The 54,484-nt window shown below is 56.3% G+C and carries 60 protein-coding genes and 5 pseudogenes (1 of these 65 cut by a window edge); 22 read left to right on the top strand and 43 right to left on the bottom strand.

Features of this window, described 5'->3' with window-relative positions; all coding sequences use genetic code 11:
* Positions 1–14, top strand: the end of a protein-coding gene (locus ACP7E3_RS28815; RefSeq protein WP_009682498.1) for a hypothetical protein. 679 nt of this gene lie to the left of the window's left edge; 14 of the gene's 693 nt are visible here — the last part of the coding sequence; its start codon lies beyond the left edge, outside the window; its stop codon occupies positions 12–14.
* Between the two features lie 41 nt (positions 15–55).
* On the opposite strand, the gene icmT is transcribed toward ACP7E3_RS28815, so the two are convergent.
* From icmT to mobA, 6 genes are read right to left on the bottom strand one after another with little or no spacing between them, the layout of a single operon-like run.
* Positions 56–319, bottom strand: coding sequence for an IcmT/TraK family protein (gene icmT, locus ACP7E3_RS28810; protein WP_033690317.1), 264 nt, complete (start codon positions 317–319; stop codon positions 56–58).
* Positions 309–1,487 carry a plasmid transfer ATPase TraJ gene (gene traJ, locus ACP7E3_RS28805; protein ID WP_009682500.1) on the bottom strand — a complete coding sequence of 393 codons (1,179 nt, stop codon included), beginning with the start codon at positions 1,485–1,487 and terminating at the stop codon, positions 309–311. Before traJ ends, icmT begins: the two co-directional genes overlap by 11 nt.
* Positions 1,484–2,344, bottom strand: a complete 861-nt coding sequence (locus ACP7E3_RS28800) for a type IV secretory system conjugative DNA transfer family protein (protein WP_009682501.1) — start codon at positions 2,342–2,344, stop codon at positions 1,484–1,486. Before ACP7E3_RS28800 ends, traJ begins: the two co-directional genes overlap by 4 nt.
* A gap of 14 nt (positions 2,345–2,358) precedes the next feature.
* On the bottom strand, positions 2,359–2,817 hold the full coding sequence (locus ACP7E3_RS28795) for a DotD/TraH family lipoprotein (RefSeq protein ID WP_009682502.1): 459 nt from the start codon (positions 2,815–2,817) through the stop codon (positions 2,359–2,361).
* A 60-nt stretch (positions 2,818–2,877) separates the two neighbouring features.
* Positions 2,878–5,091: a TraI/MobA(P) family conjugative relaxase gene (gene traI, locus ACP7E3_RS28790; RefSeq protein WP_193936644.1), complete on the bottom strand. Its 2,214-nt coding sequence runs from the start codon at positions 5,089–5,091 to the stop codon at positions 2,878–2,880.
* Entirely contained in the window at positions 5,091–5,393 is a 303-nt protein-coding gene (mobA, locus tag ACP7E3_RS28785) for a plasmid mobilization protein MobA (RefSeq protein ID WP_009682506.1), read from the bottom strand. The genes traI and mobA overlap by 1 nt, the downstream gene beginning before the upstream one ends.
* Before the next feature lie 246 nt (positions 5,394–5,639).
* Here mobA and ACP7E3_RS28780 point away from each other — a divergent pair, with 246 nt between their 5' ends.
* The 7 genes from ACP7E3_RS28780 (at position 5,640) to ACP7E3_RS28750 (ending at position 9,832) form a co-directional block, all read left to right on the top strand.
* Positions 5,640–6,068 (top strand): hypothetical protein, encoded by a 429-nt coding sequence (locus ACP7E3_RS28780; protein WP_009682507.1) that lies wholly within the window; start codon positions 5,640–5,642, stop codon positions 6,066–6,068.
* Between the two features lie 11 nt (positions 6,069–6,079).
* On the top strand, positions 6,080–6,784 hold the full coding sequence (locus ACP7E3_RS28775) for a protein mobD (RefSeq protein ID WP_009682508.1): 705 nt from the start codon (positions 6,080–6,082) through the stop codon (positions 6,782–6,784).
* On the top strand, positions 6,777–7,406 hold the full coding sequence (locus tag ACP7E3_RS28770; RefSeq protein WP_009682509.1) for a hypothetical protein: 630 nt from the start codon (positions 6,777–6,779) through the stop codon (positions 7,404–7,406). The genes ACP7E3_RS28775 and ACP7E3_RS28770 overlap by 8 nt, the downstream gene beginning before the upstream one ends.
* Before the next feature lie 98 nt (positions 7,407–7,504).
* On the top strand, positions 7,505–8,005 hold the full coding sequence (locus ACP7E3_RS28765; protein ID WP_009682510.1) for a hypothetical protein: 501 nt from the start codon (positions 7,505–7,507) through the stop codon (positions 8,003–8,005).
* A gap of 35 nt (positions 8,006–8,040) precedes the next feature.
* Entirely contained in the window at positions 8,041–8,289 is a 249-nt protein-coding gene (locus ACP7E3_RS28760) for a hypothetical protein (protein WP_009682511.1), read from the top strand.
* 71 nt (positions 8,290–8,360) lie between these two features.
* Positions 8,361–8,885, top strand: a complete 525-nt coding sequence (locus ACP7E3_RS28755; protein ID WP_009682512.1) for a hypothetical protein — start codon at positions 8,361–8,363, stop codon at positions 8,883–8,885.
* Positions 8,885–9,832: a tyrosine-type recombinase/integrase gene (locus tag ACP7E3_RS28750; protein WP_009682513.1), complete on the top strand. Its 948-nt coding sequence runs from the start codon at positions 8,885–8,887 to the stop codon at positions 9,830–9,832. Before ACP7E3_RS28755 ends, ACP7E3_RS28750 begins: the two co-directional genes overlap by 1 nt.
* Here ACP7E3_RS28750 and ACP7E3_RS28745 read toward each other — a convergent pair.
* Genes ACP7E3_RS28745 through ACP7E3_RS28730 form a run of 4 tightly spaced genes read right to left on the bottom strand, consistent with a single transcriptional unit; the run spans position 9,814 to position 12,493 of the window.
* Positions 9,814–10,155, bottom strand: a complete 342-nt coding sequence (locus tag ACP7E3_RS28745) for a hypothetical protein (protein WP_128637348.1) — start codon at positions 10,153–10,155, stop codon at positions 9,814–9,816. The two genes, ACP7E3_RS28750 and ACP7E3_RS28745, sit on opposite strands and share 19 nt — an antisense overlap.
* A complete protein-coding gene (locus tag ACP7E3_RS28740) occupies positions 10,152–10,388 on the bottom strand; it encodes a hypothetical protein (protein WP_009682515.1) in 237 nt (78 codons plus the stop codon). The genes ACP7E3_RS28745 and ACP7E3_RS28740 overlap by 4 nt, the downstream gene beginning before the upstream one ends.
* 30 nt (positions 10,389–10,418) lie before the next feature.
* The gene (locus ACP7E3_RS28735; protein WP_009682516.1) at positions 10,419–10,832 is read right to left on the bottom strand and encodes a hypothetical protein; all 414 of its coding nucleotides are present in this window, start codon (positions 10,830–10,832) and stop codon (positions 10,419–10,421) included.
* A 53-nt stretch (positions 10,833–10,885) separates the two neighbouring features.
* Positions 10,886–12,493: a DNA sulfur modification protein DndB gene (locus tag ACP7E3_RS28730; protein ID WP_023662973.1), complete on the bottom strand. Its 1,608-nt coding sequence runs from the start codon at positions 12,491–12,493 to the stop codon at positions 10,886–10,888.
* A 192-nt stretch (positions 12,494–12,685) separates the two neighbouring features.
* Here ACP7E3_RS28730 and ACP7E3_RS28725 point away from each other — a divergent pair, with 192 nt between their 5' ends.
* Positions 12,686–13,087 carry an AsnC family protein gene (locus tag ACP7E3_RS28725; RefSeq protein WP_009682518.1) on the top strand — a complete coding sequence of 134 codons (402 nt, stop codon included), beginning with the start codon at positions 12,686–12,688 and terminating at the stop codon, positions 13,085–13,087.
* 80 nt (positions 13,088–13,167) lie between these two features.
* On the opposite strand, the gene ACP7E3_RS28720 is transcribed toward ACP7E3_RS28725, so the two are convergent.
* On the bottom strand, positions 13,168–13,668 hold the full coding sequence (locus ACP7E3_RS28720; RefSeq protein WP_009682519.1) for a hypothetical protein: 501 nt from the start codon (positions 13,666–13,668) through the stop codon (positions 13,168–13,170).
* A 156-nt stretch (positions 13,669–13,824) separates the two neighbouring features.
* Between ACP7E3_RS28720 and ACP7E3_RS28715 the strand changes: the two genes are divergently transcribed.
* The 3 genes from ACP7E3_RS28715 to ACP7E3_RS28705 all read left to right on the top strand — a co-directional run bounded on the left by ACP7E3_RS28715 (position 13,825) and on the right by ACP7E3_RS28705 (position 16,093).
* The gene (locus ACP7E3_RS28715; RefSeq protein ID WP_009682520.1) at positions 13,825–14,253 is read left to right on the top strand and encodes a LexA family protein; all 429 of its coding nucleotides are present in this window, start codon (positions 13,825–13,827) and stop codon (positions 14,251–14,253) included.
* The gene (locus tag ACP7E3_RS28710; protein WP_009682521.1) at positions 14,243–15,526 is read left to right on the top strand and encodes a Y-family DNA polymerase; all 1,284 of its coding nucleotides are present in this window, start codon (positions 14,243–14,245) and stop codon (positions 15,524–15,526) included. The genes ACP7E3_RS28715 and ACP7E3_RS28710 overlap by 11 nt, the downstream gene beginning before the upstream one ends.
* Positions 15,527–15,622: 96 nt before the next feature.
* Positions 15,623–16,093: a hypothetical protein gene (locus ACP7E3_RS28705; RefSeq protein ID WP_009682522.1), complete on the top strand. Its 471-nt coding sequence runs from the start codon at positions 15,623–15,625 to the stop codon at positions 16,091–16,093.
* 323 nt (positions 16,094–16,416) lie between these two features.
* Here ACP7E3_RS28705 and ACP7E3_RS28700 read toward each other — a convergent pair whose 3' ends face one another.
* Positions 16,417–16,905 (bottom strand): single-stranded DNA-binding protein, encoded by a 489-nt coding sequence (locus ACP7E3_RS28700; RefSeq protein ID WP_009682523.1) that lies wholly within the window; start codon positions 16,903–16,905, stop codon positions 16,417–16,419.
* 113 nt (positions 16,906–17,018) lie between these two features.
* Positions 17,019–19,457, bottom strand: coding sequence for an ATP-binding protein (locus ACP7E3_RS28695; RefSeq protein ID WP_009682524.1), 2,439 nt, complete (start codon positions 19,455–19,457; stop codon positions 17,019–17,021).
* Positions 19,458–19,471: 14 nt separating this feature from the next.
* Here ACP7E3_RS28695 and ACP7E3_RS28690 point away from each other — a divergent pair, with 14 nt between their 5' ends.
* Positions 19,472–19,777, top strand: coding sequence for a hypothetical protein (locus ACP7E3_RS28690; RefSeq protein ID WP_009682525.1), 306 nt, complete (start codon positions 19,472–19,474; stop codon positions 19,775–19,777).
* A gap of 185 nt (positions 19,778–19,962) precedes the next feature.
* Here the strand turns inward: ACP7E3_RS28690 and ACP7E3_RS28685 are convergent, their stop codons facing one another.
* The 10 genes from ACP7E3_RS28685 to ACP7E3_RS28640 all read right to left on the bottom strand — a co-directional run bounded on the left by ACP7E3_RS28685 (position 19,963) and on the right by ACP7E3_RS28640 (position 29,366).
* Entirely contained in the window at positions 19,963–20,874 is a 912-nt protein-coding gene (locus tag ACP7E3_RS28685) for a DNA cytosine methyltransferase (protein ID WP_228393790.1), read from the bottom strand.
* A 640-nt stretch (positions 20,875–21,514) separates the two neighbouring features.
* Positions 21,515–22,510 (bottom strand): ParB/RepB/Spo0J family partition protein, encoded by a 996-nt coding sequence (locus tag ACP7E3_RS28680; RefSeq protein WP_009682527.1) that lies wholly within the window; start codon positions 22,508–22,510, stop codon positions 21,515–21,517.
* 124 nt (positions 22,511–22,634) lie between these two features.
* Complete coding sequence (locus tag ACP7E3_RS28675) at positions 22,635–23,774, bottom strand: AAA family ATPase (protein WP_009682528.1); 1,140 nt, start codon at positions 23,772–23,774, stop codon at positions 22,635–22,637.
* Positions 23,775–24,043: 269 nt separating this feature from the next.
* Positions 24,044–24,235, bottom strand: coding sequence for a hypothetical protein (locus ACP7E3_RS28670; protein WP_125854362.1), 192 nt, complete (start codon positions 24,233–24,235; stop codon positions 24,044–24,046).
* 100 nt (positions 24,236–24,335) lie between these two features.
* Positions 24,336–24,650, bottom strand: coding sequence for a hypothetical protein (locus ACP7E3_RS28665; protein WP_009682530.1), 315 nt, complete (start codon positions 24,648–24,650; stop codon positions 24,336–24,338).
* A gap of 136 nt (positions 24,651–24,786) precedes the next feature.
* Complete coding sequence (locus ACP7E3_RS28660; protein ID WP_009682531.1) at positions 24,787–25,209, bottom strand: hypothetical protein; 423 nt, start codon at positions 25,207–25,209, stop codon at positions 24,787–24,789.
* Positions 25,210–26,166 (bottom strand): replication initiator protein A, encoded by a 957-nt coding sequence (locus tag ACP7E3_RS28655; protein WP_009682532.1) that lies wholly within the window; start codon positions 26,164–26,166, stop codon positions 25,210–25,212.
* 347 nt (positions 26,167–26,513) lie between these two features.
* Entirely contained in the window at positions 26,514–27,365 is an 852-nt protein-coding gene (locus tag ACP7E3_RS28650; RefSeq protein WP_023662975.1) for a hypothetical protein, read from the bottom strand.
* A gap of 258 nt (positions 27,366–27,623) precedes the next feature.
* Complete coding sequence (locus ACP7E3_RS28645; RefSeq protein WP_023662976.1) at positions 27,624–27,923, bottom strand: hypothetical protein; 300 nt, start codon at positions 27,921–27,923, stop codon at positions 27,624–27,626.
* Between the two features lie 432 nt (positions 27,924–28,355).
* Entirely contained in the window at positions 28,356–29,366 is a 1,011-nt protein-coding gene (locus tag ACP7E3_RS28640) for a tyrosine-type recombinase/integrase (RefSeq protein WP_077747747.1), read from the bottom strand.
* A gap of 186 nt (positions 29,367–29,552) precedes the next feature.
* Between ACP7E3_RS28640 and ACP7E3_RS28635 the strand changes: the two genes are divergently transcribed.
* The gene (locus ACP7E3_RS28635; RefSeq protein WP_011154388.1) at positions 29,553–30,602 is read left to right on the top strand and encodes a DNA-binding protein; all 1,050 of its coding nucleotides are present in this window, start codon (positions 29,553–29,555) and stop codon (positions 30,600–30,602) included.
* A 135-nt stretch (positions 30,603–30,737) separates the two neighbouring features.
* On the top strand, positions 30,738–31,007 hold the full coding sequence (locus ACP7E3_RS28630) for a hypothetical protein (protein WP_033979952.1): 270 nt from the start codon (positions 30,738–30,740) through the stop codon (positions 31,005–31,007).
* A gap of 36 nt (positions 31,008–31,043) precedes the next feature.
* Here the strand turns inward: ACP7E3_RS28630 and ACP7E3_RS28625 are convergent.
* The 14 genes and pseudogenes from ACP7E3_RS28625 to ACP7E3_RS28560 form a co-directional block, all read right to left on the bottom strand.
* A pseudogene (locus tag ACP7E3_RS28625) lies at positions 31,044–31,804 on the bottom strand (OprD family outer membrane porin); the annotation flags it as partial.
* Between the two features lie 159 nt (positions 31,805–31,963).
* Positions 31,964–32,296, bottom strand: coding sequence for a DUF2790 domain-containing protein (locus tag ACP7E3_RS28620; protein ID WP_033979951.1), 333 nt, complete (start codon positions 32,294–32,296; stop codon positions 31,964–31,966).
* 314 nt (positions 32,297–32,610) lie between these two features.
* Positions 32,611–33,065: pseudogene (locus ACP7E3_RS28615) on the bottom strand (DDE-type integrase/transposase/recombinase); the annotation flags it as partial.
* Positions 33,066–33,078: 13 nt separating this feature from the next.
* Positions 33,079–33,324, bottom strand: a pseudogene (locus ACP7E3_RS28610) (IS66 family transposase); the annotation flags it as partial.
* A 43-nt stretch (positions 33,325–33,367) separates the two neighbouring features.
* Positions 33,368–33,625 (bottom strand): annotated as a pseudogene (locus ACP7E3_RS28605) (MerR family DNA-binding protein); the annotation flags it as partial.
* Positions 33,626–33,885: 260 nt separating this feature from the next.
* Positions 33,886–34,209 (bottom strand): annotated as a pseudogene (locus ACP7E3_RS28600) (Tn3 family transposase); the annotation flags it as partial.
* 403 nt (positions 34,210–34,612) lie between these two features.
* Positions 34,613–34,906 carry a hypothetical protein gene (locus tag ACP7E3_RS28595; RefSeq protein WP_060765964.1) on the bottom strand — a complete coding sequence of 98 codons (294 nt, stop codon included), beginning with the start codon at positions 34,904–34,906 and terminating at the stop codon, positions 34,613–34,615.
* A gap of 153 nt (positions 34,907–35,059) precedes the next feature.
* Positions 35,060–35,908, bottom strand: coding sequence for a carboxylating nicotinate-nucleotide diphosphorylase (gene nadC / locus ACP7E3_RS28590; protein WP_060765963.1), 849 nt, complete (start codon positions 35,906–35,908; stop codon positions 35,060–35,062).
* 94 nt (positions 35,909–36,002) lie between these two features.
* A complete protein-coding gene (locus ACP7E3_RS28585; RefSeq protein WP_102642970.1) occupies positions 36,003–37,289 on the bottom strand; it encodes an OprD family porin in 1,287 nt (428 codons plus the stop codon).
* Between the two features lie 285 nt (positions 37,290–37,574).
* On the bottom strand, positions 37,575–38,567 hold the full coding sequence (locus tag ACP7E3_RS28580; protein WP_060765961.1) for an ABC transporter substrate-binding protein: 993 nt from the start codon (positions 38,565–38,567) through the stop codon (positions 37,575–37,577).
* Positions 38,564–39,790: a Gfo/Idh/MocA family protein gene (locus ACP7E3_RS28575; RefSeq protein WP_060765960.1), complete on the bottom strand. Its 1,227-nt coding sequence runs from the start codon at positions 39,788–39,790 to the stop codon at positions 38,564–38,566. The genes ACP7E3_RS28580 and ACP7E3_RS28575 overlap by 4 nt, the downstream gene beginning before the upstream one ends.
* A complete protein-coding gene (locus tag ACP7E3_RS28570) occupies positions 39,790–41,109 on the bottom strand; it encodes a Rieske 2Fe-2S domain-containing protein (protein ID WP_060765959.1) in 1,320 nt (439 codons plus the stop codon). The genes ACP7E3_RS28575 and ACP7E3_RS28570 overlap by 1 nt, the downstream gene beginning before the upstream one ends.
* A gap of 46 nt (positions 41,110–41,155) precedes the next feature.
* Complete coding sequence (locus tag ACP7E3_RS28565; protein WP_060765958.1) at positions 41,156–42,130, bottom strand: PDR/VanB family oxidoreductase; 975 nt, start codon at positions 42,128–42,130, stop codon at positions 41,156–41,158.
* 110 nt (positions 42,131–42,240) lie between these two features.
* Positions 42,241–43,596, bottom strand: coding sequence for an MFS transporter (locus tag ACP7E3_RS28560; protein WP_060765957.1), 1,356 nt, complete (start codon positions 43,594–43,596; stop codon positions 42,241–42,243).
* Between the two features lie 210 nt (positions 43,597–43,806).
* On the opposite strand from ACP7E3_RS28560, the gene ACP7E3_RS28555 reads away from it, so the two are divergent.
* From ACP7E3_RS28555 to ACP7E3_RS28535, 5 genes are all read left to right on the top strand, one after another.
* The gene (locus ACP7E3_RS28555; RefSeq protein ID WP_060765988.1) at positions 43,807–44,403 is read left to right on the top strand and encodes a MarR family winged helix-turn-helix transcriptional regulator; all 597 of its coding nucleotides are present in this window, start codon (positions 43,807–43,809) and stop codon (positions 44,401–44,403) included.
* A gap of 221 nt (positions 44,404–44,624) precedes the next feature.
* Positions 44,625–46,304, top strand: a complete 1,680-nt coding sequence (locus ACP7E3_RS28550; RefSeq protein ID WP_000179844.1) for a Mu transposase C-terminal domain-containing protein — start codon at positions 44,625–44,627, stop codon at positions 46,302–46,304.
* Positions 46,305–46,306: 2 nt separating this feature from the next.
* Entirely contained in the window at positions 46,307–47,215 is a 909-nt protein-coding gene (locus ACP7E3_RS28545) for a TniB family NTP-binding protein (RefSeq protein WP_003155746.1), read from the top strand.
* A complete protein-coding gene (locus tag ACP7E3_RS28540; RefSeq protein ID WP_006122485.1) occupies positions 47,212–48,429 on the top strand; it encodes a TniQ family protein in 1,218 nt (405 codons plus the stop codon). The genes ACP7E3_RS28545 and ACP7E3_RS28540 overlap by 4 nt, the downstream gene beginning before the upstream one ends.
* A 60-nt stretch (positions 48,430–48,489) precedes the next feature.
* On the top strand, positions 48,490–49,104 hold the full coding sequence (locus ACP7E3_RS28535) for a recombinase family protein (RefSeq protein WP_000904941.1): 615 nt from the start codon (positions 48,490–48,492) through the stop codon (positions 49,102–49,104).
* Positions 49,105–49,156: 52 nt separating this feature from the next.
* Here ACP7E3_RS28535 and merE read toward each other — a convergent pair whose 3' ends face one another.
* From merE to merT, 6 genes are read right to left on the bottom strand one after another with little or no spacing between them, the layout of a single operon-like run.
* The gene (gene merE / locus ACP7E3_RS28530) at positions 49,157–49,393 is read right to left on the bottom strand and encodes a broad-spectrum mercury transporter MerE (protein ID WP_001087809.1); all 237 of its coding nucleotides are present in this window, start codon (positions 49,391–49,393) and stop codon (positions 49,157–49,159) included.
* Positions 49,390–49,755, bottom strand: coding sequence for a mercury resistance co-regulator MerD (merD, locus tag ACP7E3_RS28525; protein ID WP_003465059.1), 366 nt, complete (start codon positions 49,753–49,755; stop codon positions 49,390–49,392). Before merD ends, merE begins: the two co-directional genes overlap by 4 nt.
* 16 nt (positions 49,756–49,771) lie before the next feature.
* Complete coding sequence (gene merA, locus ACP7E3_RS28520; protein ID WP_000136268.1) at positions 49,772–51,418, bottom strand: mercury(II) reductase; 1,647 nt, start codon at positions 51,416–51,418, stop codon at positions 49,772–49,774.
* Entirely contained in the window at positions 51,415–51,660 is a 246-nt protein-coding gene (merF, locus tag ACP7E3_RS28515) for a mercury resistance system transport protein MerF (RefSeq protein WP_000654684.1), read from the bottom strand. The genes merA and merF overlap by 4 nt, the downstream gene beginning before the upstream one ends.
* 2 nt (positions 51,661–51,662) lie before the next feature.
* Positions 51,663–51,938, bottom strand: a complete 276-nt coding sequence (merP, locus tag ACP7E3_RS28510) for a mercury resistance system periplasmic binding protein MerP (RefSeq protein WP_000735441.1) — start codon at positions 51,936–51,938, stop codon at positions 51,663–51,665.
* A gap of 15 nt (positions 51,939–51,953) precedes the next feature.
* On the bottom strand, positions 51,954–52,304 hold the full coding sequence (gene merT, locus ACP7E3_RS28505) for a mercuric ion transporter MerT (protein ID WP_001294667.1): 351 nt from the start codon (positions 52,302–52,304) through the stop codon (positions 51,954–51,956).
* A 71-nt stretch (positions 52,305–52,375) separates the two neighbouring features.
* On the opposite strand from merT, the gene merR reads away from it, so the two are divergent.
* Both merR and ACP7E3_RS28495 read left to right on the top strand, forming a co-directional pair.
* Complete coding sequence (gene merR, locus ACP7E3_RS28500) at positions 52,376–52,810, top strand: Hg(II)-responsive transcriptional regulator (protein WP_000429838.1); 435 nt, start codon at positions 52,376–52,378, stop codon at positions 52,808–52,810.
* A gap of 513 nt (positions 52,811–53,323) precedes the next feature.
* Positions 53,324–54,484, top strand: a 1,161-nt coding sequence (locus tag ACP7E3_RS28495) for a SulP family inorganic anion transporter (protein ID WP_426125107.1), incomplete at its 3' end; no start/stop codon positions are given.

The following is a 54,484-nucleotide window of genomic DNA, read 5'->3' as shown; positions in this document are numbered from 1 at the left end:
CTCGAGCACGCTGAACGACTGACATCAAAAAACCGCCTCTCAGGGCGGTTTTTTTCTAATCTCTGAATCGGTTCCTGTACCACCACGGCCGTGACACGATCCGACCTCCGCGCATGAAGCCCAGGAACTTGTTCCAGCAAACATCCAGGGTCCACCCAATATGAGCCATGACGCCGAAGCAGACGATGATCATCACTGCGGTGATCCATACCCACGGTTTATGCCCTACATACAGACAGGCCATCAACGGCAGATAAGCCCCGCAGGGTATGCCGAAGGCCTTGGGTGAGATTGATGCGCCTCTCCAGCTAGATGCCATGGTTTAGACCCTCCAACTCCCAGCGTTTCTTGAACTCTTTAGCGCCGGCCAGGCTGATGAACTCGCCAGCATCAATGCGATCCGCTTGGAACAAACGCCAGGCTTTGTCATCCAGGGTGGCCTCGGCCTTCTCCAGTAAACCCCGAATGAACCGGCCCCAGTCCGTGTAAGGAAGGGACTGTAGTTCATTGCGCACCTCACGATCGAACACCAGGTACTCACGGATCGCAGCTCGCTTGCCGTCCGTGGTTTTGAGCAGGCGTTGAACCAGAATGACACGTAAGGCACCGGCCAGGCGTGAAGCCATACCGGCTTGCTGGTCAGGTGGATAGGTTTGAATTGCACGGTTGATCGTCTCAGCAACAGACTCGGTGTGCATGGTGGCAAAGCATAAGTGACCAGTCAGCCCAGCCTCAGTCATTGCCTCGATCGTCTCGCGGTCCCGAGCTTCACCGATACCGATGATACTGGGTTTACGACGCATGGCATTCCGAAGTGCTTTCGGGAAGTCGCCAATGTCTCTACGCAGTTGCGATTGCGACGGTTGCGGTCCCAACCAGTGCGGACCACCAAGTACATACTCGATGGGGTCCTCATAGGTGATCACTTTCCGGTCGGGCATTTCTGTCCCTGCCTTCTTGTACAGGCCCGCGAGGAAAGTTGTTTTTCCAGACCCAGTGGGTCCGCAGACCAGAACCAGGCCCATTTCTGCGTAGCAGCCCCGGATCAAGTCGGGCTCGATTCCCATTTTATCGATATCAGGCAGATCCGACGGAATCACCCGCATGGTGATCGAATAAGCCTCATCGATGCTGGCTATGCGCGCTTGAACAAAGTTGGTCCGAAAGCGAAGCGTGGTACCCCGAGCCAGCCCAAACTCTTCTCCAGCCAGCTCCAAGGCACGGTCAACACCCTCATCACCCTGCTTGATCATGCTTTCAATTTCAGCGGACCAAGCCGACGCCATCAACGGTGATAGCTGACCTTGCTTGATTGTCGTCGTTGACGCTTTCAGTTGCCGTCCATGCAGCTCGACCCAAATGTAGTCGCCGCCTTGTACGAGAATGTCAGACACCCCCCGATCCGCACACAGCTTCAGAAAGCGCATGAAATTATCGGGAGACAAGTCGCCCTCGAAATTGTACGGATCGAATATTGGACTCGTCACTTGGTCGCACCATCACCGGTCTGCCGGTACTGCGTTTTGACCGTAGGGCGCCATTTTTTAGGATCAGTCTCGAACGTCGCACGGCCGGTTACGCGACGCAATTTGTCGCCAAGCATCATTTGCTTACCATCACCCGTAACAGTCTGCTGGCTTTCAGCCACGCTGGTCGAGCTGATCATGTCGTTCTGCAGAAGAGAGGAATAGAGGTGCATGCCGAGGTAATCGCGGGTCAAACGATTGAAATTGGCGGCGAGGATAGCGTCCGCTTGTTTGTAACCATCGTCCCAACCTTTACGGACTGCTACCTCCCAGATTTCAGCCTCGTCACTGTCTTGAGGGCGTGCTTCGAAGTCGGGCAGTTCAACACTGGCATTCAGAGGCAGGCCAACATAGAGGTAGTCACGCCAAGTAGGGGGAACACTCACAAACCGTTCCTCCCGCTCAATTTTGTAGACGCGATTCGCTGTTCGGACCTGGTCTTGAGAGAACGCAGCAACGTCCCGGGCTTCTACGATAACTGGTGGAAGCGTGCCGTTCTTAGCGATCATGGGAGCGAACTTGAACATTGCATCGAGTGACGGCGATCGTGCGTTAAGGCCATCAACCAGCTCACGAGCTCGAGCTGCCATACCGCCGCGGAAGCCGACAGTGTTACCCATGTCGGTCAGCAATTGATTGCGAATGTCGGTGACCTTGGTGGTCGCTTTTGACTGTGGTTTCAGCAACGAGTCGAGATCAGGCGGTGCCGTTTCAACGACTGGAGCGCTTGTCTGCCCGCTGGCATCAAGCTCGGGGGTTTCACCCGCATGGACAGCAAGCGAAACCATCAGAGGCAACAATGCGAAAATCCGCTTCATAGCGTACCTCCAGCTCAGGCCTGAGGCCGGTTGTAATGAAGTTCCAACTTCCCGGGCGTCTGGGTCACATTGGCGCGGTAGCCAACTTGGGAGCGAATCATCAGCATCAAGGTGTTGTAGGGCACCTTGTTTACATCGATGTCGACCGGCAGCGGCATACGCACGCCCATGAACGAGAACTCAAGCCCACGATCCCGAGCCAAGGCTGCTAACAGTTCGACTGCATCGCCCTGCCACTTGAGCGACACACGCTGCTTGTCGTCCACGATGGTCGACGGAAGGCGCATCACCACGCGGCTATTAATCGCGCCCTGCTGATATAGGTCGGCCTGAGCCATCTCAATGCGTTGCGACGCTTCGAGGATCTGTTGGTCGATCAGCTGCTGGGCCGATTCGTCCGGTTTCTTCGATGCGCAGCCCCCAAGGGCAAGAGCCAAGGCAACCAGTGCCAGTGGGTAACGTGTGTTGGCCATTATCAAACCCTCCGTTGATTTCGTATAGATACTATAATACGGAATGAGCACAAGCAAACACTATCCCCCCCGCGGGCCGCTTCTTGACCTCTGCTGTGCGTCCCGCTCGGCCTTGAGCTCACGAAGCAATTTTTCGAGCTCTGGATCTGCTAGCGCACCGCTGTATCGTTCATCGACCAAAGCCTCGATCAGCGAGCGCTTAAATTCGGCACTGCCGGTGATCCGCAACGGACCAGGTGGTGCCGTGTTCGGCATCGCGCGTAAGGCGCGGGTGATCAGCTCACTGTCTACCGCTTGGCCAGGGAAGTTGAACTGGCCGCCAAGGTCTACAAATCCCGGATCGCCAGCGGCCCGCCGGTAAATGACTGTGCCGTTTCTCCTAACTACACCGAGCATTCCATCGATCGACTGATATTTAGGATCGAGATCCCGGGCAAATTCGAAACCGTTAGCTCCTTCAGCCTTCGCTGCGCGTTTCTCGCCATATGTGAAACCTCGCAGCTGACTGATTGCCCCTGGATCACCGGTGGCTGCTTCTTGCTCAACCCATTCACGATAACTGAGCCTTTTATTAGAAGGATCATTCTTTAAATCTGCGCGCATTTTTGAAATCTTAGTTTTCAGTTCCTCTCTAGCTCTTAGTGTCTCGAACGCCAAGATACTGTAAAATGCTTTTCGATCCTTTGGATTTTTAATACGCAATTTGATATCCAGGCGCTGCTGTCTGGAGTCATCGCGTACGCGTTTGAATTGTTGCTTGACCCACTCTTTATCAACTCGGCGATATACAAATTTTGTCCGATAGGCTTCGTATCGGGCACGTAGTGCCCTGCGCAAATTAGCTCGCTCTGTGCGGCGCTGCTGACGATCTTCGGGATTCCGTCGTGGGCTTGCGAATTTTTCGTAACTCATAAGAGCCATCAGCTCTTGTGTAACTTTACGCTCCTCATAGTCACCAAGACGCTTTTCCAATCGAGCCTTAGACAAGGCCTCGTGCATGTCGCTTGCTTTGATAGGCACCAAGCTCTGTTCTTCAAGCGAATAAATACCCATGCCGCGACCTTTGGGTTTGATCCCCAACCCAAATCGCGCTAGTTCCGCGTGCAGTTTCTGCCAGGTAAGGCTTTTCTTTTTCAGAAGCGTTGCAATTGCATCGCGAGGTTCACCGCGAGAATAAGTGTGCAGACTTTCCTGGTCAAGATGACGTTCCATATCCGCAGCACGAGTAGGCTGTTTACCTTGAAATTTGGGTTTAGGCGCTGACCAGGCAATTTCAGGCGAGCCCTTTTTGTCTTTGACACTGTAGGGACCATTGTCATGAGTCCAACCATAGCGAAGCTCAAGCTCTCGCATTGCATAATCGAGCTTAAAATAATCTCTATCCGGGTACACCGCGTTATACGAATCGGGGTGAACCCGATTCACCGTCATGTGTAAGTGAACATTGTCCGTGTCATGATGGATAGCAAACACATACTGGTGCTCCGCCATACCGACCGCATCCATTGCATGCAGAGCACAATCGAAAGCTTGATCATCAGTTGGTTTCTCTGATTGCGGCCAGCTCAAGATGACATGGTAAACAGGATCCTTAACACGTGAATTTTGAGCCGCGACTGCTTTCATTTCTGCCGCGGCTGTCGCCAAGCTCAAGCAGTTGTGCTGGCAGGATACACCGGAACGTGTAACTTCCCTTACTGGTGCTCCGAGGAGGAGTCCGGATTCGAGCTCGGCGATAGCATTGAGCTCATCTCCTGCATCCCTTCTTTGAGCGGCTGCAGCATGAAACGCAAGGTTGGCTCCACGGGATCTTGCTCTTGCCGCAAAGTCAGGATGATTTCTAACAGCTTGTCGGAGATGGTTTGCTGCTGCTGCAAGATGGTGCTGAGCAACGGCAAGACGGCTTTCATGTCCATCAGCGCTTACCCCTCGTTCTGTGATGGGTCCAGGCTCGTCAATGCGGACTGGAACTGGGTGTTGATCCTGTTGATATCGACGCCAATTGGAATCAAGAGCAATTCCAATACTTCGAGCACGTTCTCGGATGGCATTTTGAGTTGCAGCATCAATTCGTCCAATCTCTCGCAAACGGTCTGCTGCTCTTTCGATATGTTCTCGAGCAGACTCAAGAATTGAGTCGTCTCTTCGGGTGTGGCCTGGATTGAGCTCATCCGTTTGTGTCTCCTTTTCTTCGTCACGTTCTGTCGCGTAGTCGACCAACGCCGAGAAGCTTGAGCTCCCATCGGCCCGTTTCGGTGGAACCTTCGCAAGCATTACGAACCGATCCTTTCGATAGCAGCTTTCAACGCCACCAGGATCTGTGCGTACTCTTTTGAAAGCTTCCCACCGCCTTCATTGAACAAGTGTTTCTGGAGGCCTCCGAGCCTCCGCAGTTCGTTGAGGATATGCCCCTCCACCTTAGACCTGGTACGTCTCCCAAGCGCAGCTGCGAGCATGAATTGACCCACGCTCTGGCCGCAGTCCTTCGCCTTGTCACGGACGATTTCCTCTTCATCCTCGAAGCACCGGATAGGTGGTAGCCGACCGGTGCGACGCCTTTGCTCACTGGTACTCATAAGCAGGATCCTCAGGTGTTCCAAGGGGTCTCGGGGCGCAGCCCTGAGCAGGGTGGTAGGCATCGCAAGGGAGTGAAACGACTGTCAGCGATGCCGGTTGGACGGACGCCATTTATGGCGGGAGTACAAACCCTACCCTGTCCAAAACTGTAGACCTAGTTTCGTATCAAGGCTATCGTACGGAACTTGACTACGCAAGGGATGCCCATAGAATCAGGGCATAGAGGACGTTAGGGGGACGGCAAAATGGGATTCACCATTTCGCAAATCGAGAAGCTCATGGGCGATCTCGAAAACCTGCCAGAGGTAGAACAACCGGACAAGCCGGTCTCAAAGCTGAAAGCAGTCGAGATGATGCAAGGATCGATAAAAGAGCTGCAATCACGCGGCTACAGCCTGGCGAAGATTTCCGAAATTTTGACTGCAGGTGGAATGCAAATTTCTGAGACAACGCTGAAAAGCTATCTCACTAGGGCGAGGGGTTCTGTGAAAGGCAAAACCCGGCGCACGCCAAAAGCCCGGGTTAAGTCTTCCGGCGAGGATCGCCAAGGCGGGAAAGAAAAATCCACTCAGGCCGGCGCGAAGGCGGCTCAGGGTGTACGTCAGGTAACAACCGGGGTAACACGAGATGGGAATCCCGGTTTCCAACCGAAAACAGATACGGATGACATTTGAGGAGCAACCCTATGAAAGAAAAATCGACTACCCAGGTTGGTCAAATCTACGTCAGCGGTGGTGGCAAAGGAGGCGTAGGCAAAAGCTTCACTACGATAGGTTTGGTTGACACTTTGATCCAAGCTGGATTCAAGGTCTTGCTGATTGAATCGGATACCTCCAATCCAGATGTTTGGAAGATGTATAAAGACGAAATAGAGTGCAGGCTGATTGATCTGGACGACGCAAACGGCTGGATTGACCTGGTCAACGTCTGCGACGAATTCCGCGATCACGTTGTGGTAGTCAACACAGCAGCACGGAACAATAAAGGCGTAGCTGCGTACGGAGAAACGTTGAACAGCACGCTCGGTGAACTGAACCGGAAACTCATCACTCTCTGGGTGATCAACCGACAGCGAGACAGTCTGGAACTGCTCAAGGAATATCGAGAAGCGCTGCCAGGATCAACTACTCATGTTATCCGAAATGCTTACTTCGGTGATGAAATCAAGTTTGAGCTTTACAACAATTCAAACATCAGGGAAAGCATCGAGGGCGCAGGCGGAAAGTCACTGATGCTGCCAGACTTGGCCGATCGGGTGAGTGATGATTTGTACAGCAAACGACTTTCGATCGGAAAAGCTTTGAAAGAATTACCAATCGGAAATCGCGCTGAACTGACCAGGTGGCGTCGCGATGTGAATAAGGTGATGGGGGAGGTTATCAATGGATGATATTGAGGTAGCTTTCGAGAAACTCTTAGGGAGGCAAGCCTCTGATAAAGAGGTGCAGGATCTCTATAGGGTTAAAAATGCATTGAATCTGCATAATAATGATTCGCTCTGGCTAATCTTAATGGCCTTGCAGTCCTACGACACGATGTATGCAAAGTATCCAGAGCTGATTGCCAGGCAGGTTGACAAACAAGTTGACAAGCATAAGTCATTGTTCGCCGAGATGGCAGACGCAGAAACAAAAAAGGCGCTCTCTACATTGTCCGTTGCTGTAAGCGAAGCTAGTCAAGCTGTTGCGCTGAAAGTTGCTGATGCCGCTCGATGGAGAGCCTGGGGATTCGTTTTATTCGCGCTTCTCTGTTTTGCCGGCTTGTGCATGACTGTCGGGTTTGTGCTTGGCAGCGGGCAGGTTCCTTATTGGGCTCAAATTGGCTCGGCAAGGGGACCACTCTTCAATATCGTCACGATAATCCTCAATGCCCCCGTCGGGTGGCTACTCCCCATTATCGCTGCTGAGTTATTCGGAGCAACATTCATATATCAAAAACCTACAATCAGGTCGGTCTTGTTGCTGGGGCTATTGCTGGCCTTATCGTTGCTTTCCCTGGGGTTTGTACTATGACAAGTGGGCCATTATTTTTTTGGCCCATTTATTCCGTATGATACATACTATACGGAATTAGGATGTGTAATGACTCTACGTCAATACGGAGGTCAATTATGGAAGCGTACTCAAACATCAAGGCGTATCGCAGTGTCGGCCTGGACATCAAGGGCTACAAGGAAGCTGAGGCCTCCAGAGGCCTCGCGTGGTCCTGCAAAGTGTATCTCCACAAAAAAATGCTTGGGCTTGTATCCAACAATGGCGATGGCGGCATGACGCGGGTTGAAATCGATTATGCTCAGCAAACGAACTTGGTTGCGCAGTTGAAAGCGCAAGGCTACCAACTTCAATTGACCTTCCAAGGGCACGCTATGGATGAGCCAACTGAAACGCCAGAATGGCTCGACATGGCCATCACCCAGATGATCGATGAAGTTGCCCAGCTGCGGAGATTGAAACGTCTCGGCAAGACTCATCTGATCGTCCTGCAGCATTCGAACTCACCAGAATTCTCCTTCTATAAAGCGCCTCCTAGTGACACCTCGATTGCTCGTATTCGTCGTCAGCTGGGCCCGGATCTGGCCTGCGTCATGAATGCGGAAATTGCCGCCCTGTAGGGCATTTGATGCCCGATCACTGAAGGATGGACCCTATGGACTTGAAAGACATGCTTAGACAGCTCGATGAAGACCTGCTTGCCGAAATCTTGGAAGCCGCGCATTGCGCCCTGAATCGACCAGGTGCAGCCAAACGAGTAGCAAAAGCAATGAACACCTCGGTTGACCGTGTTCGGACCCTGGCCTACATCTCTGCCCAGCTCAACCTGTGTCCAAGGCTTGTGCCAGACATCAGCACAATGAAAGAAATGGAAGCATTTCAAGCGCGCTTGAGCGCTGCATAGCCTCCCTCCCCCCGCGTTCATAAATTGGTGATAAAATACGTTATCACCAATTTTGGACAGGGAGAGGTTTTGTGGACTGGTTTGACCCTCTGCGTGATTTTTTCGAACACACGCGCCGGAAATCCCCAAAAACGACCAAGCTCGAACAATCCGTTCAGTTAGTGACTGAACGGGAGAGTTCGCACCCGCTCCAATTTGGTTATCCGTCTCCGACCATTTACGCCGGCATTTATGCCGGCGCTACGCGCGTGGGTAGTATCGAATACGGTTTGAACCCGATCCTCGACCGCGTGTACGTTCACAAGATTGATGTGGACGATCAGCACCGCGCAAATGGCCATGGCCTGGCCACTTTAAAAGTGCTTCATGAACAGCACCGGGTTCCGATCGTGCCGGTTCATGTCTGGGGATCTGCACTAGGCTTTTGGTCGAAGGCAAAATCCGCCTTGGCAAAGTCTGGTGGCTCCATTGCCGCTGAAATCCGTGGTGAAGATGAGATGGATGCGGAAACTCAACGGTGGGAGCGATTACTGAACGCTAAGCCTGTCGATCCTGTAGATACCAGCACGCCTAATAGACGACGGCGGATGCGTTGATGAAAGACATTCAGATAACCAGGCAGCCTGGCAAACTCACTGAAGCGCAGTACCTGGCTCTATCTGAGGTGCCAGCTGCTACCGAGTGGTTGGCCAACATTGATAACCCGCAGACCCGCCGTGCCTACAGCATCGATATCGGCGATTTCACCGCTTTCGTGGGCATTGTCCATCCGGACCAGTTCAGAGAGGTTCAACGCGCCCATGTTCTAGCTTGGCGAGCTGACCTCGAGCGCAGAGTGTTGTCCGCCGCAACCATCCGGCGAAAGCTTGCTGCGTTGACCAGCCTGTTTGATCACCTGCTGGACAGCAACGCTGTGGCGGGAGGCAATCCCGTCCATGGCGTCAAGCGGCCTCCGAATGAAAGCAATGAAGGTAAAACGCCGGCGCTGGGCGACGACCAGGCCAAGGCACTACTTGATGCTCCAGATCTGGATAGCGTGAAGGGGCTTCGCGATCGAGCCCTGCTGGCGGTTCTCCTATACCACGGATTGCGTCGTGAGGAGGCAGCTATGTTGGATGTCGACGACCTGCAGGAACGCCGCGGCGTTCGTCATTTGAAGGTGCATGGCAAAGGTCGCAAGGTGCGCTACCTGCCACTCCATCCAGTGGCTGCAGAGCGGATCCACCAATACCTGGAAGCGGATGGCGAGCGGACCACGGGCCCATTGTTTCGCTCTGTTCGCGGACGGACCCCAGGGGCGCGTTTGCTGGCCAACGGTATTTATTCGATCATCGGGTTTTGGGCCAAAACGGCCGGCATTGCGGTGGCTGGCCTTGGTGTGCATGGGCTGCGGGCTACTGCCGCAACCAATGCTTTGGAGCACGAGGCTGATATCGCGAAGGTCCAGACCTGGCTGGGACATTCCAATATCAGCACGACGCGCCTTTACGATCGGCGTGGCCAGCGGCCGGAGGATTCGCCGACCTACAAGGTCAAATATTGACGCGGATTCTCCAGGGCATCATCAAACGCCGCGTTCGCACGTTCACGGAACAGATTGCGCCAGAAGATTGCCCATGGATTGAAAGCCAGAAACGGGCCGGTAACATAAATTGCGAACGTTTGAGAGATGTCCCCAGGCAAGCCGATTCGCTCAATCACCATTCCGAGTGCAACCGTAATGCAAACAGCCTTGATTGCACCGCAAACGACATTGACCAGCTGGTCCCGCCAAAGCATCCGGTCGCGTAGCGCAGCACGCATCGCAACTTTCCTGGCGGTATCGGCCGCGAGCCACATCCTCTCCATTTCTTCGAGCTCCTTCATACTGGCGACCAGTGCGTGGCACCGTTGTAGGCATCCCCCCCTTCAGCGATGAACACCTGACCGGCAGGGTCCACTGCGATAGCGCCTGGCTGCTCATGCTGAGGGTCGCGCAACTCATTTTTCCAACCGTATACGGTCCCCTGCCAGACCAGGACGATTCCTCCCTGATTGCATTGGTTGCTATCGCGCCAGTTCTGGGCTGTCTTCTGAAGGGTGCTGATTTCAAGTTCCATGAGTTCCTCCGCGAACAATCCATCCCGGGATTAGTGGAAATTTTTCCGATACAGCCAGTAGTACCCGCCACCCAGAATCGCTGCGAGCCCTACCCACTTCACCGCGCTCGAGGCCCACCAAGCAACCGGTGGCGTCTGCCCTGGAAACGCAAGGCCGACCGCTCCCCACTCTGTCATCCCAGGCCAAAGCCCTCCCCAGATCGACCCAACTGCCAGCGGTAGAACACCTACGGCAGTGATCATTCCAATACCATCAGGCTGGGTCTCGCACCAGAGACCTGTCCCGAGTATGCCGACCGCAATCAGCACCCCGAGCATCATCCAGGCGTGTGCGGCAAAGCTTACTTCCGGTAGCAACTGCAGCACACCGTGCGTGAAAGCCGCAGCGACTACAGCCACCAGCGCAGTACCAACCGGTATCAGCCTTTCAGTTCCTACAGACATATCGATCTCCTTGAAGTGTGATCGAGGCGCCTACGCGCCTCGCTGCGGTGTACTCACTTGATGATGCGCTGGTGCAATTCGGCCAGCGATTCCGGCATAGGAATGTTGGCAATCGAAAGCAGCTGAGCGGCAGTGGCTTTGGTCCCGTCGACCGTCTTCTGCATTTTGCCCAATACCACGCACCGATTCTCCCACATGCCGTCGCTCTTTGACGGTTGAAGCGCCTCGAGCGGTCTCAACACATGCCACTTGGCCTTGCCTGGATCAATGACCTTGGCGCTCTTCTCTTGAGGCGATAGATGCGTACCGTAAAACAGCGCTTCACGACCGAACGTCCCAAGCGCCTCCAGGAAGACCGCGTGTCCAATGACGAAATTCTCACGCACATCCGAGGCAGCGATCTTGCCGGAAACCATATTGCCCCACTGGGGGATGTACTTCTCACAACCTTCGAGGAACTCACGCACAAGATCGGCGCAGTCCATTAGCTCATCATCACTCAGGCCAGTGATAGTTTTCTCACTGAGCCCCGTAAGCAGTGTCACGAATTTTTTGAAGGCAATCAGGCTCCAGAGCTTGGACGAACGCATGCCCGGAGTACCGTTCTCGAAGTCGATCTTGCGCTTGATCGCAGGAAGCTGTGTGAGGAGATCCTGGAGCCAGGTGTTGTATGGATTGCGATGATCATACAGCGCATTGATCGCGCTGGACGGCTTCACCGCCTTGCTGTTGATGTCAGCAAAGATCTGTTGAGAGCGCTGCAGGCCTTGGTCAAAGTGAATCTGTACCGGCGCCGTTTCATGGCGCAGCGTCTCGTCGTTGCGCAGTGCCATTTCGATAGCCAGGCGCCGGTGCTGCCCATCATTGATCAGCATGGTGGCGCTCATGGGAATGTGTAGCGTGCCCAGCTGCTCGATGCCTTCAAGCGCTTCAAAAGCCATAGCCTTGTCGACGCTCGCCGTTAGCGCCGGCAGTACATAGGTGTCCCGGTTGTCGAGCATGTATTCACTGATAGATTCTGCCCGTTTCTTGTTCAACGCACGCTGAGCGCGCAATTCCGCAGGCACGGCTTCCTCTTCGTCGAAAACAAACAGGCGAGCCAGGATTGGGTATGGAATCTGGGCGAGAAAATACTCCTGCCCAGCCTGGATACCACGCACGGCTGGTACGGCAAAGCAGGGTTGGTTACGAATCTCATCGATAGCTTTTTGAGCCTCGAACCCTCTTGCCCGCAAGTGTGCATGCTCCTGATATCGGATCTGTTGCTCAAGATGTTCTGCCCGAACCTCTTCTTCGTACCACTCTTTGAGCTCCTCCAAAGTGATGCCTAAATGCTGCAGGTGATATCCAGCGTCGTCAGCCATTACGTTTCGCTTACCGGTGAGCTCGTCGGACAAGATTGCTCGCATCAGTCGCTTGCCATACTCACGGCGCTCATTCAGCTCATGTTGATTCAACAGGTCTTCCCGCAAATCCCCCTTCTTCACCAGGCTCTCTGAATGAACCGCCACAAAAAGGCCGTACTCGCCTTTGCGCTTGTTGGCTTTGTCCGCGGCATTACGAGCCGCTGTGCCATCCCTGTGAATCGAAACAACCTCCCCCGGTACAAACCGCTGTGTCTCAAGGGAGCACGCTTCTTTGGCGATCACTGCGTCGTACATTCCAGCCTCCGATTACCTGGTGAGAATGCACAAATGATAATATGCGTACGTACGTATGTACATACTTTTATGTGAAGGCAATGGCGCGGCGGCATAGCTAACACATATATGTATTAGGCTAAGTTTCTTCTACTGCGCTACCGTGCGCGTCTTCAAGCACTTCAACCGGTCACATCCAGCCTGGAAGCAGCGATGCCCAAATATTCCAAGATCGAACCCTACGACTGGCTTCTTGGCCAATGCTACGACCGCATTGTGGCCTACCTGGCGGGCACGACTACTAATGCGGTCCAGATCCGTCGGGCCAATAAAGGCATCCCACCATATGCGGACGACAAAACGATCAGCAAACCCTATGACCCGCTCTTGGGCACTATGTCGGACGTAGCCCTGGCAAAAATATTCTGCGTCACTGCGTACGAAATTGGCCGCCGGCGACGGCTATTGAAAGTGGATATTTACGAACCCCGCCAAGGGCAAAAGCTGGAAGATTTCGATCATCTTCTCCCGACCACAAGTAACGCGGAGATTGCACGCCGCGCAGGCTGCTCCAGACAAGCTGTCGCCCAGCGCCGCAAGAGACTGATCGTGTGAAGCCTGTCCTCCCTAGCGCGACGGTTGCCCATTTATAGCCTAAAACATATATGTTTTAGGCTAACTAACGCATCTATTTATTAGGCTCCTGAATTTCCTTGGAGCTCTTTGACCGCGGCCTCGACGCGGTCGACGTACTCTTCCTTGTGGCGCTCACGGATCACCGTCATCTCGTATATGAGCAAACTCACCTGCGGAGACAGCTGCGCTTCAATACTGGCCATGTCTTCCTGGACCACGCCAGATTTTTGCGCTGCGGTACGGCCAGGCGTACCAAAGAAAGTTAGCGCCTTTCGGAAATCTACCCCACGGCCGATTAGCCGTTCACACACGTGCTCAGCAACTGTAGGGGTGATGTCCAAGCCAGCATCACGAGCAATCACCAGCTCGGAAAACACTAATCCTCGCTTGCACCGCTTGTGCGCTGCAGCAACCCGTGCGCCGCATCGACCAGCCATAGACCTGGGATCCCCTACCCCAAGCGTCAGCATGTTCATAAACGCATCAAGAAGCTCGGCATACGCGGCCTCTATCTCCTCTTCATAGATCTGTAACAGCCTTTCTTTTTCGAGCACTTGCATAGTTTTGCCCTAACTAAAGCATATATCTGTTAGGGTACTATAGGCGGAAATCTCAGGGACTGTCAGCTCCTGGAAACGCCTTTTGTCTAACCGACGCTAGTCGCGCAGCGATTGCTGGATTACTGTATATGCAAACAGTAATTGCTGGTGTCTTTTATGAATGCCCTCACGCCGTATCCACTGGCGCCGTCGACGCAGCTGCTCCAAGTCTTGGCTGGTACTGCAGCGGGCGGTTTCCCAAGCCCCGCGGCTGACTACTACGAAGCCCCTCTGTCCCTGGATGAGCGCATGAATATTCGTGCTCCTCACGTCTGGATCGTCCAGGTTGAAGGTGACAGCATGCGCGACGCCGGCATCTTCGATGGTAGCCTCCTGGTAGTCGACCGATCAATTTCTCCGACTGCCGGCCATATCGTACTAGCTTACGTCGACAATCAACCTCTAGTGAAGCGGCTGGCCAGGTCAGCTGCAGGGTGGGTATTGGAGTCGGCAAATCCAGCGTACAAGAGCATCGCTCCCAGCGAATATGGCACCATTGAAGTGTTCGGCGTCGTGACATGGGACCTGACGCCCCATGCACACTAATCATCAGCCTATCTTCGGCCTGGTGGACGTCAACTCGTTCTACTGCAGCTGTGAACGCATTTTCAGACCAGAGCTGCGACAGCGCCCAGTCGTCGTATTGTCCAACTCGGACGGCTGCATCGTGGCACGTACCCCTGAAGCGAAAGCGCTCGGTCTGAAAATGGGAGATCCCTATTTCAAGGTGCGCTCGTTTCTGGAGCGGCATGGCGTCGCCGTGTTCAGCAGTAATTACACCCTCTACGGGGAATTGAGTCATCGATGCGGTGTCGCCATCGCGTCGTTGGTGCCGGACTGGGAGCGATACTCCATCGATGAGCTGTTTGTTCGACTGGACGGGCTACCTGAGCCGATCGCTGATGTTGGCAGGGCCATTCAAACCCGCGTGCTGCAGTGGACAGCGCTGCCGGTCGGCATTGGCATCGGTCACACGAAGACCCTAGCCAAGGCTGCGCAGCACGCCTCAAAGGTTTGGCGGGAAAGAACTGGCGGCGTCGTCGACCTGCGCAAGCCGGAAGCCGTTGAATGGCTGCTCAGACGCATGCCGGTCGATGAGGTATGGGGCATTGGCAGACGCATGCGGGAAAACCTCGCAAGCGACGGTATCAGCACAGCTTGGGAGCTCTCCCGGGCGGACGCCAGGGCCATGGGACGCAAATACAGCGTAGTGCTTGAACGTACGATACGTGAGCTGCAGGGCGAGTCCTGCATGGACCTGGAGCAATCCGTAGCGCCCAAGCAATCGATCTGCTCAAGCAAAATGTTCGGTCAGCGCGTCCATACGCTCAAAGGCCTACAGGAGGCCTTGGCGACATACATACACCGTGCCGCCGAGAAGCTGCGCATGCAGCGCTCGCTGTGCGGGGCCATGCGGATAGGCATCCAGACTTCGTTTCACGGGGACGGGGCGAAGTATGCGAACGCGGCAACGTGCATACCGCCCTACCCTACCGACGATGTACGCCAGTTGACCAAATGCGCCCTGCAGGCGGTCGAGCAGATCTACCGGCCAGGTTTCGCGTACAGCAAGGCCGAAGTCTTGCTGATGGATCTGCGCAAGCGAGGGGAGTTCACGCAGGACCTTTTCAGCCCGAGCCAGCCTGAGCGCTCCGACGCACTCATGGCTGCCATGGATCGGATCAATCGTCGGTGGGGGCATGACTGCTTGCGCACTGCTGCCGTTCCGCTGACGCCGGACTGGGGTATGCGCCGGGCTCTGCTAAGCCCCAGTTATATGACCAGCTGGGACCAACTTTGGAAGGTCGGATGCCGGTGACAAAAAAAGCATCCTCAAGGCATGCGGGGGAGATAAAACAAAGCCCGCACAGACAGGCTTGAAGGTAATATGCCACCACAATGACTCGGGGGCCGCGTGACAGGAATTCTTAAACTCAAGCCGAACCAGCTGATCGAGCACCCGAATGGGGGCCATGTGTTCGGCGTGATTCCGGAGATTGTCCGTCTGGGCGCTGCTGAAGCTTCCGTCTACCTGAAGGCCGGCCTGCACCGGATGAGGCCCGGACAGCCCGCCGCTGGCTACGGTGTCAAGCACATCTGGGAAGGCAAGAAAAAGGAGCTGCGCAGTCGAGGCTGCACCAAGGCTGACGATGTGCCGCTGTTCGTGGCGAATCTCATTGTCCTGGGCGCAGAGCTTTACCATGATTCCGCGCATCCTCGAGCGGCGATGAATCGCATCACGATCCTGCGCACGCAGGATGGGACATTGCTGCTGGAGCCGCTGATGGATCGCAACCTGGGGTTTCACTATTCAGTGGTCACCTGGACGCCGCGCACCAAGCCCATGGGCATTCAGGTTGGCACCATTGCCAAAAACCGGGCATGAAAAAAGCGGCCCGAGGGCCGCTTTCTTCTTGGTTCGAGAGGCTATAGTCGCAGCGATTCTTTAGCTTTGAGGCTCGTTTCCGTGTCTCTTGGGTCAGAATCCAATCGAGTCAAGCAGCCATACGAAGGTGGCCTATCGATTGTCCCTACGTCAGTGAGTACCAGTTTCACTGCTGCCGAAAGTCCGGGGGGCCAATACTGGACAGCCAAGCCCGGAAATGCGCGTTTGCAGTCCTCAAGACAAACTCTACCAACCCCTGAGCGATTATTCAACGGATAGTTGAATAGGGGCCAGGTTAAATGCGAAACGGCAGACCCTAAAGGCTAGAACGGCAAATCGTCATCAAAGTTATCAAAGTCAGGCTCCGGTTGGGGTGCTGGTTGGTCGGGAGCCCGGCGCGGCGGCTGACGTGGTGTTTGCTGGTGGCCAGCCTGGTAATGCTGATCGCCGCCCTGCTGTTGGCCTTGCGGACGGCCACCGAGCAGCTGCATGGTGCCGTTGATGTCGACAATGATCTCGGTGGTGTAGCGTTTGATGCCGTCCTTTTCCCACTCCCGGGTCTGCAGTTTGCCTTCTATATAAACCTGCGAACCCTTGCGCAGATATTCTCCGGCGATTTCGGCTACCTTACCGAACAGCGACACACGGTGCCACTCGGTACGCTCGACCTTTTGGCCCGACTGCTTGTCATTCCACTGCTCGCTGGTAGCCAAGCTAAGGTTGGTGACGGCGTTGCCATTAGGCAGGTAGCGGACTTCGGGATCCTGGCCACAGGTGCCGACCAGAATGACTTTGTTTACTCCTCGAGCCATGATGTCTCTCCTCTTCTCGACACGACCTCGTGCCAATTACTGTTGGTAGAGCCGGTGGTAGACGGGGTGACTTGTCGCGCTGGATAGCACCGGCCAGCAAGCCACCTGGCGCGCTAGGCCTCGGACTCTTGGTGCCGCCATTTCAAATAAGTCTCGACGCGACTGAATCCAGCAGCTGCGGCATTACGCTCAAGCAACCAGAAATTCTCACCTTCATAGACGAACTCGCGGCAATCCTCGTCGACGCGCCATAGCTCGTCCGCGATCGGCTTTTCCTTCGCCATTTCGCGTTCGAATTCTGCTTCCATAGCGGCTTCAAGCTCCGGATCGATAGGTTCGTCTGGGTCGAAGTCTTCGTGGTAATACTCACCTGGGTGATCTTGCTGTTCCCATTCCTTGTTTGCCCAAGCGCGTTTGATGTCGTCATCAGAGTACCCTCCATACACCATGGAACTGACCAGATAAGCCAGGACGCCCTGGGGGAATTCTGCCGCTTCGAGCTCGAGGAGTTTTTGCACATCGGCGGCGGCGTCGTCTTCAACGCTGTTGATGTAGCGCTCCAACTCGGCGTCTTCCGCTTTTCGTTTTTCATGCGCATCACGCGCACGCTCAGTAACAGCCTGTTGATCGATGCGCGCCTGCTCCCGAACCGCCTCCCAGTTCGGCGGCTCGGGGCATGCACCTGTCTGAACCAATGAAGCGTTGATGATATTCAGCAACGCCATGCTTTGCTCTGGAACGGCTTCGGTGACAATAGGATCTGCCGACACGTCCTCAATGACCGGGGAAAGTCCGCGCTTCATACGGCCGCTGCCTACTCGGTCGACGAGATATCGCTCGCTCCATGCCCTGCCCCGGCTTTTCTGCCCTTCCCGCTCCAAGCTCATGGTGTATTTCATGAGCCATTTGTGCATGAACCGCTGACGCTCGGGGGCCATTCGGATCGAGATATCGTGGTAACGCTGATAGAAGGCCTCATCATGGCCACATGCGATGCTGTCGCCCTGGTGAGCAACTTCGTGTTCGACCAGGCCGAAGATGTAAGCAACTGTCTCTAGTGGCTTGCTATTGAGCCGTTTGACAATATCGCTACCGATAGCCAAGTAGGTTCGCCCATCTGTCCAAGCCTCAGCAGTGTTCGATTCACCCAGCAGGATTTGCATCCGCTTTTCGCCGTGGCGAAGGGTTCCATCCCTGTATCGTTCTGCCCCAATACATGCGCCGGCATAGTGCTGGAGGCACCACCGCAGCGCTGTCCACGCTCTGCGCGTCTCCTTGTCCAGCGTTTGGCGGTCGTCAACGATCTGCGTTCTTTCGATGAAGGCATTTCGGAACGTGGAATATGCGGCCAGAGATGGCGCATCGAGCGCTTTTCCACGCCAGAACCATGGAGCACGTTCGCCGCGTTCTTCGAAGGCCTGTGCTGCCTCACTGACGTTGCAAAGGGCGCGATCAAGCGCTTCCTCGAAATCGATGTGATTGTGGCAGCCGAACCGTTCCAAGGTCTTAGGGTGGACAATTTGAATCAGACCTTCACGAGCAATAGCCTCGCCCTTGGGAATATCGTCCCCATGCTCGATCAGGGTGTATGTTCCCTTGTGCCAGTTGAATGCCTTGAGTCGGAACTCCATCAGCGTGATGTGCCGCTTGCCAGGGAGCAGCGTGATCACCTCCTCCTTTGCAAACACTTCACAGATATTCTCGTCACCGCTGAGCAACGATCGCGCCGATTTTTCCCGACGGGCTTCGGTCTTACGGTGATCCCCTAGCTTTGCCGATACAGCCTCGGCCAGGCGCCTGAACTCTTTGGCGATCGGTTTCCATACGGGGCAGGTTTTGCGCAGGATTTCTGTGCGGGAAACGTTAAGGTTGATAGCCTTTTTCGAGACGATCAGGCCTCCAGCTCCCCAGACATGAGAAGAATCATGTCGAATCAGCACACCTTGGTTGTAGATCGAGACGGGGCCTTCTTCTTTGGCCCGGTAGTAAGCAAAGTCGTCCTCGAAATCCCATTTTTCACTTGCCGGATTGCGCGTAATGACACGCCCGTTCAGCTCAACGCTAATGGGCGTGTAACGAACCAAATCGCGTATCTCCTGCACCGCAGACATCAGCTCAAGGTCATTGAGGGCTTCGTACCAGGTGCCGGTGATACTGCACCCGTTAGACGGTTCCTGGAGATCCTCAAGCTCGTAGCTGTACCCCATGACCCGAGTATCAACCTGCATCGACCAGCGATTGGATACCCACTCAGTCCTGGCATGCGCCATGATTTGGCCGCGCCCCAGACGGAACCGCCCGTAAGTCGCATCGCCTTCTTGATGCGGCGTGCCGAATCGGCCGAAGTAGCGCACAACATCCTCACGGCTCGCAAAACCGGTACCGTCGTCGACGCAATCGAATCCAGCCTTGGTCATGGTGAGCCTCACCGTGGTGGCCTTTGCGTCAACCGAGTTCATGATCAACTCGATCACTGCCTTGCCGATGGAACCGGCCTGGCTGTAGATGATGTGATGAATGATCTGCGGGTCAAGCTCAAAAGGTAGAAGCACGAGGCACCTCCTTCATGGGTTTCGAAATGGTTGCAAAGCACATCTCAGCGCATACGGCGGCGAGGACGATCCGGGGTTTCACACCCAGCCCTCACCTGTTGCGCGATCCATTCGATTTGGGGTGTGTCCAGTCCGAACCGCTGGGCGTAATCGTCCCGGTGCTGGTCGAGATCTTTGGCAAACTCTTCCGAATTGAAGTCTCGGCCTACACCCCGCAGGAACCGGCCGGCACCTTCTCTGCCTTTGTAGGTGGGATGAGAGCCATCCAGGATCAATTTCACTTCCTGGAGCAATTCGTCGTGGTTGAAGGTTTCAAGTGACATATTGCTAATTCCGTATAATGTCTTGAATACAGAATATAGCATACAAAAAAAGGCCTGTGCCCTGCCCTTTCGCACTCTGTAAAAACAGCCATTCAGGCTGTTGCTAGTAGCAACATTCAGCTGTTGCTACTAGCAACACTTGGAAAGATCCGCCCGGCGCACTAGGCGGATCAGGCGTCTACCTAGATCAGCATTGCCAATTGCCCGGTGGACTCGACCACCGAAAAGGACTTTTCGACCAGAAGGTCACTCAACAGCTTGGTCACGGCATCGTCATCGCAGTCATAGTAGGCATCGTCCAAGAGGTTGGAGAGATCTTGAAGCTTCAAACCGTTCTCAATGGCCATCGATAGGAGCCGAGGATCGATGCGGTCATATTTCCCGGCAATTTCCAAGGCTGGATGGTGATAGGCGTTGTTGGCCATGAAGAAGGCGTAAGCAAATCCTGCTGGTGTCACGCTACGTGCATTCTTCGTGGCCAGGCTGCTCCCACCGTACTGCGTGTGCATTTTTGAGCCCTCGGTGGGATGGACAGGTGCAACGGGTAAGTCTGCGTTGAAGCGGCCCCATATGAGGGTTTTCTTCGTGTAAGGCTCGCCGAGATCGCAGGGGTTGAAGCTGAGGCGCCACGGTGGAAGACCAGCTAGCTTCTCGATTCGACCTACTGGATTTTCAATCGCCCAGATCGACGGCCGATAATACTCGACCAGTCGCAGAGTCTGATGAACCAGCTCTATTGAGGCCGCAGTGCGCCCATCGAGATCCTTGGCTGCAAAGTGCCTTGCCCCTGAGTTCGCAAAATCAGTGCAAGGGCAAGCTGCGATGATCGCGTACACCTCTGCCCCTTCGAAGTCGCCGAAGTACTCCATGAAGAACTCAACGTCGAATTTGCTGACGTCACCCAGCTCTGGGTTGTCTTGAATATCAAACCGGTATACCTGGTAGCCGGCCTCAACCCAAGGGTCAGACCATTGCCCGCTCTTATCAAACAGCGACAGCACAACTTTATCGCTGTTATCGCCCGTCGAACCTTGAGACACAGCCTCTTGTCTCCAGGTGCTGATGACATCAGCAGCATCGTCCAGGGACAGCATGCCGTGAGTCCGAGCCTTGGCGCTGAGTCGGATAACCTCTCTTGCCAAAGGGGCTGTGAATAGGCGATGAACGCCCTCCTCCGACATTTGCTGAAGAACTGAAGCATATGGGGTCACAAATTGGCTCACTGGAATTGGTGTGAGTGAGCGCTGATGCTCTGGGGCACTGCTTGGGGAAGATCGGACGGGAGAAAAACCATTCATGCTCTTGCTCCTAGACTGGTGGGCCTGCAGGGGAGGTAGCCGCCTCGCCTGCAGGATGTCTAACACAAGAACATTTTACACGTACGTACGTACGTACGCATTCAATGATATTAATGCGAGTATGCCACGCTGGCCCGAGTTACATTGTCTGGTACTTTTCCATGTGGCTAAGCACTACTTGTCTATCAGCATGCACCAACGAGCACGCGGTAAAATCCCCCTCCCACACAGCGGTCGCCCATGTTCCATCAAGCCCTGCTTGCCAGAATGCACCCCACTCGCCGCTTGGCAGCTCTAGCAAGAGCCAGTCTGGAAACGGACATTGCCTAGCCAGGCTCAGAACGTACCTGACGTGATGTGGTTCACTAGGCATTCCCATGCGTTTCGCTCCGTTAGCTGATTGAACCCACCCCGATCGGGGCGGGCTTGGCCATGCTCAATTTCGCGTGCCTTGTGTCGCAAATTCAGAAGCATCAATCGAATCAAGGAAAGCTGCGAGCTTGTCCATGATTTTCTGAGGGTCCACTTCCTTATCGATCTTGAATTCAAGCTTGCGCCCATTCAAACGAACTGAGCCAACCCCTTGCAGCTTCCGAGGTTCTGCCATCATGGGCTTAGGACCGCTACAAGCAGCAAGCTTCTGCCCAATCATGCGAAGCGCGGCCTCCTGGCCAGTCCCCTTCTCGGCCATTTGAATCACAATGCGATGGACGATGTTCACATCCGCCTTTGAATGCTCTACAAACTTTTTCGCATAGTTCGCTGTAATCAAGTGGGGTTTGGTGTCCAGAATTTCCTTGATCTGTTCGGGCAGCTGAATAAGGTCAAGGCAGCGGTTCACGACTGTGTGATCTACACCAAGGCGTCGAGCCAATGCCCGCTGGCTTTTATCAGCGCCTTTCAGCATGTATCGCTGATAACTCACAGCTTTTTCGTAATCAGTGAGCTCATTTTGGAGGTTGTCGGTGATTGCCAAAAGCATCGCCATGTCGTCTGACATTGGCTTTACATGAGCCATGATTTTGTCGCGACCCAGCATTTTGTGAGCCCGCCATCGGCATTCACCGCCGATAAGCTCGAAACGCTCCCCTACAGGCCGGATTGTAATCGGTTTACCCAGGCCCACAGAGTCAATCGAGCCAGCGAGCTCTTCAAGCTTGGCTTGATCGAAGAACATCCTTGGCTGATACGGCGAGGGATCGATCTGCTCAACCAGGACCTCCTCGAGCCATTCGTCCTTGAGTATGAGTTGACCTTCTTGAGCGCCTTGAGCAATGAGATGCTTGTTATCAGTCTCATGCTCAGATCCCATGGCCTGCTGGAGCATCGCCGCCCTGCTGCCACGGCTACCTGTGGTTGGCGGCATTTCCGTAGGCTTGCGCAGTGATGCCATTGCCGTGCTTGGCTTGCCTGGGTAGTCGGTGGATTTCATTAATCACCCTCCTGTGTTGCTACTAGCAACACTCCAATCTGCTGTTGCTACTAGCAACAAAATCGTTGCGTGTTGCTAGTAGCAACACCTTTGAGAATATGAGCCCTGTTGCTAGTAGCAACACTCACTCTTGGGGCTGAGCAGCAACACGGCGGATCTTCTCCAGAACCTCGGCATGCACTGCGCGAGCGTTGTCGATGGTGTCCCGATTAGCACCCTTCCAGAACATCAGGGGGACACCGTCATCGAGGGAGTTCACATAGTCTGCAGAGTGATAAATCTTTTCCTCTGTCACGCGACCTGGGAAAAGCTGGTTCAGTCTGTACAGGTTGTTCAACATCCGAGGACGCCCCTTTGCAAACATGGTCGGCACAGCTACCAGTTCAGGGGCGAAACCGTATTCGCGTGCGAAACCAGCGCACCAGTCATGCAGTCGCAAGATCGCCTTGAATGAGAATTTGTCCATTCGAACTGGGCTCATGAGCAGATCGCTTGCCGCTACCGAGTTCTTGGTCAGGCGCGAGCCTGCGGGGGCGTTATCGAAAATGATGACGTCGTATTGCGATAGGTCGCAGCCTGAAATCTTGCCGGCTTTACCATCTTCAACCCACTTCGCGTACCACATATCCGAATTATTGGCTGCGTCCAACGCCACGCCCAGGTCTTCTAGCGATGCGTCGGCTGGGATCAGGTGGGGGCCATTTTCACCAAAGGGTTTCTTGATGACTTCATCAAGCGTTTTGGGTTGGAACGAACGCATGCGAAGCATTGGGCTGATCAAGTGGCCGAGGTGACCATCAACGATGCGGTCAGCAGGAATTCCAAGCTCCTGCAGATCTTCTGGAGTAGCGTCCGGGTCGTAGCCGAGCATGCTCGACGTATCACCCTGGGGATCATTGTCGACCAAAAGAACGCGCAACCCGGCGAGAGAACAGGTAATGGCCTGGCCGACCGCTGTGGTGGTTTTGTTGGTGCCACCCTTCGAGATGTAGGTGGACATGACCACCTGGCGCGCCAAGCCCTTCAAGTGACCAAGTTCACGGCGAAGTGCTGCCAAATCGAAAAGGTCCGATGGCGTATAAACCCGGGAGGTCACGGTTCCGCGCGGCACACGACGGATCTCGATGTTGTTCGATTCTTCGATGTCTTTCAGGCGCCGAGTCGTAAGGCCAAAGCAGTCCGCGGCGAAACGGGGCGTGAAAAACAACTCATTGAAATCCACGTAGGTTGCAACATCTTCGACCATTTCCACATTCGAGTTCATAGCACTTCTCCGTTTTGCTGTTGCATTCAGTATAGATCCTGAACTCCTGTTGTAAACCGTGGAATTCAGGTTATTTTCATTTTTTAGCCTTATAACCTGAATCTTTTGGCCGATTGTGTTGCTAGTAGCAACGATATGAGCGGCCCAAGCACTCGCGCAGGCGCCTACGCCGCAGCAAGCGAAGGCTGAGAGCATCTGAAAGGGGAGGGGGAGGGGATTTGTGGCAAAAAGGCGCTAAGCAGGGCTCATTGCGAACCCGCTTTGAGGGGTTACTTCGTGGGTGGAGTTGACTCGATGCCCCACATCATCTCAAGTGCCTGCTCGATCAGGAATGACATAGCAGTGTTTTGTTCGAATGCCTGCTTGCGAAGGCGCTCATGGTAGTCGTCGCGCATGGTGATCGTTTTGGCGCTCCGCTTAGGTTGCGAAGGTGCTGGCGCAGCGTCTTTACGTGATGCCATGAACAGGCCCCCATATGGATTGAAGTCGCGACAATGATAAACCGTTTGCTTATTTATAGATACGTACGCACGTACAATGCGTACGCATCATTTAAGCCCCTTACTGCTGCTCAACCAACCTCGCACCGCGGCCGTCATTGGCGCCACGCTTCAAGTCGGACAGCTGTTGGATAGTGTCCTGGAGGTTGCGCAAGACATATGCAGGAAAGCCTGGTTTACCCTCGGAATGACGCACTTTCAGATCGTCGATGTGGTCACTATCGAATCCCAAACGAGTAAGGCCCAAATCATCGCCCTCTACTAGGGCACGATTCGCGGAGATCATTACTGAATGGGCTTCTTCCAGTTTTTTGATTTCATCATCGATGTGGAGGGTATCGTCGCGATCAACGGACCATAGCGAAATGCGCTTCATGATATTGCTCCTAGACGCTTGGTTAGCCTGGTAGCCGCCAGGCACAACTCGGTGGGTTTCCTTACACACACTATACGTATGTACGTACGCATACAACACTATTTGTCGGCGATATACGACGACTCGGCTAGTTTTTCTATCGGGTGTCGCGGTTTGCTGAGACATTTAGCTGGAGCCGACGCCTCCGTGCGCACTCTTTTGAGCAGCCAGCAAGATCAGCCAAGGCCTGGTCAGACATCGCCCCCTGCAAATGGTCGAAGTTAGCGATTGCTGATCGCTTGAAGGTGGGCTTCTCCAGTTGCTTCATACGCTTGATGACGAAGTAGGCCGATACGCCAGCGAGCTCGGCGATTTCAGCCACAGGGCGCTTTGCTAGAAGATATTGATACTTGAGAAGGGCAGGGGGGGTGGACTCGGCGAGGGCAAATCGTTCTTTGCCAATCTTGAGCCTGCGCCGCCGAACAGCTTCCGTGCTGCAGTCAGCTAATTCAGCAATGGCCTGGTCAGTCCGTTCCCCCATCAAATGATCGTATTGCTCAAGCCTAGATCGCGCCGGCATTCAACCCTCCATGTCTCGCTTTTCAAGCGCAGCGAACCAATCCAATTCCCCTTTGGCAGCCAGCTCCTCGAGGAGCGATTGCTCATCGCGCGTGTAGAACACGATCCGATGAGGCTTCACACTGGTATCCAACCCCATGTGATAGTCCGGCAACAGGTCTCGCTGAATGATCTTGCGGATCTCCGCTCTGTAATGGGTGAGGCTCTGTTTTGAGCCACATTTTTGCTGCAGCGCAACAATGTCCGCGGCCCAAATCATCTTGCTACCCAAGTGCTTACGAGCGAGTTCATATAACCGCCGTTCAAGAGGCATCCGCAGCCCAAAGTAGCGCCGATCAATGCTCATCACTTCAAAATGCAGGAAGGCGTTGTAGATCCACTCTGACAGCACGACTTCGCATTCCAACACGCCTTTGCCATTGGATGCGGTCTTGGTGACGGTGTAGTCCTCGATCCAGCCAAATCCCTTGGTCTGCTCTTGACCACCAGTAACGATATTGGTTTCGAGCTGAGTCCCTTTTAATCGCCGAAGCATGTCCAGGACGTTCGAATACGCGTTTCCACCAGGATCGCGGGATGTACCTGTCAAAAAATCGTATGTGTCGAACTTAACGCGCTTGGAAATTGGCATCCCTGCTTTGCGTGCCTCGATGATCTGCGATCCGAGGAACAGCAATAGGTCTTTGTCGAAAACGGTGGCGGCACCGATCACTGGCGGGATGATGCGTACCCGCTTGTTCGTTCCGGGCTGGCTGTACTCACGAACGCTCGTATCTGGTTTGGTCGACAAGCTGAAAAGCGGAAACTCCATGCTGGCCAGGTCATCCTTAACTGGCCATTCAACAATGTTCGCCTGGAACATGTCGGTCTGTACGTAGGGTACTACGTTCGCTTTTCGACCTCTCTTGAGAGGCTTATCATCTTCCGCTGCCATATCGGCCATCTTCATCTCGATCATTACGCGTTCCCGCCATTGTACACAGGTAGATAGCAACGCTTGTGCAGCTGCCGACTCACCCTGTGTATCAGTTTTGTGCAGGCCTCATCCGAGGCCAATACGGTTCGTATTTCACCGACACCGTGCTCTCCAGAGATTCCCCAGTTCCGCATTGCCACGGTGTGACCAATCAGATCGACGAGGATCCGCAGCTCGTAGAAACGCGCACCACGTTCCCATCTAGCGTAATAGGGTCGGTTGAGGTACCTGGTTGCAGTCGTTATCATGTGCGAACCCAGACGCTCCTAGACGAGTTCATTTCTGGTAGAAGCCCGGAACCGGTAGCCGCCGACCGGGCTTCGCTCTGCTTACGGCAAGACTTTATCGTCGTAGAGCATGACCATCTCAGCCATTACACACAGCTCCCCCTGCACCTTGGCCATTAAGCCGCGGCAATCGCCTCGCTCCAGGACACCTGCATCCCACAATTTGCACAGCTCCGCATAGCTGTAAGTCTGCATCGGCCAGTCACAATGCCGAACGAACGTCCAACCATGGCTATCCCGAAACTCACGGGAATATGAAGCGCCCATGATCACAAATTGTCGGCCATTAACCTTCACCGTTGGAACAGTCGGGACCTTGTCGCCCGCCTCTGCGAACGCTGCAGGGCAAACAGCACCATCCCAGCGGTGAGAGTCAAGCTTATGCAGGTGGACAACGTCACGATGACTGGCCCGAAAGAAACTCGACTCCCACGGTACGAACTCACACCAGCAACGCTGTTCAGCGCTTTTCAGCCAGGCCTGCACGACTATTGAGCCGACGCCAGGAACATGGATGCCCAAGGTTTGCGAGCGCGGTGCGCGGCGCTGCTTGAAACGGCAACCATTCACACCACCAGCGTCTGCAAGGAATGACAAATCCGCCCATTGGTCCATGGACACAGGCAATGCCGATCGCCACATAAACGAGCCAGTTTGAACGGTGTCGGTACCGCAGCGCTTTTCCTGAAGCAATGCTTGAAGACATGATTCGATGCTCTGCTCGAACAGCGGTCGGACTTCGGCGGGTACGTCATGCAATCGGGCAGCTGCAGTGTCAAGCATCGCCTTATAGGCATCATGGGTATATTCAGGCGAGCACCAGCTCTCGCTACCGCCGAAAGCAGCTTCAGCGACAGTTTCATCAAAACTCAAGCCCATTTGCACAGGATTCATCTTCTGCACTCCTAGAGAAATTCAACCCGGTAGCCGCCGGGGAAGCAGGAACGCTTCAAAACAAAGAATAACATACGTACGTACGTACGCAAAGAGCAAATAGATTTCACCACGGACACCTGGTGCAAACGCAGTTGATATCAACTTAGGTAGTTGAATTTCGGGTCCAGCTCGGGGCTGGTAAGAGGAGGGGAGGGAGGGAGGAGGGGTCGGTCAGTGCCTGAAACCCCGAGGGCCGATTGCGCGGCCCCTTTTTCATCATTCAGCCTTAGCCTTGGCCTTCACCGGCAGAGTCTGGTTATGGTGATAGGCGGGCATCCAGCGGGTAAGCAGCTTGATCCCATGGAAAGAGCTGCCTTGGCCACTGATCACAAATGCAACTGGATCCGCCCCCTTGGGGACGCGTCGACCTTCCTTCTTCCAATACCCCGCGGTTTTGACGTCATCAGGTTGTAGTGGCCAGCACGATACATCAGGTTTGCAGTCGTAATGCGGGAGCCCGGGATGCTCGGCTTCTTCGGTCGTCAACCGTTCAATGATTGCTGCTGAACGAGTCATAAAAACCTCCATCAACAAGGGTTTCCAATTCGCTACCCGCGTGCAGGTAACGGGTGATCGGGTCGCTTCGGAGTCACGCACGGCGATGCGGGGTGATTTGGGTTAGCCGCTATCGCCGCGCACTCCGCCTCATACGCAGCCTGGTCAGCTGTCTTTTCGTACCTCTGCTGCCCATATCCGACGATGAGGAACGTGCCGATCAGGATCAACTTTGTAGACGTTTTCATGCTGTGTTCACTTCCCTGTAAGTCCATTTTTCAAGGTCGCCTTCCGGGCATCCTTACTTGGGGGCGTGCCGAGATAAGCCAAAAATTAGGACATTCGTTCTGTAAGTAACTGTTTTTAAGGGAACTGCTCATGTGCTGCGGAAGGACGGTCGAGAATAGAGGGTGGCCACTTGGGATTCTAACCAGCCCTGCTTACAAACCTTGGCTACGGTTTGCGTCGTAATAACGAGCCAGCCGCATTCTCCTCGAAAGCTCCAGCTTCCTCGATATAGCCGTGTACGGTGCCATCGTGCCGCCAGCCACCCTGTCGTTTGATCTCAAGGAAATCCGCCCCAGCCCGATGCGCACTGGTAGCCAGTCCCCGACGCAGACTGTGGCTGCTCAGTTCGGGCACATACAACAGCCCTGCGGCTTCGGCACGTGCCGTCAGGATGGTATTCACGCTGCCCTCGTGCAGTGCCACCTCGCCGAGTACGCCCCAGCGGCTGATGCGCCGGAACAGTGGCCCCTGAACGATCTGAGCCGCGTCCAACCACCGGCGTAGCGCTGTCGCGGGGCAGCAGATGCTGTCGCCGTATGGGATCGCCTTGTCGAGTCCCTCGCCCTCCTGATCGGTCTTGGAACGGGGCAGCGTGATCCGTAGACCTTCCTGCTCCCACTCGAGGTATTGCATCTCCAGCGTGACCAATTCGCTGCGCCGGAACGCACCAAAATACCCGACCTGGAGCAGTGCACTGTCCCGCAGTGTCGCCAGTCCGTCGAGCGTGTTCAGGTGCACCACGATGCGTTCGAGATCCTCTAGGACCAGGGCCTTGGCTTTTTGTCGAGGCCGCCCGTTCACCCGCTCAATACCGCGCAAGGTTTTGCCCACGGTGGCGCTGGCGGTAGGGTCAGGAAAACCCTGATAACGGTGCCATTGCGACAGCGCCGTGAGGCGCAGGGCCAGGGTGCGCGGGTTCAATACTTCCGCAAAAGACAATAGATAACGAATCAGCGCGGCTTCATCGCACGGCAGCACGCCGCCCCAGGCGAGAAAGTGGCGAATGGCCGAGCGGTAGGTGCGCCGGGTGTTGTCGGTTGTCGCGGCGGCGAGAAAACGCTGATGTTGCTCAGCCAATTGTTCGGGGGTGGTGAGCGTACCGGGGGTACGCGCAAGTACTGTCGGCTCTTCGTGCCGCCTGGTGGGGAGGTTTTCGTCATTATTGCCGGCTGTCATCACGAAGCGCCTGTTTAGGCCATGTGTACCGCAGATTATAGACACAACCCTCGATCGCGATGACTTAACTCACGATAACCGCGCTTATCGTGGGTCAACTGACGGTCTCAGTCGGCTGAACTATTCTGTACTTAAATCGAGGTATTACGTTTTCCATAATACGGTACGAAAAAATCCGAGGTGTTCATGGCCCGTTCCGGCGTCCTCTACCTGCATGTTGCCCAGGCGGCCACCCAACTGGTGGCTGCGGGCCACAACCCCACCATTGACAGCATCCGCGTCGCCCTGGGTGGGACGGGCAGCAAAAGCACGATTGCTCCGTTGTTAAAGCGTTGGAAAGCCGCGCATCCCGGCACGCTGGCCCAGGCCGAACTGGGATTGCCCGCGGAGCTGGTCCTGGCGCTGAAAGGACTGTACGAAAAAGTTCAGGCGGAGGCGGCCGTCCAACTCCAGCAGGCCGTAGCGGCTCACCAGGCAGAGGCCGACGCGTTGCAGGAACAGTTGCAGCAGGCATTCGTCGAGCGCGACGCGCAACTCAGCGTTCAGGAGCAGCAGGCCCAGGCACTTGCCGTAGCCACTACGCGCAGCCAGGGGCTGGCTGACACCCTGCAGCGTCAGGAGATCGCCCTGGCCAGCCTGGGCAGTGAAAAGACCGGGCTCGAACAACGTCTGGCTGACCGCGCCGCCGAGGCGGCCGCACTGACCCGGCAACTGCAACAAGCGCGGGAGCAGTTTGAGCACTACCAGGCATCGGTCGCGCAACAACGCAGCGACGAGCGCCAGGCCACTGAGCAACGCCAGCAGCGCCTGGAACACGAATTGGCAGCGCTCCGGCAGCGTCTGCTCGCGCAGCAAACCCGCCTGGGCGAACTGCAGGCGCAGGAACAACGCCTGGTGCAGGACCATGATCGTCTAGAGAGCACCCTGCTCACGACGCAAGCGACGCTCGCGCAGAGTCAGATTGCGCATGAACACGTCTTACTTCAATTCACCGACTTGCAACAGTCGCATCAGGCACTGGAGCAGCGCCATGGCCAAGGTGAGCAGCGTTTGGCTGAGACGCGGACTTACCTGGCCGTCAATGAACGGGAGCGAAGCCTGCTGGCGGAACGCTTAAGCCAAACTGAAAGCCAATTGAGCCAGTTGGCCACAGAAAAGCAGCTTCTCGTGCAAGACAACGCGGTGCTGTCAAGCCAGCTCGCAGAGTCCAGAGCGATGAAGCCGAAGACTTGTTGACCGAAAAAGGCGCCTACCTCAGGCGCCTGAAACCATCCTCCAAACCAAAGGAGCCAAACAGGAGGACAGTGGAGCAATCAACTCTTCAATACACAGCCTGGCTGGAAACCAAGGTCGTAGATGAGGAGAGTCGCCATGCGTAACGCCATTACCTACACCGTCCTTGCTACCTTCATAGCCCTTGGAACTGTTGCCACGGGATTTGCCGAACAGGCCAAAGCCCCCGCCCAAAGCAGTGCCGAGACAAATAAGGGTGAGGACATGCACATGATGGACGGCAACCATATGCCGATGATGGACATGCAGGAAATGTCCAAGATGATGAAAAACTGCAATACAATGATGGAGAACATGAACCAACACATTGGAATGGAGTCCCCGAAGGGCGATAGCAAGGCACAATAGCGATCTGGTTCACGTCGGCCGTCTCCGTCCCTCGCCGGTGTGCGCCCCGACACGGAGGCCGACCTTGCCGCTCCAGATATCGTTCTCAAAACTGCCGAGGAGCTGCTTCCCCTCATCGACGGCCTTGTAGTAATTCAAACCACCGACCAAGGCGACATCATCTGCAAGCGGGTAGCTCCAGGTAGTGCCGGTATAGTATTGGTTTCAGGCATCCTTGAGACAACTGGTGTAAAGGCTGAAGCCAAGGTTGTCGTTGGGTGTGTAATCACCGCCGACTATCCACGGAGAGCCGACTTCGCCTGCGTAGAAGGTTGCAAAATCATCCCGCATGCTGCTGGAGCTGGGTTGGCTCATCGCGTGCAGGCGTCCGCCCTGTAGCACCAAGCCCTCGACACTGGTGTTGTATGCGGTGACGCCGCGGAAGCTTTCCGGAAGCAGTCGCGAATCGCCGTACTGCACGACAGGCGTGACAGGGAAGACATCGCCTACTTTGATTTCAGTGTCCAGGAAACGGGTCTTTACGGCGCCGCCGAGCTTGGAGTAATTGTCCTCGGCCTGGCCGAGCCCGACTCGAATCGGCCTATGACTCCGTGGGCCCATTCTTCCGAGTAGCCATTTCCTGTACTGCTGGACTGGCCTTTGCGAAAATCACGGTTGAAGTAGAAATTTCGATTGAGGATGCTCAGGCTGCTGCCTTCGATGAATCCCTCGCCTTTTTCCTCGGCGGCCATTGCAGCCTGCGCAGCGCTGATGCTCAAGACGATCTGAGAAAGTCCCAACAGGGCCTTGTTGTTCATAAACGCTCTTGATGTTTTGGCAGATTTTTCATTGTGCGGTTGTGTATATGCCGAAGCGCGCCGGGCATAGCCGGGTGCGCTTCTTACATACTTCCACATGCAAAATAACGTCAGGGTGACGTGAAAATTACTTTTCCGTCAGCAACACGTCAACAATGCTCAGTGCTGGCTCCTGCAGTCCGTTCCTGATACGCGGTACTCCAGAATATGCAGGTTTCCGCTCGAATCCTCGTAGGTCATTTGCGCAGGCATCACATCGCAGTTGCCATTGGTCGACGTGACGTGAATGACCTTGGCGATGTCGAGCTTCATGCCATAGCGGTAGTGAGTGACTTCTGGCGGGTTCTTGCCTTGGGCGCTAGCGTATTCGCGCATGGATTGCTCGTTGGCCTGGATCATCTTACCGTACAGGCGATCGGAACTGCCATCGGCCCATACGGTGGATGACAGCAGAGTCGCACTCACTATCAGCAGCAGTCTTAGGTGTTTCATAACGGCGATCTCCTCTCGGGTTTTCGATCCACGATTCAACTCTACCTCCGTAGTTAAGTACGGAATCAAGGAGGGAGGAGATGAAGGTCCTGGTTTATGGCGCCGAGATAAGATGGTAGGGCTTAAGTACACTTTCGTCGGGTAACAGCAGCGCATTACTGCGCCACCGCCCCCAAAGAACCGGGCATGAGAGTCGCGCCTCATCCGGCTCAAGTCTTTCGTCAGCACCATGGTCTAGTACCGGGCAATCAATCCACGTCTATCGCAGCTCGACGTTGGGCAAAGTAAGACGACCACGCAGGATCACAGGGATTGGCCAAGTTACGTAGTGCCGTTTCTCGATCCGGCTTAGGTATGTGCGCCACGTAATCACGCTTGATCGTCTTCACGAAGCTCTCGGCCATGCCGTTGCTCTGCGGGCTGCGAACTGGGGGGTCACCGGCTGCAAGCCGATCTGTCGAGCAAACAGGCACGTCTGGTCGGCGGTGTACGCCGAGCCGTTATCGCTTAGCCATTGCACCGGCGTGGCGGGCAGTTGATCACCGAAGCGCCTCTCCACGCTTTCCAGCATCAAGTCGCGGATATCATCGCCGCTGTACCCGGTCGGGCTCGCGACCTAGCCGATGGCCTCGCGATCACAGCAGTCCAGGGCGAAGGTTACGCTCAATTTGGCTCCGTCCTCGCAGCGGAACTCAAAGCCGTCCGAGCACCAACGCGTATCGCTGGTTTGCACCGCAATACGGCCTTCGTGCCGACGCGGCACGCCGGGCTGTTTTCGTAGACAGATTCAGCAGCGGTTGCAGGTGCTCGCCGCACTGGATCACCCAGCGCGCCAGGGTTTGGCGGGGGATATCGACGCCGTGACGACCGAGGATTTTTTTGAAGCGGTGCAGCGGCAGACCATCGACGTATTTGGTGATCAACAGCATCGCCAGGACGCTAGGACTGGCCATGCTCTTTTCGATCAGTTGAGCCGGTTTGTCGGCGGTGACCGGTGCGGCTTCACAGCCGCGGCAGCCGTAGACCTTGTCCGCTGGTTCCCTTCACAACCACTGGCCAACGCAGAGCGTTTTACCCATGCAGCGAAACGATTAGCGGACAGGAAACGGTCCCGTGGCTCGCACAACAGTCGTGAACCAGTTGCACCAAAACAGACTCGATCCGTCGCAGATCCGCGAGCTTGCCACGCACATCCCCAAGCTTCTGCTCGGCGAGCACGCGCGCTTCATCACAGTGAGCGCCGTCATCGAGCCTCAACAGCCCGGCCACTTCTTCGAGGCTAAAGCCCAGCCGTTGCGCGGACTTTACGAATTTCACCCGGGCGACATCGGGGGTTGGGGAGCAATGGAACTGAAAACCAACGTAAGCCGAATTAGAGTTCGTTTTACTCGTCAGCGACTGCGAATTAACGAACTTTGATTCGTGAGAAAGGTTTATTGCACTGATTTTCGGGTGTTGGTGACCTTTCCTCGCGATAGCGGAAACGGTTTCATAAAACGGTCGTTTTTCGAAACTATCCAGACGTTGCAAGGGTTTGCGGGGCAGCGACTGAGCTTAAGTGCACTTTCTGTTCCGTTGCTCCCCCAACCCCGAATTCCATCAATCAATCCCTCGCGGACCAGGGAGGCCCTGCTCGGTGGTTTGCGTTTCTGGGTTTCGGTGATCAAGGCTTCAAGACGGGCACGCAACTCAGCATCTGGCACCGCACCTTGCGCGCTCAAGGCAACAAGTTCGCCGAGCAGCGTTTTGTACATTGCGGCCCAATTGACGGTAGCGGGGACATCGGCGGCAGCCTGACGCCACAGATCGGCGATCCGGCGCTGCACCATAAGGATCAACTGGTCTGTGGTGGTGAACAGGCAATACCGAAGAAAGCATGCGACCTCCACGGTGCGCGCTGGCTCTTTGATCTTGGGGCGAATAGAGAAAACGGAAATTTTCGTACGCTAAGCGCTCTGTCTGTCAGGTTGAGGTCGTAGAGGTGGACGCTGGAACGTCAGGAAATTCAGAAAGCCATCCTACTCTGACGCGGCCTGAATGGTCGGCCTTACGCCCGGTTGGGGTGTACTTCAACTGGACGCAGTCCATGCCCGTTGCGGCTTACAGCCATCACGCGGGGCTTAGCGTACAAAAAACTCCGTATTCTGCGGGCTCCCCTATAACATTAATATCTGTTTTTATTTTTGATTGGAATACCAATTGGAATGCCTTGAAGAAGCGCGGTTCACCGCTGCTCAAGAACCTTGATCAAGGTTGACTGACTTCCTCAGGGCGTGAAGCAGCGATCGAATATCCAAATATTAAGGGGTGATTCAGCTATCTCTGGAATCCGTCCAGTAGCGCTTGCTGCTGCTTTTTACTCTGCCCCAAAGCAGTGATTTCCAAGGCTGAGGTTTGCAAGCTACCAGCGAAGCTCTCTGTTAGATGGCGGATGCTCGCTACGCTGCCGTTAACCTCAGGTGTGACCGTACTTTGCTCCTCGGTAGCGCTTGCGATCTGGGCGTTCATATTCGAGATACAAATCACCCCGTCGCCAACCAGTCTTAGGGCATTCACCAGCTCCTCGAACAGTTCCCCAAGCTGCTCGGAGAGCTTTCGCGACAGCATCATAGTCCGCGCAGCGGTAGCAGTACCGCCGCAGTCCTCCGGCGCTGTTCGACCAGGCCAAGGGCAACTACCTGCAAACCCCCGTGATGCCCCCACAAATAATGCTATTTCTGGCTATTTAACGCAGGCAGGGCTCGGCAGAATACTGCCTGATGTTTAAAGGCTCAAGCGCATAGATAAGTCTATGGCTTTTATATTTTTAGTTATCGCGCCCATTGATATGTAGTCGACCCCAGTATCTGCGATAGCTACCAATGTACTTTCATTGATTCCGCCGCTGGCCTCAAGCCGGGCCTGTCCGTTGTTGAGTCGAACGCCTTCACGCATGTCATCCAGACTCAGTTCGTCGAACATGATTAAATCCGCTCCACCTCTCAGTGCTTCTTGCAGTTCGCCCAGGTTTTCGACTTCGATCTCTACCGGTCTACCTGGTGCAATGCGTTGTGCAGTATTGATAGCTTCGAGAATACCACCGCAAGCTGCAATATGATTTTCTTTGATGAGGAAGGCGTCGTAGAGACCAATGCGATGATTATGGCAACCACCGCAAGTGACGGCGTATTTTTGTGCGAGCCGAAGGCCAGGGATAGTCTTTCGAGTGTCGAGCAACTTTACGTGAGTATGCGAAACTTTATCAGCTAGCCGCCGGCATTGTGTCGCGACGCCCGATAAAAACTGTAAGTAGTTCAGCGCGGTTCGCTCACCGGTCAATAAAGAGCGGGCAGGGCCCTCTAAATGTAATACGGTTTGATTGGGTTCCGCGCGATCTCCATCCTTAACGTTCCACTTCAGGATGACAAGCGGATCCAGTTGGCGAAAGACGGCCTCCACCCACGACACACCACTGATGATGCAAGGTTCTCTAGTAATGATTTTTGCACTGGCCAAGCGAGCGGACGGTACAAGTTTCGCGGAGATGTCACCACTTCCGACATCCTCCAATAACGCCCTGTGTACGTTTTCATCGATCTCGGAACCCAAGCCCGTCAGTTCTATATTTTGCATTCCAGCCCACCTGAATCAATAAATAACGAAATATCAGCTCGCCATGCCCAAGCGCAGAATCCAGACGAGCATTGCACCTGAGCATGGCTATCAATCAAAAGTTATAGACATATCCAATGATGAGTCGGTTCTCATCGGCCCCATCTGTATAAGTGGAGCGATTGATTGCATTCCTCCATCGGAATGAAACATTTTTAAACGCACCACTTTGGACTACGTAAGTGATATCAGAACTTCTTTCCCATTCCTCACCGTCGGAACCTTCCGCCCTGAGCGCCTTTGCCTTCACTGTTTTAATATTCGCGGGATCGACGTTTTCTCCTTTCGCATAACGCAGATTCCATGTCAGGCCACGCAAGCCGAGGGTGGCAAAGTCATACGAATATCCGGCATACCAGACGTCTTCATTTGCAAGAGCGAAGTTGCTCACCAGCATTTCACCAAACAGATAGGTGTCCGTACCGTTTACATACGGGTATGCAGTCGCGCCGGATGCCGCTTGATAACCCACACTCAAGGTGTGTCCCATGGCCGAATAGCCCGCATTGCTACTGATCGTCCGATTATCCACTTTTCCCAGTAGTTTTTTGCCACTTTCTTGACCTTCAAAGTATCTGACTTCAGCAAACACGCGACCTATGGACAAGGGCTTGTTGAACTTTAAGCCGACGTAATCCCGCCGAAACAAGTTCTCCAGATCGCTGTACTGATACGCCACATTGAGGGAAGGAAGAAGTTGATAGTCAAATCCCGCATATGTGTAGTGGTCACTGGTGATGGCAGAAGAGTAGCCGCCTTGTTGAGAACTGGCAGACAGATCTTCAGAGTCGGTTGAGTCACGCTGCTTGACGGAGTCGACTTGACCAAGAGTCGCAGTCAACGACGTGATATCCTTTGATGATAGTTGCACGCCGTTAAACACTTGTGGCAAAAGTCGTGTATTGTTTGAGGCCAGTAAGGGAAGAACTGGATTCAAACCGCCAACTCTTAACTCACTCTGAGCGATTCTGGCCTTCGCCGTCAGTTCAAGCTTCGAGTAATCATCATAGGCACGCCGATCGCTACCGCGAGATAGAAGTCCTGTGCCCGATCGGTCGGGGCTGGAGTCAAGTTTGAGCCCCAACATGCCAAGCGCGTCCAATCCAAAACCAACAGGTCCGTCGGTAAAACCGGACTGGAGATTAACGATGAAGCCCTGAGCCCACTCCTCTCGCTTGGAATCAGTGGCCGTCGAGTCTCTGAAGTCGCGATTGAAGTAGAAATTTTTTAGTTCAAGATTGCCTTTGCTATCTTTCAAGATGTCCGCCGCCGCAAAAGATGGGGCGAAGGGTAATGTGATAAGCAGAGCAGGCATCAGCGTCTTACATGTTTGTTTATTCATTGTCACCCTTCCTTATTTTTATTATTCACAGGTGTTCGCCAGGCCTATTGACCTTTGGCAGCTAGCCAGCCCTCTTGGGAATTCCGCATGCACGTATGTTTTTACCTGGCCTTATATATACGTGCGTTTTCGAGCATGGCGATCGCCAACATACGCAGCGTGCAAAAAAGTTGTGGCCGCCATCTAACCGCACGATAGGAGCAGCCACAAAATTTATTACCATGCTAAGTACACGAAATGCCCTATAACGTTTGTTCGAGGGGTAAACCTTCGCCAGGACTTTCGTTAAATCTTGAAACTCTCCAACGAAGCTGGATGGAACAGCTCTTCAGGCTGAAGCAAGCGTGACGACAGGCCTTCGGCGTGGTGGCGTTCCAGGAAGCGACTGAGTACGTGGCGGTTAGCTTCGAAACCATAGGACCAGAAGTCTTCACCGAGCAACTGGCGCGCCGCTCTTAACTGATCCTCGATAAACGGTAACGTTACCTTGGTGGCGGAGGTGTCGCTCAATTTGTGCAGCGCTACGGACTTGGACTTCTCGAATGCTTTGGCAACGGCCCCGGGTAACCAAGGGTGCTGCTCGGCCAACGTGCGCCGGATCCCCAGCACGTGCATGATCGGGAATAGCTGAGTGCGGCGATACCAGTCCGAGGCCGCTCCCTGAGGATCACGATAGAGATAGCTGACCTTAGGATGGCCCTGGGTGAAACAGGAAGGTGCACGTGGACCGATCACGGCATCCAGCTCACCAGAGGCGAGCATGCCAGAAAGCGTTTCAGTCTCCGGTGCGTTCTCGACGATTACATCCGCCGGCAGCTTCAGAACAATTTTCTCCAGACGCCCGGTCTCTTCATACCCGCCACGGACCCAGGTGACGTCAGACGCTTTCAAACCATGGTCTTCTTCCAGGAACAGTCGAACCCATACGTTCGCTGTCAACTGGTACTCCGGCACACCGATACGTTTGCCCTTGAGGTCTGCCGCGGACTCGATTCCGCGATCATTGCGGATATAGATCGAGGTGTGTCGAAACGCGCGGGACGGGAAGACGGGGACAGCAATATAGGGACTGGTGCCAGCCGCGGTTTTAACGCTGTAGCTGCTCAACGATAACTCGCAGATGTCGTAGTCAGCATGGCGAAATGCGCGAAAGAAGATCTCTTCGGGATCTTGCAGCATAAAGATCGGGTCGACCCCATCGATCTGTACTTCGCCGTCCACCAATGGTCGGATACGATCGTAGTTGCCCACAGCAATAGATAAGTTCAACTTGTTCATGATGGGTTCTCGCAGGATTGAGTATCTTCAACATTCACACCCAGTGTGATGTCGCGTTGTTCTTCGCTGGATCGCAACATGGCGAGACAGATCTCCAACGTGTCACGAGCCCACTCGCCGTCATGCAACGGAGTGACCCCGTAGAACTGCGCTAGATACAGTTCGTCTATGACTTCGGAACGCGGCACCGTTGGCCGCTCAAGCATCATTCGATCACGACTATGCGGCCGGTAAATCATGACGGCATCCGCCATTGGCCTAAGGTCGCCACCTTCGCACGACACAATAATCGGGCCGAAATGCTGGAAGGCCGTCGCGTCGTCGGTAGGGGAGGGGCTGACGTAGCGTGTGCCGCCATAAGTGCCCTCAGCCTTGAGCCGCGCCTCCTCATCCGCCGTTTGCACCTGCTGCAATAACCGACGTGCGCCGCCGTAAGCTTCGGGGTTTTTGGGCTTGCCCATTTCTCCAACCCAGTCCATCCACTCGTCGGAGTCGAAGTGTCCGTAGCCGTTGTAGGTAATGGAGGCGAATGCCCCATTCTCGAACCATAAAGTGGCTGTGTAGGCGCCTTCAGTAGGCCGGGCGGGGTCCCAGTTACCCACTGCCGCGCGGACACGGGTCGCGCGACTGCCAGCCAGCAAACGGACCACGTCTACTTGGTGGGCGGCCTGGCTGAATACTGCTCCGCCGCCTTCAGCGGTCGAGAGTTCTTCCGGGCGGCGAGGACGCTGCAGGTAGTCGGTGTAGTTCAACGCTTGAATCATCTTGACCGCGCCGAACTCGCCACTACCAATCAGCTCCCGGGTACGCAGGTACGGGGTATCGAAGCTGTGGCAATGCCCAACGATCAACTTCACACCCGCCTCGGCGCAATCGGCGATCATCCGGTCGCACTCGTCCAACGACAACGCCATGGGTTTTTCGACCAGCACGTGCTTGCGGTTAGCCGCAGCTATACGGGTGTGTTCGGCGTGAAACTGATGTGGGCTGGCGATGTATAAGGCGTCGACATTGCTGTCGGCTGCCAGGTCTTCGATGGTCTCGTATGCAGGCGCATCGAAATCCCGTTCGAATTGCCTGCGAGCTTGTTCACGAGGGTCACAGGCGCCCACCAACTGGACGCGGCGATCGGCCAGGAAGGTAGGCAGCATGAGGGTGAATGCCCGGCCCAGACCGACCACCCCCAGACGTAGCCGAGCCGTGGATTCAGCATGGCTGGCCATCACGTATGAACCTCGTAATCAGGCTCTGCGACTATGTTGGCATCATCCAGGGCCCATACGTAACGAGCTTGATAATCACGCCAGTCGATATCCTTGGACACGATCGCCTGGAACGAGCAGATTCTGGAAGGGATCGCTTTCTCACCTGTGCCAATAGCGGATTCACCCGCCTGAAAGGCTGCCAAGGCATCCAGCATGACCCGGCGGAACTCCACCACCGCCAAGTCACTGGCGCCCAAGCGCTCATCGGAGCGATCGGCGATGGGCCCCATGGTCACCCACATGGCGATATCCTGATTGGGGAAACCCTTGATGCCCGTAAAGTTGCCGTTTTTCATGGCTTCACGGTCCTGGAAAAAACGGTTCCCGTCGTTGCGTAGCGGTCGGTAACTGTCGTCCAGATCGATGCCGACTTGCTGGCCGAGAAACTTTCGCCAGGTCTCTGTTTCCGGAGTGTTATCGGGATTTCCCCAGGCCATGAAATAGAAGGCAGTGTGGGTGTCGTCGATGGGTACGTTGATATTCGCGACGTTGTACAAATTATTCGGTGGGATCAGTGCGGTGGCCGGGGCTACGAACACCGTAGAGCGTACATACTCGCTGGTGGCGGCATTCTGGATAGGACGGCGCAGAGCGGCATAGCGGAAGCCATAGCTGGTACGCTCGACTTGCATGCGCGGCGCTTTGTCCGTGGACGGTCTTAGCCAGTTTTTCGAGGTTGCTTCTGCCCCCCCGACCCGGGCTGGAACGAAGTCGGATGAGTGCAGGCTTGAGCTGTGTGCCGAGTCGATGGCGCCTTCCAGGATCTGCGCCCAGTTGCAGGGAATGATTGCCTTGGCGATGCTCACTCGAACATGCTCATGGGGTGCCCAGGCCGGCGGCACAAATTCGGGAATTGCGTCCTGTGGCCCCATGTAGGCCCAGACGAAACCGCCCCACTCGCGGGTTTTGTAGGCCGTGTGCTTGACCTTCTGACACATGTTGCTGGCGGCAGGCTCGGAAACCATTTCCACCACATTACCGTCCACGTCCATCTTCCAGCCGTGATACAGGCAGCGTAATCCCGAGTTTTCATTGCGGCCGTAGATCAGTGACACGCGGCGATGCGGGCAATACTCGTCCATAACTCCCACGCGACCATCGGTGTCGCGAAACACGACCAGGTCCTCGCCGAACAGACGGGCCCTGACAGGCGTGCCGTCGGGCTCGCTGACTTCTTCGAGCAAACACACTGGCGTCCAGTGACGGCGCATCATCTGGCCCATCGGTGCGTCGCCTTCGACGCGGCAGAGCAACAGGTTCTCTTCTGGGGTCAACATGTAATATCTCCAGCGTTCAACTAATCGTTTGTAAAAAAGGTCTCGCCTAGAGGTCGAGTACCAGCACGTCATTTCTGGCTCGGGAAACGCAAATCATGATCTGATCGTGCTGTTCGTCCTCACGCAGCACCATGTCGCGATGCTCGACGTCACCTTCGATCAGACGGGTACGGCAAGAGCCGCAGGTGCCGCTCTCACAAGAACTTGGCGCCCGGATACCGTTGTCACGCAGAACCTCCAGAATCGAGCGGTCGACGGGAATTTCGAGGTCGATTCCGCTCCGGCCAAGGGTCACCGAAAAAGGCCGGTTTTCGGCGAAGCGACTCTGGTCGACGCCGAAGCTTTCAAAATGTATGGAGCCGGGTGGCCAGTGCCCCGTCATGTCCAGCACGCTGTCCATCAATGGCCGGGGGCCACAGCAGTACACATGTGTACCGCTGCTCGGTTTGTCGAAAACAGGCCAGAAATCGTAAGCGTCTGCCCGATTGCCGAAGTCGTGGTGAATGACTACCGTGTTGGCAAATTCGGCCCCCAGCAGCTCATCCCTGAAGGCGGTGAGTTCCGGATTACGGGTGCAGTAGTAAAGTTTGAAGGGGAGGTCGGTGCTGGCCTTCAGGTGACGCATCATCGACAGGATCGGGGTAATACCGATGCCTCCGGCGACGAAGATGAACTGTCGGGCATTCTCGATCAGTTCGAACTCATTTTGCGGAGTTGCCACCGGTAGCAAGTCGCCTGCCTCGATATCATCGGCCATGCTCACCGAACCGCCTCGTCCGTTGGCGTCACGCTTGACAGCAATGACATAACGCTCACGCTCTTGCGGGTCGTTGCTCAATGAGTAATTGCGGATACTTCCGTTGGGCACCCTTACCCTGAGGTGCGCTCCGGCCGTAAAGGCGGGCAGAAGCATCCCCTGCGGGTGGGCCAATTCGAAGCGGAAAATGCCTTGGGCAATTTCGGTTTTGGCGATCACCTTGAGGCCAGTGAACCCATCATCGAGCTGTTCGGAACTACTCATCGCTGTTTCCTCATTACATCCGGTCGCGGGCTGAACACGCCCGCGCACCGAGAGTTGCATAGATATCTAACATTTTTTGGGCGTGATTCGGCCAATCAGACTGCTCGATCCTATTCGTCGGTAAGTGGCTTTTCGCTCAAGGCGTTAGCTGGCACCGCAATCAGAACCGCCATACCACCCGCCAGGACCAGGGCCCCGATTATCGTCAGTCCGATTGCGAGGCTGCCGGTGACTGTGTTGATCCAGCCCAGTCCGATGGGCGCACAGAACGCTCCGATCTGACCAAGAGAACTGATCGCCGAAATCCCCCCTGCGGCGGACTCATCATTAAGATAAGCAGGAGGAATCGACCAGATGATCGCTGCGGCACCGAAGTACGACACTGCAATCATTGCCAGGCAAGTAATTGAAATAATGGCCGAGTCCACAACGTGAGGCAGCAGGCAGGCGCCCAAGGCACCGAAGGCGATACTGAAAAAGAAGTGCTTGCGACGCTCCAGACGAATGTCGGAGCTGCGCGCAATGAGAATCATGGCGATCGCCCCCACGATGTATGGCACGGTGGAAAGCAATCCGACATGCAATACATCCTGGATGCCGGTGTTGCGGATGATGGTAGGCGTCCAGTAATTGAGGATCGTGCCACAGAGCGGCACGGTGGCCCAACCAGCAGCAAGGACGTATACGCGCGGATCCTTGAGCGCAGCCAGCACAGCATGACGCTTATCGGTAACGGGCTTCTTGCCTGCGCGGTCAGCGGCCAGCGCGTCGAGAATAATGGATTTTTCCTCGTCGTCGAGCCACTTGGCCTGCTCGGGTTTGTCCACCAGATAGAAATAGGCCATCACACCCATTACGGCAGCGGGAAGACCTTCCAGGATGAACATCCACTGCCAGTTTTTCATTCCCATGACGTCGACGAAATGCGTGAGTATCCAACCGGACAGGGGACCGCCGATGATTCCCGCCGCGGCGATGGCCAACAAGAAGCGCGAGGTGATGCGAGCACGCCTGGCACCTGGATACCAATAGGTCAGATAAAGAATGATTCCAGGCCAGAAGCCAGCTTCGGCAGCGCCCAACAGGGCGCGGGCAATGTAGAACTCAGTGGGCGTTGTCATGAACGCCATGGACGCTGAGATCAAGCCCCACAGCACCATGATCCGGGTGATCGTCAACCGGGCACCAATCTTTTGCAGGTAAAGCGTACTGGGTATTTCCAATGCGATGTAGCCGATGAAAAACAAGCTTACGCCGAGTCCGTAGGCAGCATCGCTCATGCCTAAATCGTGCTTCAGGTAAACCTGCGCGAAGCTGATGTTCACGCGATCCAGATAATTGAGAACCCAGGCCACGAAGATGAAGGTCATCAAACGTAGTGTGACTTTTCTATAGACCTTCTCGATGCGCTCATGGCTGCGCTGGAGAAGATGGGGCACGGCATCTGTAGCTGCTGTTGTTGTCATTGTGCACGCCTCGGACTTTGTGTAGCACGACCAAAGCCATGGGGGGGCTTGGTGTGCTTTTTTATTAGGTCTCTAAGAGAATATGGCGAATTTTCTTCTCTCGCAATCAAAAAAAGAACGATCTCTAAGTATTTTTTGATCTAGCGCATGTGTTGAGGCAACGCGTTATGCTTAGTATCGCTTACGCAGGTGATGAGATCGGACCTTGATATGACTGCACGAAAGCCTTTAGGCCACAAACAACCTGAAACCCAGGAAATACTCAGGCATTGGCACGATGTTGTACCTGATGACCGTCTGGCCCACCTGGTCAAGGATGCAACTCGCGCGCTGGTCAGAGCACTGCAGATGCGGTTGACCGAACACGACGTATCCTTTGGTCATTGGGCGTTCTTGCGGATCCTCTGGGAGACAGACGGATTGACCCAAAAACAACTCAGCACTCAGGCTGGACTGATGGAACCTACGACTTTCGCTGCGGTGAAGGCGATGGAAAAACTGGGCTACGTCGTCCGGCAGCAGATGCCGGATAACAAGAAAAATGTTCACGTCTTCCTCACCGATGAAGGACGGCGACTGAAGGATGTGTTGATTCCTCTGGCGCTGGAAGTCAACGAGGTGAGTGTGGCCGGGCTCGAGGAGCAAGACGTCGAAACAGCACGACACGTTCTATTGACGGTGATAGAGAATCTCGCAAACGCAGAAGCGAATTCCATCAATCCTTCCCATCGGGTGCCGTCAACGCGGGAGGTTGGGCGCATGATCAACGAGGGGAGCCCGCAGAATACGGAGTTTTTTGTACGCTAAGCCCCGCGTGATGGCTGTAAGCCGCAACGGGCATGGACTGCGTCCAGTTGAAGTACACCCCAACCGGGCGTAAGGCCGACTGTCATTTTCAGAAGACGACTGCACCAGTTGATTGGGCGTAATGGCTGTTGTGCAGCCAGCTCCTGACAGTTCAATATCAGAAGTGATCTGCACCAATCTCGACTATGCTCAATACTCGTGTGCACCAAAGCGAGGTGAGCATGGCGACGGACACCCCACGGATTCCAGAACAAGGCGTGGCCACTCTGCCTGATGAGGCTTGGGAGCGTGCGCGCCGTCGTGCGGAGATCATCAGTCCGTTGGCGCAGTCGGAGACGGTCGGGCACGAAGCGGCCGATATGGCGGCTCAGGCGCTGGGCTTGTCTCGGCGCCAGGTATACGTTCTGATCCGGCGTGCCCGGCAAGGCAGCGGCCTCGTGACGGATCTGGTGCCCGGCCAGTCCGGTGGAGGTAAAGGTAAGGGGCGCTTGCCGGAACCGGTCGAGCGCGTCATCCACGAGCTACTGCAAAAGCGGTTCCTGACCAAGCAGAAGCGCAGCCTAGCGGCCTTTCACCGCGAAGTCACTCAGGTGTGCAAGGCTCAAAAACTGCGAGTGCCGGCGCGCAATACCGTGGCCTTACGGATCGCTAGCCTTGACCCGCGCAAGGTCATCCGCCGGCGGGAAGGCCAGGATGCCGCTCGTGACCTACAAGGTGTGGGCGGCGAGCCTCCTGCCGTGACCGCGCCGCTGGAGCAGGTGCAGATAGACCATACGGTCATCGACCTGATCGTGGTCGATGACCGCGACCGGCAACCTATTGGCCGCCCGTACCTGACCCTCGCCATCGACGTGTTCACCCGCTGCGTGCTCGGCATGGTCGTCACGCTGGAAGCGCCGTCTGCCGTTTCGGTTGGCCTGTGCCTCGTGCATGTCGCCTGCGACAAGCGCCCTTGGCTGGAAGGACTGAACGTGGAAATGGATTGGCAGATGAGCGGCAAGCCCTTGCTGCTCTACCTAGACAACGCGGCCGAGTTCAAGAGCGAGGCCCTGCGCCGGGGTTGCGAGCAGCATGGCATCCGGCTGGACTATCGCCCGCTGGGACAGCCGCACTATGGCGGCATCGTGGAACGGATCATCGGCACGGCGATGCAGATGATTCACGACGAACTGCCGGGAACGACCTTCTCCAACCCTGACCAGCGCGGCGACTACGATTCCGAAAACAAGGCCGCCCTGACGCTGCGCGAGCTAGAGCGCTGGCTCACATTGGCGGTCGGCACCTACCACGGTTCGGTGCACAACGGCCTGCTCCAACCGCCGGCCGCGCGCTGGGCCGAGGCCGTGGCGCGTGTCGGCGTACCGGCCGTCGTCACACGCGCTACTTCGTTCCTGGTCGATTTTCTGCCGATCCTCCGGCGCACGCTGACCCGCACCGGCTTTGTCATCGACCACATCCACTACTACGCCGATGCGCTCAAGCCGTGGATTGCGCGGCGTGAACGCTGGCCGTCCTTTCTGATCCGGCGCGATCCGCGCGACATCAGCCGTATCTGGGTCCTGGAACCGGAGGGACAGCATTACCTGGAAATTCCCTACCGTACCTTGTCGCATCCGGCTGTCACCCTCTGGGAACAACGGCAGGCGCTGGCGAAACTGCGGCAGCAAGGGCGCGAACAGGTGGATGAGTCGGCGCTGTTCCGCATGATCGGCCAGATGCGTGAGATTGTGACCAGCGCGCAGAAGGCCACACGCAAGGCGCGGCGTGACGCGGATCGCCGCCAGCACCTCAAGACATCAGCTCGGCCGGACAAGCCCGTTCCGCCGGATACGGATATTGCCGACCCGCAGGCAGACAACTTGCCACCCGCCAAACCGTTCGACCAGATTGAGGAGTGGTAGCCGTGGACGAATATCCCATCATCGACCTGTCCCACCTGCTGCCGGCGGCCCAGGGCTTGGCCCGTCTTCCGGCGGACGAGCGCATCCAGCGCCTTCGCGCCGACCGCTGGATCGGCTATCCGCGCGCAGTCGAGGCGCTGAACCGGCTGGAAGCCCTTTATGCGTGGCCAAACAAGCAACGCATGCCCAACCTGCTGCTGGTTGGCCCGACCAACAATGGCAAGTCGATGATCGTCGAGAAGTTCCGCCGCACCCACCCGGCCAGCTCCGACGCCGACCAGGAGCACATCCCGGTGTTGGTCGTGCAGATGCCGTCCGAGCCGTCCGTGATCCGCTTCTACGTCGCGCTGCTCGCCGCGATGGGCGCGCCGCTGCGCCCACGCCCACGGTTGCCGGAAATGGAGCAACTGGCTCTGGCACTGCTGCGCAAGGTCGGCGTGCGCATGCTGGTGATCGACGAGCTGCACAACGTGCTGGCCGGCAACAGCGTCAACCGCCGGGAATTCCTCAACCTGCTGCGCTTCCTCGGCAACGAACTGCGCATCCCGTTGGTTGGGGTAGGCACGCGCGACGCCTACCTAGCCATCCGCTCCGATGACCAGTTGGAAAATCGCTTCGAGCCGATGATGCTGCCGGTATGGGAGGCCAACGACGATTGCTGCTCACTGCTGGCCAGCTTCGCCGCTTCGCTCCCGCTGCGCCGGCCTTCCCCAATTGCCACGCTGGACATGGCTCGCTACCTGCTCACACGCAGCGAGGGCACCATAGGGGAACTGGCGCACTTGCTGATGGCGGCGGCCATCGTCGCCGTGGAGAGCGGCGAGGAAGCGATCAACCATCGCACACTCAGCATGGCCGTTTACACCGGACCCAGCGAGCGGCGGCGGCAATTCGAGCGGGAACTGATGTGAAGCCTGCGCCGCGCTGGCCGCTGCATCCCGCCCCGAAAGAAGGCGAGGCGCTGTCCTCATGGCTCAACCGCGTGGCCCTTTGCTATCACATGGAGGAGCCCGACCTGCTGGAGCACGATCTTGGTCACGGCCAGGTCGATGACCTGGACACCGCGCCACCACTCTCGCTGCTGGCGTTGCTTTCCCAGCGGAGCGGCATCGAGCTGGACCGGCTGCGCTGTATGAGTTTCGCCGGATGGGTGCCTTGGCTACTGGACAGCCTTGATGACCAGATTCCAGACGCCTTGGAAACCTATGCGTTTCAGCTCTCGGTGTTGCTGCCAAGACTCCGCCGTAAGACGCGATCCATCACGAGCTGGCGTGCCTGGCTGCCCAGCCAGCCGATAAACCGCGCCTGTCCGCTCTGCCTGAGCGATCCGGAGAACCAAGCCGTACTGCTCGCGTGGAAGCTGCCCCTGATGCTGAGCTGCCCGCTGCATGGCTGCTGGCTGGAATCCTATTGGGGCGTGCCAGGGCGGTTTCTCGGCTGGGAGAACGCCGACGCCGAACCGCGCACCGCCAGCGACGCGATTGCGGCGATGGACCAGCGTACCTGGCAGGCACTGACAACCGGTCACGTGGAGCTGCCGCGCCGACGCATCCACGCCGGATTGTGGTTTCGACTTCTTCGCACGCTGCTCGATGAGCTGAACACCCCGCTTTCCGCGTGCGGAACCTGCGCGGGGTATCCCCGCCAAGTCTGGGAAGGCTGCGGGCATCCGCTGCGTGCTGGGCAAAGTCTGTGGCGACCGTATGAAACCCTGAATCCGATAGTACGGTTACAGATGCTGGAGGCGGCGGCAACGGCAATCAGCTTGATTGAGGTGAGGGACATCAGCCCGCCAGGCGAGCAGGCAAAGCTATTCTGGTCCGAGCCCCAAACCGGGTTCACCAGTGGCCTGCCGACGAAAGCGCCGAAGCCCGAGCCCATCAATCACTGGCAGCGTGCAGTCCAGGCCATCGACGAGGCCATCATTGAAGCGCGACACAACCCCGAGACGGCACGCTCGCTGTTCGCGTTGGCTTCCTATGGTCGGCGCGATCCCGCTTCCTTGGAACGGTTGCGCGCCACCTTCGTGAAGGAAGGCATCCCGCCGGAATTTCTGTCACATTACCTGCCTGATGCACCCTTTGCATGTCTTAAACAAAATGACGGGTTAAGTGACAAATTTTGACGGATAGAGCTTTCCGGCTCACACTGTCACATAATCGAACGTATATGTGACAGGTACGACATGCTGATAGGCTACATGCGGGTATCGAAGGCGGACGGCTCCCAGGCTACCGATTTGCAGCGCGACGCGCTGATTGCCGCCGGGGTCGATCCAGTACATCTTTACGAGGACCAGGCATCCGGCATGCGCGAGGATCGGCCCGGCTTGACGAGCTGCCTGAAGGCGTTGCGAACTGGCGACACACTGGTCGTGTGGAAACTGGATCGGCTCGGACGCGACCTGCGACATCTCATCAACACCGTGCACGACCTGACTGGGCGCGGCATCGGCTTGAAGGTATTAACCGGGCACGGCGCGGCCATCGACACCACGACCGCCGCCGGCAAGCTGGTCTTTGGCATCTTCGCCGCCCTGGCCGAGTTCGAGCGCGAGTTGATCGCGGAGCGCACGATTGCCGGCCTAGCCTCGGCCCGCGCGCGCGGGCGGAAAGGCGGCCGGCCGTTCAAGATGACCGCCGCCAAGCTGCGGCTGGCGATGGCGGCAATGGGTCAGCCAGAGACCAAGGTCGGCGACCTGTGCCAGGAACTTGGCGTCACGCGGCAGACCCTGTATCGGCATGTTTCACCCAAGGGTGAGCTACGTCCAGATGGCGAGAAGCTACTCAGCCGAATTTGATGCCGGCATGAGGCAACGTAGCGACAGCGTGGTTTGTCTCAATGGGAAGCGCTCATGATCGATCTTTGAAGGCCCGCAGCAGTCGTGTCACAGACAGGACGAACAAACCGGTCAGCGTGAGGGCTGCGATACCCCAGTACTCTCCGATGAACGCGCCGGCCGTCGTGCCGGCCAGCACAATGGCGAGAATCGGCAAATGGCAGGGACAGGTGAGCACGGCCAGCGCGCCCCACAGGTAGCCGGTGATCGGTTTGTGCGTCTCGGACGGCAAGCGCTCGGGGCTGTTCATGGCAGACTCTCCGCGTGCTGTGCCGGCTCGGTCGGCATGGTGGCCAACTGCACCTCCAGATCGGCCAACGCTTCGCGCCGACGCTCGACGAACTGGCGCAGAACGGCAAGCTGCGCGGCCGCTTCATCGCCGTCCGCAGCATCCAGCGCCCGGCACAGCCGCGCCAGCGCGTCCAGGCCGATGCCCGCCTCGAAGGCCGCCCGCACGAAGCACAGCCGTTGCAAGGCGGCATCATCGAACAGGCCATAGCCGCCCGGGGTGCACGCCACCGGACGCAGCAATCCGCGCAGCAGGTAGTCGCGCACGATATGCACGCTCACCCCGGCATCAAGGGCCAGCCGGGACACGGTGTAGGCGCTCATTGAAAACCTCCTTTTTTTATCCAGCGCAGCAGGAAAGCTGCTTCACGTCCTTGTTGAAGGTCTGCGCCGCAAGCTTCAACCCCTCGACCATTGTCAGGTAGGGGAACAACTGGTCGGCCAGTTCCTGCACCGTCATGCGGTTGCGGATGGCGAGCACCGCCGTCTGGATCAGTTCGCCCGCTTCCGGGGCCACCGCCTGCACGCCGATGAGCCGTCCGCTACCTTCCTCGATGACCAGCTTGATGAAGCCGCGTGTGTCGAAGTTGGCAAGCGCTCGCGGAACGTTGTCGAGTGTCAGCGTGCGACTGTCGGTCTCGATGCCATCGTGGTGCGCTTCCGCCTCGCTGTAGCCCACGGTGGCGACTTGCGGGTCGGTGAACACCACTGCCGGCATCGCGGTCAGATTGAGGGCTGCGTCGCCGCCGGTCATGTTGATCGCGGCACGGGTGCCGGCGGCCGCTGCCACGTAGACGAACTGCGGCTGGTCGGTGCAGTCGCCGGCCGCGTAGATGTTCGGGTTGCTCGTGCGCATGCCTTGGTCGATAACGATGGCCCCTTGCGCATTGACAGTGACCCCCGCCGCGTCCAGCGCGAGGCTGCGCGTATTCGGTGCCCGACCGGTGGCAACCAGCAACTTGTCAGCGCGCAATTCACCGTGTCCGGTGGTCAGCACGAATTCGCCGTTCACATGGGCGACCTGGCTGGCTTGCGTGTGCTCCAGCACCTCGATGCCCTCGGCGCGGAAAGCGGCTGTCACGGCCTCGCCGATGGCCGGGTCTTCCCGGAAGAACAAGGTGCTGCGTGCCAGGATCGTGACCTGGCTGCCGAGCCGGGCAAAGGCTTGCGCCAGTTCCAACGCCACCACCGACGAACCGATCACGGCCAGGCGTGCGGGAATGGTGTCGCTGACAAGCGCTTCGGTGGAAGTCCAGTAGGGTGACTCTTTCAGGCCCGGAATCGGCGGCACGGCCGGACTGGCACCGGTGGCGACCAGGCAGCGGTCGAACGTTACCTCGCGCTCGCCACCCTCGTTCAAACGGACGACCAGGCTCTGGTCGTCCTTGAAACGCGCTTCACCGTGCAAAACGGTGATGGCTGGATTGCCGTCCAGGATGCCTTCGTATTTGGCGTGCCGCAGTTCATCGACACGGGCCTGCTGCTGGGCCAGCAGTTTGCTGCGGTCAATCGCAGGCACAGTTGCCGCAATACCGCCGTCGAACGGACTTTCCCGGCGCAGATGGGCAATATGGGCAGCGCGGATCATGATCTTGGACGGCACACAGCCGATATTGACGCAGGTGCCGCCGATGGTGCCGCGTTCGATCAGCGTGACCGTCGCGCCTTGCTCGACGGCCTTCAGCGCCGCCGCCATCGCGGCCCCGCCGCTGCCAATGATGGCGATATGCAAACCGGCGCCCTCAAGTGCATCACGGATTTTTGGTTCATCTTTGAAATCACCAACCCGGATCGAGCCTTGATAACCCAATGCGGCGATGGCGGCCAGCAGTTGGTTGTGGCTCACGGCGGTGTCTGCCATGACTTGCGCGCGGCTTTCTGGATAGGACACCACAGCGGCATTCACGCCGGGAATCTTTTCCAAAGCATCTTTGACATGGGTGGCGCAGGATGTGCAGGTCATGCCATTCACGGTGATTTCGGTCATTTTTTTACTCCATTGAATTTCGGGGTGCAGCAGGCATCGGCTTGGCGTTTTCGTTGGATGGCGTAGATGGTCAAGCCGATGAAAATCGCCAGCGCAGGCAGCAGCACATAGTCCAGATAGCCGGTCAGCGCGGACAAGCCGACCACACCGAGCAAAATGACCAGAACAGGGGTGAAGCAACACAGCGCCACGAGGGTTGTGCCAATGATGCTGACCCGCAGCAGTGTCTTCGGGTCTTTCATGATCAGTTCTTGACTGATGATGGGTAGCCCGCATCCTCGGTAGCCTTGGTCAGTTTCTGCACGCTGGTCTTGGCATCATCGAAGGTGACCACCGCTTCGCGCGTCTCGAAGGTCACGTCAACTTTACTGACGCCATCGACCTTGGAAATCGCCTTCTTGACAGTGATCGGACAGGCCGAGCAGGTCATGCCCGGTACGGACAGCGTAACGGTCTGGGTGGCGGCCCACACGGGGGCAACAACGGCAGCGAGGGCAAGGGCGGAAAGCAGCTTTTTCATGGTGAACTCCTGTGATCAATAGAAAAATGGCACGACGTAGGGAAATCCGAGCGCGACCAAAACCAGCACGGCCACGCCCCAGAAAATGAGCTTGTAAGTAGCTCGCACTTGGGGAATCGCGCAAACCTCACCCGGTTTGCAGGCGGCTGACGGCCGGTAGATGCGCCGCCAGGCGAAGAACAACGCCACCAGCGCCACGCCGATAAAGATGGGGCGATAGGGTTCCAACACCGTCAAGTTGCCGATCCAAGCGCCGCTGAACCCCAAGGCGATCAGAACCAGCGGCCCGAGGCAGCAAGCCGAGGCGAGGATGGCGGCCAGCCCGCCAGTGAAGAGCGCGCCGCGCCCGTTTTGAGGTTCAGACATACGTTTGTCCTTTCGAATCTGAATTGGATAGCTTAAGCTTACTTCCGTAGTTATGTACGGAGTCAAGCGATATGGAAAACAATTTGGAGAACCTGACCATTGGCGTTTTCGCCAGGACGGCCGGGGTCAATGTGGAGACCATCCGGTTCTATCAGCGCAAGGGCTTGCTCCCGGAACCGGACAAGCCTTACGGCAGCATTCGCCGCTATGGCGAGACGGATGTAACGCGGGTGCGCTTCGTGAAATCAGCCCAGCGGTTGGGCTTCAGCCTGGATGAGATCGCCGAGCTGCTGCGGCTGGAGGATGGCACCCATTGCGAGGAAGCCAGCAGCCTGGCCGAGCACAAGCTCAAGGACGTGCGCGAGAGGATGGCTGACCTGGCGCGCATGGAGGCCGTGCTGTCTGATTTGGTGTGCGCCTGCCATGCGCGGAAGGGGAACGTTTCCTGCCCGCTGATTGCGTCACTGCAAGGGAAGAAAGAACCGCGCAGTGCGGACGCGGTGTAGCCCGAGGGAACTACGCCTTAGCGTGCTTTATTTTCCGTTTTCTGAGGCGACTCCAACGTCAGAAAAGACCGTGCGGTCGACTTTTGATATTTCGTGCTGTCGCCTTCTGAAAGTGACAAAAGATGACTCTATTCTGACTAAGCGGCGCGGCCCTGCCTGACATCCAGTTAGGGTATAGCTCAGGCTGACATCCAAACAGGACACCCTAGTCGGTGATGACTCGCAGAAATTGCCCTCTTCCTGTAGAATGTCGCGGCCATTGAGTTACCAAAGACACTCGATAAGACCTCATGCTCACCCTGCAAAATATGATCTGGCTGCCTACGCCGCCATAGCGCTTCGCCCCCCGCATCATCTGTGACTGCTTGCTCCGCCAGCGGTCGCGCTCTGCTGTGCTTTCGGTTTTAACACCCGCCACAGCCCCCCTACATCCGACAATTTGACCTCGTATCGACCAGCTGCACATGGCTTGCGCCATGCTGTGCTGCGCGATCCATTGCCTTGGGAATTCTGATGCTCCACTCGTTAAAGCAAACCTGGTTATCCAACATCCGTGGCGACATCCTCGCCGGTCTTGTGGTCGCCCTGGCCCTCATCCCTGAAGCCATCGCCTTCTCGATCATCGCGGGTGTCGACCCCAAGGTCGGCCTGTACGCCTCTTTCTGTATCGCCGTAGTGATCGCCTTTGTCGGTGGCCGCCCCGGCATGATCTCGGCCGCAACCGGAGCCATGGCACTGCTGATGGTGACCCTGGTCAAGAACCACGGTCTTGAATATCTGCTGGCCGCCACGCTGCTATGTGGCGTGTTACAGATCGCTGCTGGCTACCTGAAGCTCGGCTCACTGATGCGCTTCGTCTCGCGCTCGGTGGTGACCGGCTTCGTCAATGCCCTAGCGATTCTGATCTTTATGGCTCAACTGCCCGAGCTGACCAATGTCACCTGGCACGTCTACGCCTTGACAGCCGCAGGCCTCGGCATCATCTATCTGTTCCCCTATATCCCCAAGATCGGCAAGCTCATCCCATCGCCGCTGGTGTGCATCATCGTGCTGACCGCCGTTGCCATGTCGGTTGGGCTGGATATCCGCACGGTCGGTGATATGGGTCAACTGCCGGATACGCTGCCAATCTTTCTCTGGCCTGACGTACCGCTGACGTTCGAGACGTTGGCCATCATCTTCCCTTACTCGGCAGCGCTGGCCGTGGTCGGTCTGCTGGAGTCGATGATGACCGCAACCATTGTCGACGACCTGACCGACACCCCCAGTGACAAGAACCGCGAGTGCAAGGGCCAGGGCGTGGCCAACATTGCTTCGGGTCTGATCGGCGGTATGGCCGGCTGCGCGATGATTGGTCAGTCGATCATCAACGTGAAATCTGGCGGTCGTTCTCGCTTGTCGTCCCTTGCCGCAGGCGTATTCCTGCTGCTGATGGTGGTATTCCTTGGCGATTGGCTAAAGCAGATCCCGATGGCTGCGCTGGTGGCAGTGATGATCATGGTGTCCATCGGCACTTTCAGTTGGGATTCGCTGCGCAACCTGAAGAAGCACCCGCTGTCGACCAACATTGTCATGGTCGTCACCGTTGTGGTCGTGGTGGCCACCCACAACCTTGCCTTCGGCGTGTTGGCCGGCGTGCTGCTGGCCGCGATGTTCTTCGCCAACAAGGTTGGC

This window comes from Pseudomonas sp. PSPC2-3, from assembly GCF_049898265.1.
GTDB lineage: Bacteria > Pseudomonadota > Gammaproteobacteria > Pseudomonadales > Pseudomonadaceae > Aquipseudomonas > Aquipseudomonas veronii.
Note: the sequence above shows the minus strand (reverse complement) of the source record. Positions and strands in the feature narration are given on the sequence as shown.

Excerpts from the sequence above, each read along its gene's own strand:
- icmT (WP_033690317.1), bottom strand. The coding sequence starts at position 319 with ATGGCATCTAGCTGGAGAGGCGCATCAATCTCACCCAAGGCCTTCGGC.
- ACP7E3_RS28800 (WP_009682501.1), bottom strand. The coding sequence starts at position 2,344 with ATGAAGCGGATTTTCGCATTGTTGCCTCTGATGGTTTCGCTTGCTGTC.
- ACP7E3_RS28795 (WP_009682502.1), bottom strand. The coding sequence starts at position 2,817 with ATGGCCAACACACGTTACCCACTGGCACTGGTTGCCTTGGCTCTTGCC.
- traI (WP_193936644.1), bottom strand. The coding sequence starts at position 5,091 with ATGCTTGCGAAGGTTCCACCGAAACGGGCCGATGGGAGCTCAAGCTTC.
- mobA (WP_009682506.1), bottom strand. The coding sequence starts at position 5,393 with ATGAGTACCAGTGAGCAAAGGCGTCGCACCGGTCGGCTACCACCTATC.
- ACP7E3_RS28780 (WP_009682507.1), top strand. The coding sequence starts at position 5,640 with ATGGGATTCACCATTTCGCAAATCGAGAAGCTCATGGGCGATCTCGAA.
- ACP7E3_RS28775 (WP_009682508.1), top strand. The coding sequence starts at position 6,080 with ATGAAAGAAAAATCGACTACCCAGGTTGGTCAAATCTACGTCAGCGGT.
- ACP7E3_RS28770 (WP_009682509.1), top strand. The coding sequence starts at position 6,777 with ATGGATGATATTGAGGTAGCTTTCGAGAAACTCTTAGGGAGGCAAGCC.
- ACP7E3_RS28765 (WP_009682510.1), top strand. The coding sequence starts at position 7,505 with ATGGAAGCGTACTCAAACATCAAGGCGTATCGCAGTGTCGGCCTGGAC.
- ACP7E3_RS28760 (WP_009682511.1), top strand. The coding sequence starts at position 8,041 with ATGGACTTGAAAGACATGCTTAGACAGCTCGATGAAGACCTGCTTGCC.
- ACP7E3_RS28750 (WP_009682513.1), top strand. The coding sequence starts at position 8,885 with ATGAAAGACATTCAGATAACCAGGCAGCCTGGCAAACTCACTGAAGCG.
- ACP7E3_RS28745 (WP_128637348.1), bottom strand. The coding sequence starts at position 10,155 with ATGAAGGAGCTCGAAGAAATGGAGAGGATGTGGCTCGCGGCCGATACC.
- ACP7E3_RS28740 (WP_009682515.1), bottom strand. The coding sequence starts at position 10,388 with ATGGAACTTGAAATCAGCACCCTTCAGAAGACAGCCCAGAACTGGCGC.
- ACP7E3_RS28735 (WP_009682516.1), bottom strand. The coding sequence starts at position 10,832 with ATGTCTGTAGGAACTGAAAGGCTGATACCGGTTGGTACTGCGCTGGTG.
- ACP7E3_RS28730 (WP_023662973.1), bottom strand. The coding sequence starts at position 12,493 with ATGTACGACGCAGTGATCGCCAAAGAAGCGTGCTCCCTTGAGACACAG.
- ACP7E3_RS28725 (WP_009682518.1), top strand. The coding sequence starts at position 12,686 with ATGCCCAAATATTCCAAGATCGAACCCTACGACTGGCTTCTTGGCCAA.
- ACP7E3_RS28720 (WP_009682519.1), bottom strand. The coding sequence starts at position 13,668 with ATGCAAGTGCTCGAAAAAGAAAGGCTGTTACAGATCTATGAAGAGGAG.
- ACP7E3_RS28715 (WP_009682520.1), top strand. The coding sequence starts at position 13,825 with ATGAATGCCCTCACGCCGTATCCACTGGCGCCGTCGACGCAGCTGCTC.
- ACP7E3_RS28710 (WP_009682521.1), top strand. The coding sequence starts at position 14,243 with ATGCACACTAATCATCAGCCTATCTTCGGCCTGGTGGACGTCAACTCG.
- ACP7E3_RS28700 (WP_009682523.1), bottom strand. The coding sequence starts at position 16,905 with ATGGCTCGAGGAGTAAACAAAGTCATTCTGGTCGGCACCTGTGGCCAG.
- ACP7E3_RS28690 (WP_009682525.1), top strand. The coding sequence starts at position 19,472 with ATGGGTTTCGAAATGGTTGCAAAGCACATCTCAGCGCATACGGCGGCG.
- ACP7E3_RS28685 (WP_228393790.1), bottom strand. The coding sequence starts at position 20,874 with ATGCTGTCCCTGGACGATGCTGCTGATGTCATCAGCACCTGGAGACAA.
- ACP7E3_RS28680 (WP_009682527.1), bottom strand. The coding sequence starts at position 22,510 with ATGAAATCCACCGACTACCCAGGCAAGCCAAGCACGGCAATGGCATCA.
- ACP7E3_RS28675 (WP_009682528.1), bottom strand. The coding sequence starts at position 23,774 with ATGAACTCGAATGTGGAAATGGTCGAAGATGTTGCAACCTACGTGGAT.
- ACP7E3_RS28670 (WP_125854362.1), bottom strand. The coding sequence starts at position 24,235 with ATGGCATCACGTAAAGACGCTGCGCCAGCACCTTCGCAACCTAAGCGG.
- ACP7E3_RS28665 (WP_009682530.1), bottom strand. The coding sequence starts at position 24,650 with ATGAAGCGCATTTCGCTATGGTCCGTTGATCGCGACGATACCCTCCAC.
- ACP7E3_RS28660 (WP_009682531.1), bottom strand. The coding sequence starts at position 25,209 with ATGCCGGCGCGATCTAGGCTTGAGCAATACGATCATTTGATGGGGGAA.
- ACP7E3_RS28655 (WP_009682532.1), bottom strand. The coding sequence starts at position 26,166 with ATGATCGAGATGAAGATGGCCGATATGGCAGCGGAAGATGATAAGCCT.
- ACP7E3_RS28650 (WP_023662975.1), bottom strand. The coding sequence starts at position 27,365 with ATGAATCCTGTGCAAATGGGCTTGAGTTTTGATGAAACTGTCGCTGAA.
- ACP7E3_RS28645 (WP_023662976.1), bottom strand. The coding sequence starts at position 27,923 with ATGACTCGTTCAGCAGCAATCATTGAACGGTTGACGACCGAAGAAGCC.
- ACP7E3_RS28640 (WP_077747747.1), bottom strand. The coding sequence starts at position 29,366 with ATGACAGCCGGCAATAATGACGAAAACCTCCCCACCAGGCGGCACGAA.
- ACP7E3_RS28635 (WP_011154388.1), top strand. The coding sequence starts at position 29,553 with ATGGCCCGTTCCGGCGTCCTCTACCTGCATGTTGCCCAGGCGGCCACC.
- ACP7E3_RS28630 (WP_033979952.1), top strand. The coding sequence starts at position 30,738 with ATGCGTAACGCCATTACCTACACCGTCCTTGCTACCTTCATAGCCCTT.
- ACP7E3_RS28620 (WP_033979951.1), bottom strand. The coding sequence starts at position 32,296 with ATGAAACACCTAAGACTGCTGCTGATAGTGAGTGCGACTCTGCTGTCA.
- ACP7E3_RS28595 (WP_060765964.1), bottom strand. The coding sequence starts at position 34,906 with ATGATGCTGTCGCGAAAGCTCTCCGAGCAGCTTGGGGAACTGTTCGAG.
- nadC (WP_060765963.1), bottom strand. The coding sequence starts at position 35,908 with ATGCAAAATATAGAACTGACGGGCTTGGGTTCCGAGATCGATGAAAAC.
- ACP7E3_RS28585 (WP_102642970.1), bottom strand. The coding sequence starts at position 37,289 with ATGAATAAACAAACATGTAAGACGCTGATGCCTGCTCTGCTTATCACA.
- ACP7E3_RS28580 (WP_060765961.1), bottom strand. The coding sequence starts at position 38,567 with ATGAACAAGTTGAACTTATCTATTGCTGTGGGCAACTACGATCGTATC.
- ACP7E3_RS28575 (WP_060765960.1), bottom strand. The coding sequence starts at position 39,790 with ATGGCCAGCCATGCTGAATCCACGGCTCGGCTACGTCTGGGGGTGGTC.
- ACP7E3_RS28570 (WP_060765959.1), bottom strand. The coding sequence starts at position 41,109 with ATGTTGACCCCAGAAGAGAACCTGTTGCTCTGCCGCGTCGAAGGCGAC.
- ACP7E3_RS28565 (WP_060765958.1), bottom strand. The coding sequence starts at position 42,130 with ATGAGTAGTTCCGAACAGCTCGATGATGGGTTCACTGGCCTCAAGGTG.
- ACP7E3_RS28560 (WP_060765957.1), bottom strand. The coding sequence starts at position 43,596 with ATGACAACAACAGCAGCTACAGATGCCGTGCCCCATCTTCTCCAGCGC.
- ACP7E3_RS28555 (WP_060765988.1), top strand. The coding sequence starts at position 43,807 with ATGACTGCACGAAAGCCTTTAGGCCACAAACAACCTGAAACCCAGGAA.
- ACP7E3_RS28550 (WP_000179844.1), top strand. The coding sequence starts at position 44,625 with ATGGCGACGGACACCCCACGGATTCCAGAACAAGGCGTGGCCACTCTG.
- ACP7E3_RS28535 (WP_000904941.1), top strand. The coding sequence starts at position 48,490 with ATGCTGATAGGCTACATGCGGGTATCGAAGGCGGACGGCTCCCAGGCT.
- merE (WP_001087809.1), bottom strand. The coding sequence starts at position 49,393 with ATGAACAGCCCCGAGCGCTTGCCGTCCGAGACGCACAAACCGATCACC.
- merD (WP_003465059.1), bottom strand. The coding sequence starts at position 49,755 with ATGAGCGCCTACACCGTGTCCCGGCTGGCCCTTGATGCCGGGGTGAGC.
- merA (WP_000136268.1), bottom strand. The coding sequence starts at position 51,418 with ATGACCGAAATCACCGTGAATGGCATGACCTGCACATCCTGCGCCACC.
- merF (WP_000654684.1), bottom strand. The coding sequence starts at position 51,660 with ATGAAAGACCCGAAGACACTGCTGCGGGTCAGCATCATTGGCACAACC.
- merP (WP_000735441.1), bottom strand. The coding sequence starts at position 51,938 with ATGAAAAAGCTGCTTTCCGCCCTTGCCCTCGCTGCCGTTGTTGCCCCC.
- merT (WP_001294667.1), bottom strand. The coding sequence starts at position 52,304 with ATGTCTGAACCTCAAAACGGGCGCGGCGCGCTCTTCACTGGCGGGCTG.
- merR (WP_000429838.1), top strand. The coding sequence starts at position 52,376 with ATGGAAAACAATTTGGAGAACCTGACCATTGGCGTTTTCGCCAGGACG.